Origin of the sequence: Natronomonas gomsonensis (genome assembly GCF_024300825.1) — an archaeon.
Lineage (GTDB): Archaea > Halobacteriota > Halobacteria > Halobacteriales > Haloarculaceae > Natronomonas > Natronomonas gomsonensis.
The window spans coordinates 2,778,826-2,834,469 of record NZ_CP101323.1; the positions used below are offsets into that span (position 1 = coordinate 2,778,826).

Consider the following 55,644-nt stretch of genomic DNA (forward strand, 5'->3'; position numbering starts at 1 on the left):
TACCTCTTGCCGGGGACCGACGTTTCAGTCCGGGAGGCGCTTCCGGGCGCCGTCTTCGCCGCCGTCGGCTGGACGCTCCTCCAGACCGGATTTCGGGTTTACGCCGAATTCGCGGGCAGTTACGAGGCCTACGGCGTGTTGGGCGGCGTTCTGCTGCTCCTCACCTTCCTCTATTTCGGTGGCCTCGTGTTGCTTCTCGGCGTCGTTCTCAACGCCGTGTTGGCCGGCCGCGCCAACGAGGAGACGGGGCTCGCCGAATCCGAGGAACCGACGCCGGAACCGACCGCTGTACTCGAAGGAATCATGACACGGGACCGACTCGACGACGAGGTATCGGACGCTGAACTCCGCGAGGAACTCGAACGGCTGTACGACGAACTCGACCGCTTCGAGGAGCGCGTCGACGACCGGACCGTCCACCGCGAGGAAATCGAGAGCGACCTCAAGCGGTACGTCCGCAAGCAGGTCCGCCGCGGGAAGGCCCGTGGCTGGGGTCCGTACCTCGTGTTGCTGTACGGGACGGCCATGACGCTCGGGGCGTTCGTCGCGCTGTCGGGCGGGTGGGCCATCCTCGCGATGCTCGTCATCTGGCTGTCGACGCTCGGGTTGTACGTCCTAATGTTGCTGGTCGGGACGACGGCGACCGTCGCGGGGCTTCCCGGACGGCTCAAAGACCGCCTCGGCGACCGATGAGTCGCGGTCTCGGCGAACTTGCCGCCGTTGGTGAGTTGCCGTCGTGGCTCGTCGCGCTCGCGGCACTCGTCACCCAACTCGGCGACGTGTGGTTCGTCTTCTGTCTGCTCGGGGCCTTGTATTGGTTTGGCAATGCCCTTCCGGGGCCGCTGTCGCTTTCCCGGCGGCACGCGATGTTCGCCGTCGCGCTCGCACTCGTCGCCCGCGCCGTGACGACGACGTTCAAGGAACTGTTCGCGCTGCCGCGACCACCCGGTGCCGACGAGGCTATCGGGGTCGAACTCGTTCCGGTCGTCGTCGAACCGCTGTACGTCTCGGCGGCGACCGCCGACGGCTTCGGGTTCCCGAGTGGCCACGCCACCGCAGCCATCCTCGTCTACGGGGGGTTGGCGCTGCTCGTCGACTCACGCCGCGGCTACGTCGCCGCCGGCGCGCTCGTCGCCGCGATTCCGGTGTCACGAGTCGTTTTGGGCGTCCACTACCTCGTCGACATCGCGGCGGGGCTCGCCTTCGGCGGAGCGTTCCTCGCGGGCGTCTATCTCCTGTGTGGCCGCGGTGACAACCCCGGGCGGGCGCTGATGGTCGCCGTCGTGCTCTCGCTTCTCGGTGCGGGGGTCGTGTACAACTTCGATACGATGGCGGCGCTCGGTGGTGCCCTCGGAGCGCGAATCGCGTGGGGGAGCCTCGGCGACGCCGTGGTCCACGAGACGACGACCCGGGTGGGTGGTGCGGTCGCCGTCGCGGTTGGATTGCTGTTCGGCGCGATGTTCGGCGGTATTTACGCGCTAGAGCCGGCGCCGGCGGTCGGCTTCCTCGGGATGGCTGTCGTGTTGGCGGGCGTCATCGCCGCGCCGCTGGTCGGCGAAGCGGTCGCTCGGCGGATTTGAGAACCGAGACGGGAGTCGACCTACTCGAAGTCGAGGTCGAACTGCTCGTTTTCGGTGACGGTGTTGAGCACGACCGAGGTGTTGGACTCCTTGATGTCGGGGTCGATGAGGAGCTCCTTGATTTGCTCGTTCATATGGTCGGTGTCGGTGAACTTTCCGATGGCGATGATGTCGTGGTCGCCGGTGACCTCGTACACCGACACCATGTGTTTGTGGTCCGCGAGTCGGTCGGTGATTTCGGGGAGGGCACTCCCCTCGACTTTCATCTGGATGACTGCGGTCACGTCGTACCCCAACTCGCCGTAGTCGACGGTGGGTGCGTACCCCTGGATTATCCCCTCGTCTTCGAGGTCGGAGATGTGGTTGGAAACGGTCGTCACCGACACGTCGAGGTCCTCTCCGAGGGAACGAAGCGAGGCGCGGCCGTCGTCTAAGAGTGCGTTCACCAACTTGCGGTCGAGATTTTCGTACGTCATTACATCCCAGTACCGACTGGAGGCTTTAGAAGTTTACGATTATACAGTTCTATGTGCAATGAGGTGAGGTTTGCGCAGAGCAGCAAGGTTTTAGTATAGGCACTCATCCGCATAGACGACGAGAAATGACGAACGACAACGTAGCAACCGACGGTGGTCTCACCCCGGAAGCACAGAGCGTCCTCGACGAAATCGAAGAGAAGAACGTCGACTTCCTTCGCCTGCAGTTCACCGACATCCTCGGTACGGTGAAGAACGTCTCCGTTCCCGCCGAACAGGCCGAGAAAGCCTTCACCGAGGGTATCTACTTCGACGGCTCCTCTATCGAAGGGTTCGTCCGCATCCAGGAATCGGACATGCGGCTCATTCCCGACGCGAGCACCTTCGCGGTGCTGCCGTGGCGGAACACCGACGAGCACGCTTCGGCCCGGATGATTTGTGACGTGTACAACACCTCGACGGGCGAACCGTTCGAGGGTGACCCGCGGTACATCCTGAAGCAGGCCCTGCAGCGTGCCCACGACATGGGATATAAGGTCAACGCCGCCCCCGAACCGGAGTTCTTCCTGTTCGAGGAGGACGAAGACGGCCGCGCGACGACGAAGACGAACGACGCCGGCGGCTACTTCGACCTCGCGCCGAAGGACCTCGCCTCCGACGTTCGCCGCGACATCATCTACGGGCTGGAGGACATGGGCTTCGATATCGAGGCCTCCCACCACGAGGTCGCACAGGGCCAACACGAGATCAACTTCGAGTACGACGACGCCCTGACGACGGCCGACAACGTCGGCACCTTCCGGACGGTCGTCCGCGCCATCGCGGCCCAACACGACCTCCATGCGACCTTCATGCCGAAACCCATCGCCCGAATCAACGGCTCGGGGATGCACACCCACATCTCGCTGTTCACCGAGGACGGCGAGAACGCCTTCCACGACGGCGACGACGAGTTCGACCTCAGCGAGGAGGCCAAACAGTTCACCGCGGGCATCCTCGAACACGCCCCGGCGATTACGGCCATCACCAACCCGACGGTGAACAGTTACAAGCGTCTCGTCCCCGGCTACGAGGCCCCCGTCTACGTCGCGTGGTCCGACCGCAACCGCTCGGCGCTCATCCGCAAGCCGGCCGCCCGCGTGCCGGCCGCCTCCCGCATCGAGGCTCGCTTCCCCGACCCGTCGTGTAACTCCTATCTCGCTTTCGCCGCGCTCATCCACGCCGGTCTCGACGGCATCGAGCAGGGACTCGACTGCCCCGACCCGGTCCGGGAGAACATCTACGAGTTCGACGAGCAGAAACGCGAGGAGTACGGCATCGAGACACTGCCACAGAACCTCGGCGAGGCCGTCGAGGCGCTCAAGGAAGACGAAGCGATTTACGGCGCGCTCGGCGACCACATCGGTCCGAAGTTCGTCGAGGCCAAAGAGGCCGAGTTCAAGGAGTACCTCGTCGAGGTCTCCGAGTGGGAACTCGACCAGTACCTCGAGACCTTCTGAAACGAACTTTTTCCGCCTCGGGTCGCGCGGAGCGCGACCCCTCGGCGCAAAAACTTCGATGAAAAAGGCGGCGACTCGCTTCGCTCGTCGCCGTGAACCGCGCGCCTGCGGCGCGCGGATGCTCCGCTCTCTGTTCTGTTGAACTCATCTGCGAGAGATATATTTGGACTTCGGCTTCGGTCAGTACAGGTAATCCACATATCGTCACACAGTACGGGTCTACCTACATTGCGTCAGAAACCCCGTGGGAGATACAGAGGGTGTAGTCAGCAAGCCAGTGATTTTGTTTTGTTAAATAAGTTATAAAAAGCCACCAGGGAGTACTGCAAAATTACTGTTCTTCGATTTCGTTATTACCGTTAACTTTGTCCGCAGTCGAATCGGTTGACCTGCCGTGTTTTCGCATTGACCAACGATAGAGATATTGAAGAACCGGTTGAAGTTCGGACGCACCTTCCGTCGCTGTATACTGTACATAGGGTGGTACTGTCTCGCGTACCTCTCGCGTGAGCAACCCGAACTCTTCGAGCTCCTGTAGTCGTCGGGTCAACGTATTCGGTGGGATACTGAGCTGAGTCTCAAGTTCCTTGAATCGCCATGGACCAGCCTCGTCGGCGAACTGGGCAAGGACTTCAAGTCCACGCGACCGGCTGAGTACCTCGAACAACTCCAAAATCGTTGGGCCTTCCGAACGGATTTGTTCGCAACTCACGTCTCCGATCTGCTCTGCGCTGAAATCTGTCTCTGAAAGTGTAGCTCTATCGCTCATAGTTGCAGAGAGGTCCCGAGAGACAAATACATCACGCCACTTCCAGAGGTGGAAGTCACTTCCAGTGATGGGATCTCGCACACCATTATATGGTCACTCTACTGCAATCTGCACGCGGATGAAGTACTTCGAGGATTACGAGGTTGGAGACACGAAGACGGTCGGGTCGTTCTCGCTATCGAAGGCGGAAATTGTTGACTTTGCCGAGCGATTCGACCCGCTCTGGCTGCACACCGACGAAGAACGGGCCGAGCGGGAATCACCCTTTGGCGGAATTATCGCAAGCGGGTGGCACACTATATGTTCGTGCCACGGGATGGTAGTTCAAGACGCCGGAGCGGATTCAGCAGCAATCGGGTCACCTGGGGTAGAGGGAGTTTCGTGGGAAAACCCAGTATTTCCGGAGGACACGATAACAGTCTCCCGAACAGTCACCGGGAAACGACCCTCAGAAAAGTTACCTGATCGTGGGCTTCTTACTGTCGAGATATCCGGGAAAAATCAACGGGGACAGAAGGTTGTCACCTATACACCACAAATGTATTACATGAAAGGTGATCTCTCGGAATCTGGCTGAAGGCGTGGTATGACCGACGCCCGCGCTGTATCTCGCACGGCCATCGGTACATCTCGTTGAGATGATAGAAACCTCAACCCTCAATCTGCAGTCCTACGTACGGCCCTTTGATTGAGAACAGAGTCTAACGAATAGGTTCCAACAACGCCGCTCTTTCCGCCCTTCGGTACTGATGACTCGGCGATATCGTCACCGCTCGATACAGTAGTCGACGAAGTTCCGCAGGATGCGGAGCCCCGTCTCGCCGGATTTCTCGGGGTGGAACTGCGTGCCGAAGACGTTACCCGCTTCGTTTGCGACGATGGCTGGGAAGTCGATATCGTAGTCGGTCGTCGCGACGACGGCCTCGTCATCGTCGGGGGCGGCGTAATACGAGTGGACGAAGTAGGCGTAGTCGCCGTCAACGCCCTCCGCGATGGGGTGCTCACGCTGGACGGACAGTTCGTTCCAGCCCATGTGTGGGACTTTTTGCCCCTCGTCGAAGCGGACGTTGCGGCCCGGAATCAAATCGAGTCCCTCCACGTCGCCCTGTCCGACGTGTTCGGCCTCTTCGCTGGAGGTCAGAAGCATCTGCATCCCGAGACAGATGCCGAACAGCGGTTTGCCCTCGGCGGCGGCCTCGACGAGTGGCTCACGGAACGGGCCGGCGTTGTCCATGCCTTCGCTGAACGCGCCGACGCCCGGCAGGACGATGCCGTCGGCGGCATCGAAGTCGGCTGGGTCGTCGGTCAGCGTCACCTCGGCGCCAGCGCGTTCGAGCCCCCGGGTCGCACTCCGGAGGTTCCCGAGCCCGTAGTCGACGAGGACGACCTCGGCGCTCCGTTGGGTGGTGCTCATACTCGTTCGTGGGCGGGCGGGGGCAAAGTGGGTTTCCATCCCTCAAGAGTCGATGTCCGAGCGCAGGCGCGGGGGTGCGCTGGCTGAAAAACTCGTTTGTGCGTTCGTCGATTTTCCCTCAGTAAACCGTATCTCTAAAACTCTCCGAGCCGGGATTGGCCGTCGCTTCCCTCGTCGTCGACGAGGGCGAGCGCCTCGTCGAGGGCGTCGTCGAAGGTCTCCCGCTGGCTGGGGTCGTACAGCGTTGCCGCGGGGTGGACACAGACGAGAAGCCGTCGCGTCGACCCGGCGATGCGGGCGTCGTGGAGCGTGCCGGCTTCCTTCGTCACCGCGACCGACCGCTCCAGCAGATGTTCGGAGGGAACTTTTCCGAGCGTCACGACGACGGCGGGGTCGACGGCGTCGATTTCTGCTTCGAGGTACTCACGGCAGTTCTCCCGTTCCTCGACGGTCGGGTCGCGGTTCTCCGGCGGCCGACAGCGGACGCAGTTGGTGATGCGAACGTCCCGGCGTGCCAGTCCGCGATCCCGGAGCGCCTCGGTCAGCACGTCACCGGAGCGGCCGACGAACGGTTCGCCCTCGGCGTCCTCCTGTGCCCCCGGTGCCTCGCCGACGAACAGCAACTCGGCATCGGTCGCTCCGACGCCGTTGACGATGCGACTCCGGGAGGCACACAACTCCTCACACCGGGTGCAGTCGTGAACTGCGATGTCGTCCATGGCGGTCGGTCGCTCCCGGGCGAGTTAATCCCGCCGGAACCCGCCGCCGTCGGCCCCACCGCGGACGGCGTCGACGCGTCGTGCGGCCCGCTTCGCCACCCGAAGCGGCTCGGGCCGCCGTTCGTAGGTGTAGTCGGCAACGATGCCATCGGCTTCCGCGGCGTCGATGCCGACGCTCCGAACGAAGAGGTCCCGACCGTCGACGGTGACTCGACGGCGCTCCGGCAGCGCTCGATAGCTGTCGAGGCGGTGTTCGCGCTCGGCGCCCTCGAAGGTGTCTTTGATGGCGTCGGAGAGTCCCTCGCTGTCCTCGAAGGAGACGGCGACGACGGGTCGGTCAGTCGCCTCGTGAATCGTATCGAGATCGAGGATGTTGTACCACGCCAGCGCGACACCGGCGAGGAACACGTACCGTACGTCCGGGCGGTCTAAGCGACGCCAGCAGTCGATAATGGCGTCGGTGGCGTCGCTGCCGCCGACGGTACACGACCCGAAAACGAAGTCGTCGACGACTCGGTTAGCGCGAACCACCGCGCCACCGAGCGTGCTGCTCGCGCCGTCGTCGGTGCCGCGGTAGGACTCCGCGATGCCGAGCGCGCGGCGGCCGGGTTTCACCTCAATGCCCTTTGATTTCCTCGAACGTCTCCAGGAGGTCTTCGCTGGAGGCGTCGTCGTACTCGAATTCGACCTCGCCGTCGTGAGTGGGCAGCGTCGATTGGTCGGGTTCCTCGATGTCGGTGTCGATTTGCTGGGACTCCTGTTCGGATTCGTCGTAACTGCCGAACCCCATAGCCACCCGTGGGTACGTGTTACATGATTGTAAATGATACGCCGACGGGGACGACGCCGCCAGCATCAATACGGCGGCCCTCCACCGGCGTGTATGGACGTAACCAACGTGACAACGGACGCGGAGACGTTCACCTGCAACGCGTATCTCGTCGAGGGCGACCGAACGGTGCTCGTCGACGCGGGTGCGATGGACGGGGTCGTCGACGTCATCCGGGCGCACACCGACGGTCTCGACGCCGTCGTGTTGACCCACCAGCACGGCGACCACGTCGCCCAACTCGATGCGGTGTTGGACGCCTTCGACGCACCGCTGTACGCCTACGCCGACCACCCGCGTCGGGCCAGCAACCTCGACGACGGCGAGCAGGTGTTCATCGGCGACGAGGCTTTCGACGTGGTGTACACGCCGGGACACGCCGACGACCACGTCTCCTTCGTCTCGGAGACGATGCTGTTCAGCGGCGACGTGGTGGTCCACGACGACGGCGCCTTCGACTACGGCAGTTTCGGCCGTACCGACATGGCCGGCCAATCGCGGGAACGACTCATCGAGAGCATCGAGACGTTACTCGACCGAATGGGCGATGGCGTCGAACACATGTACGCCGGCCACGGCGAGGAGTTCCACGGCGACGTTCGCGACGTAGTGGAGACGGCGCTCGGTCGCGCGGAGAAACGCGAACCGAAGTACCCCGAAGAGTAGCGTCTCCAATCACGACGACGACGAACCGGCGGCTATCGGACGCGATTGACGAGAGAAACGGGTGCCGGCTTAGGCCGCGCGGCGTTCCTTCGCCTTCGGACGGAGGTTCTTGTAACCGCACTTGCGGCATCGTTTCGCTCGCTTGGAGTTTCGGGCGTTACAGCGCATGCAAATCATCTTCTCGAGGGTGCGCTTTTCCGCCTCTTCGAAGTTAGCCATACGCGTTCGGAGGCGGTCGCTACCGTTTAACCTTTCCCTTCGTCGGCGCTCGCGGACCGTCCCGTTCGTGTGGATTTAGGTGGCGCCCCGCTGAAGCCGGGGTATGTACGACCGCCTTGCGGACCTACGGCTCGTCGTCGACGGTTACGACCTCGAGGCCGCCCAACGCGACGTATCGAGCGGATTCACGCGTGTTTCCACGACGATTTCGCTGTTCGGCGACGGCGAGACCGGTCGCGGCGAGGACGTGGGGTACGACGCCGACGACCAGCGCCTGTTTCAGAACACCTACGAAGACGGCGGCCTCGACCTCTCGGGAGAGTACACGCTCGATTCCTTTTCGGCCCACCTCGATTCACTCTCGCTGTTCCCCGAACCGCCGACCAACGAGGCGGATGCCCACTACCGGCGGTGGGCCTTCGAGAGCGCGGCGCTGGATTTGGCGTTGCGGCAGGCCGACACCGACCTCGGGAGCGTCTTGGACCGGCGTTACGACCCGGTCCGGTTCGTCGTCAGCACGCGTCTGGAGTCGCCCGAGCGCCTCGATGAGATTCGTGCGGTCGCTCCCGACGCCGAGTTCAAACTCGACCCCACCGAGGAGTGGGACGAGGCGTTCTGTGCCGCGGTCGCCGAACGCGGCGGCGTCCGGACGCTGGATTTGAAGGGTCACTACGAGGGGACCGACGTCGACGGCTCCGTCGACCCCGACCTCTATCGACGGGTCGCAGAGACGTTCCCGGAGGCCGTCATCGAGGACCCCGCGGTGACCGACGAAACCCGATCCATCCTCGAATCGGTTGCCGACCGCCTGTCGTGGGACGCACCGATAACGAGCGTCGAGGACATCGAGGCGCTGCCGTTCGAACCCAACTGGCTCAACATCAAGCCCTCGCGGTTCGGCACAGTCGAGTCGCTTTTGGCCGCCATCGACTACTGCGAGAGAAACGACATCTCGATGTACGGCGGCGGGCAGTTCGAACTCGGCGTCGGTCGCGGACACATCCAACTGCTCGCCTCGCTGTTCTATCCCGAGACGCCGAACGACGTGGCGCCGGGAGCGTACAACGCGACGGACCTCGACGAGGATCTGCCGACGAGCCCGCTCGACGCACCCACTTCCCCCGTCGGGTTCCGGTGGTAATTCACTCCTCGCCGCGGTCGAGGTACTCCGACTGGACGGCGACGACTTCGGCCGAATCCGCACAGTCGGCGTAGCGCCGGAGGGGTTCGTCGTTCAACTCCAAGAAGGTGTGTCCCCACCGGAACTTCCCGAGCAGTTCCTCTGCGTGGTCGCGCTCGCCGAGGATACACAGCGCCGCGGCGAACGCCTCGACTGTGTTCAACTGGAACGGCGTCCCGTAGTTGACCGGGTTGGCGGCGACGAGGAAGGGCAGCGCCCGATGGGGGCCGTCGAGTTTGAACGCCTCGGCCTCGGCGGTTTCCCACGAGCAGTCGAGGACGACGAGGGTATCGCTTTCGTCGGCGTCGGCCGGCGACAGCGCCTGCTCGGCGTGGGGGTCGAGCACGATTCCGGGCGGGGCCGCCCGCGCCGAGCGATGGAGGGAAACGAGGTCGAAGCGCGCGAGCTTTCGAGCCGAGCACTTCTCGGGGTCGTCGTCGCCCTCGTATCTGACGTGGAGGTCCACATCCACTCCAGCGGGTCGGCGAAGAAAAGTCGCTCGGCCCTCAGATGCGCTCGCGGTCCAGCGTCCCGGCGGCCCGAGCGTCGCCGTCGACGGACCGGCGACTCGGTGACCCACCCGACTTCACGATGTCGAGGGCGGTCATCACGTCGGTTCGGGAGAGTAGGCCGACGAGTCGCCCGGTCGCCTCGTCGGTTTCGCCTTCGATGACGAGCAGGCGACCGACGCCGTTCTGTTGCATCGTCTCGAAGGCGTCCATCACCGACACGTCCGGTTCGACGGCGTGGATGTCGTGGCTCATGATGTCCTCGACGCGGTAGGCGTCGCGTTCGACCGAGTCTATTTCGCGGGCGTCGTCGAGGGTGACGACGCCGGCGACGCGGTCGCCCTCCATGACCGGGTAGCCGGTGTGGCGTTCACGGAACATCCGTTCGACCAACTCGGCGACAGTCGTCTTCGGGGAAACCACGTCGAGTCGGTCCCGCGGGGTCATCACGTCGCTGACGGTGACGCCCTCGAAGGCTGCGTTCATCACCGTTCGCGTCGATTCCGAGGCGGCGGCGATGTAGATGAAGAACGCCAGCACGATGAGCAGCGGATTGAAGTTGATGAGCAGGCCGAACAGCCCCAGGAGGATGGCGAACAGTTGGCCGACGCGGGCAGCCTGCTGGGTGGCTTGGGCGTGTGGCCGGTTCCGGGCCAACAGTGCCCGGAGGATGCGGCCGCCGTCCATCGGAAAGCCCGGGAGCATGTTGAACACCGCCAGCACGATGTTCATGATGGCGAGATACGCGAGCGTGAACTGGGCCGCTTCCAGCAGGAAGCCACCGTCGGGAACGATTCGGAAGGCGAAATACGAGCCCATGCCCGCCAACACCGAGACTATCGGTCCGGCGATGGCGATGTTGAACTCCTGTTTCCAGTCTTCGGGAATCTCCTGCATCTGTGCGATGCCGCCGAGCAGCCACAGCGTAATCGAGTCGATGTGGACGCCGTAGCGACGCGCCACCAGCGAGTGGCCGAACTCGTGGAGGACGACACAGAAGAACAGCCCCAACGCCGCGGCCAATCCGATACCGAAGCGGGTCACCGCCGAAGCCGCCAACACCGCGGCGTCGAACTCGACGGTGAACTGCGCGTTGAGGAGGTCGACGAGACTCTCCAACTGGATTCCGATGAGATAGGCGAACACCGGCAGAATCAGCAGGAACGTCAGGTCCAATTTGATTGGTATCCCGAAGGCGCTGCCGACGCGGAAGTTCTTCATGGGTGTTTGTGGGTCCGCGAACCTATTAAAAGACTGACCGACGGGTTCGTACTCCCCCGGTTCGTAGCCGCGGGTATGTCCGAACCGGAATCCGAATCCGACCGACCGCTGGTCCGCCGCGACGACGACATCGAGTACGAAGCCGTCTCGGCCGCCGAGGGCCTTTCGAAGGGCGTCCTCGTCGGCCCCGAACATGGCGCGCCGAACCTCGCGTTGCGGCGCTTCGTCCTCGAAGCCGGCGCCGAGGTGCCGAAACACACCAACGACATCGAACACGAACAGTACGTCCTGAAAGGCGAGTACACCGTCGGACTCGGTGACGAGGAGTACACCGTCTCGGCGGGCGACTCGCTGCACATCCCCGCCGGAACGGTCCACTGGTATCGCAACGAAAGCGACGACCCGGGAGCGTTCATCTGTGCGGTGCCGAACGGCGACGACGCTATCGAACTGCTGGAGTAAGCGCGTCGACGCACCGAGGCGGTGAGGCTCTCCTCACGCCAGTTTCTCGACGACCTCCTCGTCCCACTCGGCTTCGGTGAACGCCGGCAGGGTCTCGACGCTGGTGTTGCCCTCGCCGCGGAACGTGATGGCGGCGCGTGCGGCCGCGCCGTCGTCCGGGTATTCGGCGACGGCGACCACGTCGTACCGGCCGAACGTGTAGTACATCGACAGCAACTCACCGCCGTGGTCGGCGACCATCTCGCGGGCGGCCTGCCGTCTGTCCGGACTCCGCTCCATCGTTTCGAGGCTCTCCTTGCCGAGTTCCATCAGGTGGACGTAGGTTGACATTGGTTTCCCTCCTCGTCCTCCCGACTCCGAGCGGGAGGACAGTGTGTTAGAGTACCACATGCTCGATATTATAGGTTGGTCGCCCATTCGCCGGTTGCCATCCGTTTGCATCCGTCCCGGACGACTGAAATACCCCGATACACTACACTCCCCCGTGTCACAGCAGGTCGCCGAGGTCGACACGCTGTTCCTCCACGAGGCGCGTGACGATTTCACCGTGGTCGCACGCCGCGACGGCGAGCGACTGCTACAGGGTCGCCTCGATTTAAAAGAGACCAGCGCCGGTCCCCGCCCCGGCCGTTTCCGTGTGAAGGACGGCGACGACGAGATACCGCGCCGTCCCGAGCAGTTCGTCGAGATGGCCCGCCGCGCCGGCCGCATACGTATCTCCCAGCAGACCTCTCGGGAGGGTCGCCGGGACCTCGAGGCCATGCTGGAGGGGTATCAACTCGACGCCAAACAGGTCCGGACCTGCCGCATCTGTGCGGGCAAGGGCCGGTACTCGCCGTTGACCTCCGAGACGGCCATCAAATACGACAACGAACACATCTGTCTCGACTGTGCGAAACGGGAACTCGAACGGGAGGCGAACTACCGGGGCCTCCGTTCGGGTGCCCGGGACCGTCTCGAAGACCTCCTGTTGGAGGTCGGCGACCTCGAACGCGTCGCGAACCTGCTTTCGGGACAACTCGACCCCGAACTGACGAAGTTCGACGAAATCTCGGCGACGACCGACGACATCGACCTCGTTCCGACGAGCGACATCGACGTACATCCGGAGTTGAAAACGCGACTCGAGGAGTTCGACACCCTGCTGCCCGTTCAGAGTCTCGCCGTCGACAACGACCTCTTGGAGGGACGCGACCAGCTCGTCGTGAGCGCCACCGCGACCGGCAAGACGCTCGTCGGCGAACTCGCCGGCATCGACCGCGCGCTCAAAGGCGAAGGCAAGATGCTGTTTCTCGTTCCCCTCGTCGCGCTCGCAAACCAGAAACACGAGGACTTCGAAGACGATTACGGCGACTTACTCGACGTGACGATTCGGGTGGGTGCCTCCCGCATCAGGGATTCGGGGAACCGCTTCGACCCCCAATCCGACGTCATCGTCGGTACCTACGAGGGCATCGACCACGCGCTTCGGACCGGCAAGGACCTTGGCGACATCGGCACCGTCGTCATCGACGAGGTCCACACGCTGGGCGAGGAGGAACGCGGCCACCGTCTCGACGGCCTCATCTCCCGACTCAAACACTACTCGGAAACGAACGACTGCGACACCCAGTACGTCTACCTCTCCGCGACGGTCGGCAATCCCGGTGACCTCGCCGGGAAACTCGACGCTCAACTCATCGAGTTCGAGGAACGACCGGTCCCCATCGAGCGCCACGTCACCTTCGCCGACGGCGGCGAGAAGTTGGATATCGAGAACAAACTCGTCCGGCGGGCCTTCGACTCGAAGTCCTCGAAGGGGTATCGCGGCCAGACCATCATCTTCACGAACTCCCGGCGGCGGTGTCACGAGATATCCCGGCAACTCGAGTACGATTCGGCGCCGTACCACGCCGGCCTCGATTACGGTCGCCGCAAGCAGGTCGAACGGCAGTTCGGCGAGCAGGACCTCGCGGCCGTCGTCACCACGGCGGCGCTCGCGGCGGGGGTCGACTTTCCGGCCTCACAGGTCATCTTCGACTCGCTGGCGATGGGCATCGAGTGGCTCTCTGTCCAGGAATTCGAACAGATGCTCGGCCGGGCCGGACGCCCCGACTACCACGACAAGGGGACCGTCTACACGCTCGTCGAACCCGACTGCTCGTATCACAGTTCCATGGAGATGACCGAAGACGAGGTGGCGTTCAAACTGTTGAAGGGGGAGATGGAGCCGGTCGTCACCCGCTACGACGAGGCCGCCGCAATCGAGGAGACGCTCGCCAACATCACCGTCGCGGGCAAGCGGGCGAAGGCGCTCAACGACCGCATGGTCGGGGAGGTGCCGACGAAACACGCCGTCGGCAAACTCATCGAGTACGAGTTCATCGACGGCTTCCAGCCGACGCCGCTCGGGCGAGCGGTCACCGAACACTTCCTTGCGCCCGACGAGGCCTTCGTCATGCTCGATGCGATTCGGAAGGGCGCCGAACCCTACGAACTCGTCGCGGAAATCGAACTCCGCGACGAGCACTGATTACTCGGCGGGTGCGATGCGCCACGTCGTCGCGTTGGTGTAGGACCACTGCTCGATGTCGAGAGTCTCCGCCGAGTCCTGCAGTCGGCCGAGCAGTACGCCGATCTGGGACGCCGAGAGGTCGAGGTCCTCAGCGAGGAACTTGCTCTTGACGTATATTTCGCCGTCGTCCGCACGACGTTCGAGGTATTCGAGGAGATGTCCGGCGGGGTGGGTCTGTTGATTCATCGTCATGACTGTGAGCGGTGTTGATGTCCGACGAGTACCGAGACGGCGTTGAGCGCGACCAACACGACCAGTTCGGTTTCGGAGACGACACCGGCATCGTACAGCAGGATGGCGGCCACGTACACGAGCGGGAAGACGGCGGCGGCCCAGAACGCCACTCCCTCGACAAGGGAGAGGAGGACTCCGGTAGCCGCTCGGAGGGGTTCGAACAGTCGGCGAGGCACCGTCGCGTGTCGCATACGAGAGCGAACGGACGGGGATATCAAAGGGGTACGCTAAGCTCAAACAGCCGTTTGTGCTACTCCATCACGTCCACTGCGAGTCGCCGGCTTACACCACAAGTGGTGCTATCGTCCCGACGAAGGCGATGTCGAGATACGCCAACGCGATGACGAGTATTGCACCGGGGACGCCGCCGACGGCACAGATGAGTACCGCAACCGCCGTGATTTCGATTGGTACGCCGAGGAAACTCGCGATGAAGAGGATGATAACGCCGACGACGGCGTTAACGATGAACGGTTTGACGGCCTTGATGACTCGATAGGCGCCGAACAGCAGCGCCAACACGAGTACGAACAGGCCGATTTCGATTGGTGTAACCATGTCGACGGGATTCACCGTGTGACGACATAGCCCTTGGGGCCCGGAACGAAACGTTTTCACGGGGTGGCGGTTTAGGGGGATATACGGGATCGTGGGTTAGCTTGGCTATACTCGCAGCCTTGGGTGCTGTGGACCCCGGTTCGAATCCGGGCGATCCCACTCTATCTCCTCCTGCAGATTGGGGCGGTTCGGCGCGCTCCCTCTGAAACGGGGGTGACCCTTTCCACCTGCTACACACCGTCCTTCGACTGGACATTTTCACTTTCACTACGGGGGTGGGTTGGTACTATCTATTCGCCGAATCAGCTCCGAAATATGGATTCACACAAGAAAGGTGACCTGACGGAAGCAGCAGTGCTTACCGAACTCAAACGGCGAGACGTGCCGGTCTCGATACCGTTCGGCGACAACGAGCGATACGATTTCGTCGTCGAGACGCCCGACACGCAGTTCTTGCGAGCACAAATAAAAACGGGGTGGTCTCGCGACGGCGTTATCGAATTCCGAGGGTACAGCAAACACACGAACAGTTCGGGAAACATCCAGAAATCCTACGACGGAGATATCGACTGCTTCCTCGTGTTCTCACACGAGCACGAACAGCTCTTCTTCGTGTGGGAAGAGGAGGTCGGTGCCAACATGTCGCTCCGAACCGAAGAGCCGAAACAGAATCAACCCTCGATAAACTGGGCCGCCGACTACGCCTTCGACGAGCGGTGGCCGCCGTAGCCGACCGTTTGATGGAACACCGCCGACGAGAGCACGTGGATCGACTGTCGTTCGACGACGAGGAGGGGGTGAGGAGTGATGCTCGGGGTACAATTCGGGCGGTCCCACTTTCTGTCGAGGGTTTCGGCCCAGTGGCTACTCCGCCGGCGCCGTCGCCGTGAGCAGGAACGTTTCCGGTCGAACGGCCTCGTGCGTGACGGTGAACCCCGCCTCCCGGAGGGCGTCGACCGCTTCCTCGGCGGTGAATCGCTCGTCGACCGGCGGTCCATAGCGTCCGTCGCCCGAGGCGGCCCAGTCGACGATGGCGAGGGTTCCATCGCTTTTCAGCACGCGAGCGATTTCGGCGAGCGCGTCGTCGCTGGCGAACTCGTGGTACGTCATCGTCGAAAACGCACCATCGAGACTGTCCGTGGCGAACGGAAGGTCGCCCACGCCGCTGGTGACGAGTTCGACGTTGTCCGGGACGCCCTTCTCCCGGTAGTAGTCGTGCATCGCCTCCTGAACGTCGACCGCGTGCACCGTGTTCACGTGCGGGGCGACGTCGTCGGTGAAAAACCCCGTGCCGCTCCCGAAGTCGGCGACGTGGTCGTCGTCGCTCGGCGAGAGTGCCCAGAGCAACTCCTCGGCCGAGAGGAACCGATACCGCTTGCCTGCCTCTTCGAGTTTGTCGGCGCGGTCGGCGTCGAAGGTGTGAAACCCCATTAGAGGTTCTCGAAGGCGTCGTCGACGAGTTCGCCGGTCTCGGCCACGATGTCGGCCATCTCCTCGTCGTCGGGCGCCATGCCGATGAGTCGGGCGATGCGCATAATCGAGACGTGATAGACGCGCTGGGTGCCGGGACTCTCCTCCCAGATGACGACGTTGCAGGGCATCAACGCGCCGAGTTGGTTGTCGGTCACGTTGAGTGCCTTCTCGGCAACCGCCGGATTGCAGGCGCCGAGCACGTAGTAGGGGTCGCGACCGGCGTCGACTTTCTCGTTGAGCATCTCCGAGGGCGAAAACTCGACGGGGATGCCGAATCCGGCGTCGGTAAACACCTCGCGGACGTGCTCGATGGCTTCCTCGTGGTCCATCTCCAGGGTCGCTTCGGCTTCACCGAAGTCGTCGGGGCTAATCTGTGACGGGTCGATTGGTAGCGTCATCCCTGAGGAGTATTGGGCTCTCAAAGCAAACCTCTTTCGGGTTCTTCCGATGGATGGAGGCGGGAACGCACTCACTCTTGTGAGTTGCTACCGAATTCGTGTGACCGAAACACCGATACCGCTGGATAGTGGTAATTGCACGTGAATGGATAGCAAGAGCAAGATTACGCGCCGGCGAGCGATTGCCGCCGGTGGTGCGACGGTACTGTTCGGCGGTGGAGTCGCGTACCTCGCATCCGGCTCTGAATCCGACGAACCGGAATACGTCCCAGAGACGTTCCACACCAGCGAGGAGACGACCGGATTCGGTGTCGAACTCGCCGGCCGGCCGCTCGTGGGCGACCGTGAAGCGACGGTCGACGTGTACTACTGGACGGACTACCTGTGTCCGTTCTGTAAGAAGTTCGAAACCGAAACCCTCCCGACGGTCGGTTCGGAGTACATCGACACCGGAGACGTGCGACTCGTCGTCTTGCCGTATCCGAACATCGGCGAGTACTCGATGCCGGCGGCCGTCTGGAGTCGCTGCGTGTGGCGAACGGTCGCAAGCACCGACCCCGAAGCCTTCTGGCGCTGGCACGGGACAGCGTTCGACGCCCAACCCGATTCGGGACACGACTGGGCCGACGAGGCGACGTTCAGGGAAATCACCGAACGGACCGACGGCGTTACCGTCTCGGCCGTCGACAGTTGTCGGGAGTCCCGCGGCGACGCCATCCGTGACGCCATCGAGACGAACCTCGGTGTCGCCAAGTCGGCCGAAATCAGCGGGACGCCCGGGTTCATCCTCTACAACCGCGACGCCGACGCGGCGGGCAAACTCGTCGGTGCCCACCCCTACGACACCTTCTCTGACGCGCTCGACCGGGTGTTGGAAGCGTGAGTACCACACGCGATGCGGCTCCGGGGTGGCTCCGGGGGCTCCCCGACGCACTCGGCTATCCGCTCACCTCCGATGGCCGACTCGTGACTGCCGGCGTCGTGACCGTCCTCGCGTACTCGGTTTTGGTGCTGAGTGCGTTCCCACAGTTCACGATTCAACTCCTGACGAGGAACCCTGCCGACCTCCTCTATGGGATTGCCGCCCTCACGCGGGAAACGTATCTGAGCGTCGGGTGGCTCGGTCTCCTCTTGGTCGTGACCTACGCGCTGTTGACTGGAATCGCAGCGACACACGCGATTGCTCTCTTCCGGCGTGCCCGTCGAACGAGCGCGTCGACGATGCTCGGCGTCGTTCCCGGGTTCCTCGCGGCCGGGTGTGCGAGCTGCGGTGCCGGCGTTCTCGGCGCCCTTGGTTTCGTCGGTGCGATGGCCGCACTGCCCTTCGAGGGGAACCTCCTCCGACTTGGCGGCATCCTTCTGTTGTTGTTTTTCCTCGGCCGAACGGGTGACCCACAGACGTGTTCGATTACGTAACAGTACCACGAGTCGGGGCCGCCACTTCCGAACAGTTCGCACACGACATTCCGGCTTGAGCTCTCGTTTTCCGGGCGAGCCAAACTATTTGTCGTCTGCCGCTTCAACCGTTAATATATGCCTTTTTCACGCCGATGCTATCTGGAACGTTGCGGGCGCGTCGGCGGTGCACTCGGCGTGGGTGTTCTGGGTGGCTGTGCTCGAAACCAGTCGTCCGACGGGAACCAAACGACGGTTCGAATCGGTTCGAAGCCGTTCCCAGAACAGAAGATATTGGGATATCTCGCCTACGAGCGACTGCAGGACGTCGGGGGGCTCACGGTCGTTGACGAAATCGGGTATGGGAACTCTCTCGCCAACTGGAGGGCGACAGCCAGCGGCGAGAAACACCTGTACTGGGAATACACGGGCACGGCGTGGACACAACTTCCACCCCGACACGAAACACGAGTATCAGACCCCGACCGACTTTTCGAGCGCGTGAAATCGGATGCCCGGTCCCAGGGGCTTCGAATGGCCGACCCTGCGTCGTTTTCGAACGAATACGTCATCGTCGTCGACCGTGCGTGGGCCCAACAACTCGGCATCTCGACTATCACGGAACTGTTCGAGTACATCTCGGAGACGTCGTCCGAAATCGGAATCGCGCTCAACGAGGAGTTTTACCACCGGGACGATGGATGGGACGGCCTGCTTGAGTTCTACGGTGTCGACGAGGATGTACGGACCGCACTCGAATCCGGCGAGTTCACTGTCACCTCCGTCGGGTTGACGTACGAACTGCTGAACCGAAACGGTATCCAGGTGGCGAGTGGGTTCGCCACTGACCCGCAACTCGACCGCCCCGAACTGCTGGCAGTGGCCGACGACCGCGAGTACTTCCTCTCCTATCAGCCAACCCCAACGGCTCACGCACCGCTTATCGAATCTCGGCCCGAGGTCTTCGAGGCTTTGACCCCAGTCGTCGACGCACTTGATGAGACGGTGATACGGACGCTCAACCGCCGTGTATTTCTCGAAGACCGGCCCCCAAGCATCATCGCAAAGCGATTCCTCAGCGAATCGGGTGTGGCCGATGTCTGAGCCGAACAGCCCGTCGTCACGTTCATCCTCGGCCTCCATCTGCGGTCCCGAGGTGGTTTATGATGGATAGGTCGGTTCCCGTGTTCGGACGGCTCCGAGATGTGGTCACGGCATCGTTCCGCCGGAAACTCGCGACCGCTCTTCTCATCGTCTTCCTCGTCGTCAGTCTCGTGACGGTCGGTTTGTACGTTCAAATCGGTGCGTTGCTGGACGAGAACGTCGAACAGTCGATGACAGCGGCTGCAAACGCCGAGGCGAACGAATTGAACGAATGGAGTGGTCAGCATCGTCTCTTGGCTCGGGTCCTCTCGGAACACCCAGTCTACGACTCGGGTAACGTCTCTGAGATGCGTACGTTCCTCGAGGCCCAGCATTCTGGTCGACAGGAAACCTCAGTCGTTCGAGCGTACGTCGTCGACCGTCGGAATCAGACTGTCACCGCCAGCTCGGACTCCCGGATTGAAGGTCAGCAAGTTAGCGACCTTCCATGGGAGGAACCGTTCTCGTTCCGGGATTTCGACGACGTTCAGTTGACGCAGCCCTACGAGGTTGAAAACGGAACCACTGTAGTCGGATTTATCGCACCGATACGACGGTTGCCAGGTAGCTTACTCGTCGTGGAAATCAACACCGAAAGCGTCTTCGAGCGGTTCGAACACCCCGTCGATGGTGGCTTCACCAGAGTGGTGAACTCGAACGGTACGGTCGTGTTTGCCGACGACCGCGACGCGGCACTGACACAGTACAGCGAGGGAACACAACGAGCGCCGATAGTTAGCAGAGGTCTCCGGGGTGAATCTGGGTTCACGGACTCACCGACGTACATTGGCGGGGCCTCTGGTTCGGAATACATCGCTGCATACGATTCGGTTTCCGGTACCGACTGGGTCGTCGTCGAACACGCACCTGCCGAAGAAGCGTACGTCATAACTCGGCGCGGGCGAACGTGGATTGGTGGTATCGCCGTTGTCGCGCTGGTCGCACTGTTCGTGGTTGTCGGTGTTCTCGGAGCCGACGTGACGACTGCGCTGTCAGGGCTGACCGACCGTGCCAGACGTATCGAAGCGGGAGAGTACGATGTCCCGTTCGAGACGGACCGCCCCGACGAGTTCGGCGACCTCAACCGGACGCTTGAATCGACCCGCGACACACTGCAGGCCCGCATTGAGGAACTCCGTGAGACGAAAGCCGACCTCGAGACCTCGAATACGGCGCTCGAAGAACGGTCAGCAATGGTGAGCGTCCTGAACCGGATTCTCCGACACAACGTCAGAAACGATGTGAACGTCATCACTGGTCGGACGGAACTGGCCGCCTCCCGTACCGATGACCAGGTCATCCATGAAGACCTCGAAGCCGTCAAGGAGGCCGCTTGGGAACTTGCTGAACTCTCCGACCGCACACAGCGAATCAAGCAGTTGCTTTCCGAAACGGAGTCTGAGACGAGACCGATGCAACTGGGGGAGAGCCTATCGTCAGCTGTGTCGAACCTGGATAAAGCTGGGTCTGACGCGACTATCACGGTCGACGGCGGCGAGGCGACGGTTGTCGAATCCTCACCGATGTTCCCCGTCGCCATTGCTGATGTCGTCGAGCAAATCCTCTCACACAACGACGAGTCAGTACGAGTCGATATCACGGTAGCTGAAGACGAAGCCGATGATAGTGTGGTTGTAGTTCACATTGATGACGACTGTGGCGGGCTACCGGAGTTAGACGTTCACGCCGTTGGCGCTGGCGAGGAAACGCCGCTCAACCATGGCGAAGGACTGGCGCTTTGGTGTCTGGAGTGGACCGTCTCGAAAGCGGGTGGGGAACTCGATGTTGACCCGGTTGATTCGACGCTTGAAATCCGCTTACCACGGAGCGACTCACTCCAAACGGGGGGTCCGAGTAGTCAACGGGGTAATCAAGGCCTTCAATAACCAATGCGCTCTCCGTCATCTGCAGTTGTATAGAATTGCAAATTCTATACACAAGTGTTTTGGTTCCGGGGCACGTATTCGAACGTGATACCAATGGTCGACTCGATGGCTGAACAACTCCAGCAAGACATGGAGTGTGAGGGGCTCTTGGAGTGCTTTCACGGGCTCAAACGGCTCGACAGGGAGGTCTTCCAAACGCTCGTTCACACGGACGAACCGCTAACCGTCGACGCGATTGCGGAGACGGTTGACCGCGAGCGCTCGACGGCGTACCGCGCCGTCCAGCGACTGCTTCAGGCCGGCTTCATCCAGAAAGAGCAGGTCAACTACGACCAGGGCGGCTACTACCACGTGTATAAGCCGGCCTCGAACGTCACCGACGACATGCAGCGGTTCCTCAACGACTGGTACGCGAAGATGGGCCAACTCATCGACGAGTTCGAGAACAAATACGAACGGAACGACGCCCCAAACTCACTCGAAGGCTAAGCCCTCCGGAGTTTCGAACGCCGGCTGTACCGCGTCGAGTCGTGTCTCTCTTCTGCCGTAGGTCACTCTCGACTCGACGGGGCGTTGCCACAGTAGTATTGTAGGAATACCCCATAACTCTTAATTACTGTCGGCCCCTATCGTGAGGTGATGACAGTCGAAACCGCTTCCGACACAGGAACAACCACGCCCGACGAACCACGCCCCATCGCCGGCCAGAGCGAACTGGACGAGTTCGTCGCGGACAACGACGTGGTCCTCGCGGACTTCTACGCCGACTGGTGTGGTCCCTGTCAGATGATTGCGCCCATCGTCGAGCGACTGGCCGCCGAGACCGACGCCGCGGTCGCGAAAGTCGACGTTGACAGAAACCAACAGCTGGCGGCCGCCTACGGCGTCCGTGGGGTGCCCACGCTCGTCCTCTTTGCCGACGGCGAGCAGGTCGAGGAAATCGTCGGCGTCCAGGGCGAAGACCAACTCCGCTCGCTGATTCGGGGGTACACCGAGTAAATGAGCGGGGATATCCACGATGTCGTCGTCGCGGGCTCGGGCATCGCCGGCCTCTCGGCGGCCGTCTACGCGGCGCGTGCCGACCTCGACCCGCTCGTCCTCGAGGGCGACGAGCCCGGCGGCCAGCTGACGCTGACCACCGATGTCGAGAACTTCCTCGGGTTCCCCGAGGGCGTCGGCGGCATGGAACTCGTCCAGCGGGGCAAAGAGCAAGCCGAGCGGTTCGGCGCGACGTTCCAACACGGGAGCGTCGAGTCCGCGACTCTCGACGGGCAGCCGAAAGAACTCACCCTCTCGACGGGTGAGACGATTCGGACGCGTTCGCTCGTCGTCGCCACCGGCGCCAGCGCCCGCTGGGTCGGCGCCGAAAACGGAGCCGACCTGATGGGCTACGGGCTGTCGACGTGTGCGACCTGTGACGGCGCGTTCCACCGCGGGGACGACGTTCTCGTCATCGGCGGCGGCGACAGCGCGATGGAGGAGGCGCTGTTCCTCACGAAGTTCGCCGAGTCGGTCACAATCGTCCACCGGCGCGAAGAGCTTCGCGCCTCCGAAATCATGGCCGAACGCGCCCGCGAGCACGAGGACATCGAGTTCAGGTGGAACACGGAACTGCAGACCCTCCACGGCTCACAGGAAGAGGGAGTCACCGGTGCGACGCTCGTCTCTCACCCCGACGGCTATCCGCGGGAGAAAGCCGAAGCGGGTATCGAGGTCGACACCGAAACGGTCGATGTCGGCGGCGTGTTCTACGGCGTCGGCCACACACCAAACACCGACTTCCTGGAGGGAACGGGTGTCGAGCGCGACGACAGCGGTTACATCGTCCCGCAGACCGACGCGGACGGTCGCCCGACCGCTCGGACGACTGTCGATGGCGTCTTCGCCGCCGGCGACGTTGCGGACCCGAACTACCGGCAGGCGATTACGTCGGCGGGGACCGGGAGCATGGCTGCACTCGACGCCGAGGAGTATCTGGAGACGCTCTCGGAGCGGAAGCGCCAGCGCATCGAAGCGTAAGCAGGATAGAATTACGGGCCCCGACTGTCGTTCGAACCGATTTCACGTCCGTTTGGATGGGTTTGTCAGAACGTTTTGTAAGGCACTCTTCGACCGACCGGTAGAGCGACCAGCATGTCCGACAATCCGTTCACCGATTCATCCATCTCTCGCCGGCAGTTCGTTCGACTCTCCGCCGCGACTGGCGGAGCGCTCGCGCTACCCGGACAGGCCAGCGCCGACGCATCTGCGCCGGCGTTCGACGCCGAATACGAGTACCTCCTGAACCACACGCCAGATGACTACGCGGTGCCGACGCTCGTGACGTTCGATGACGTGGGGGGTCTGCGAGCGATGGAGGCGCTCGTCTCCGAGACGCGAACGACGGCCGAACCGCAACCGGCGGGTTACGCGACGCTGTCGACGACACAGGCCCAGCGAGTCGCCGACCTGCCGACGGCGGAGACGCTTCACTTCTCGCCGGGAGCGAACCCGTTCTGGCGACTCGGCTACTATCCCCTCGGCGTCTTTCCGGAACCCGAACGGAGCGTCGATTTCCTCGATTACGAGGAGGTGGCCGCCGGACTCGACCACCTCGCCGACGTACACGACGACCGGATGCGGGTGCTGTCTGTCGGGGAAAGCGCGGGCAAGTACAACAACATCAGCGACCGCCGGGACCCACGGGACGTACTCGTCGTCGAACTCGCCGAGAACGTCGACGACCGCGAAGCCTTCGCGGCGAAGAAGCAGGTGCTGATTAACTGCACCATCCACGGGAACGAGCGGGCCGGCGGCGAGGCCGCACCGCGGTTCATCGAGGAGGTGCTGACCGGCCGTGAGCGACACATCGAAGCGCTGCTCGAGGAGTACGCCCTCGTGTTCACCTTCACGAACCCCGACGGGTGGGCGGCCCGTCGACCGCAGTACGAAAGCAACGGGGTTCCGGGCGCGCCGCTGCACGAACGCGGCAATCTCGGCGGCGACACCAACCGCCAATTCCCCAATCCGGGATGGGTGTCCGCAGCCCACACCATCGCCGAACCGCTCGGGCGGACGCTGGACGGCGAGACACGGCCGCCGGACTACGTCGCGGAGACGACGCCCGATATGCTCGCGTTCGTCGAGCACTGTCGAACGTACGAGAACCTCGTCTGTGGTATCGACCTCCACGGGATGTTGACCTCGAAGGATTTCGTGCTCGCCCTCGATGGAGCCTCCCAGTCGTCGACGGACCAACTGCAGAACAGTTTCGACCTCATCGAGATTATCGACGACCACGTCACCGAGGCGTTGCCGGAGTGGGAGCAGGCCGGCGAGGCGCTGACTCCGCTCACCGACCAGTTCAACCCCAGCGCGGCGGGACTGTCGGCGATTCCCGAACAGGCGTTCAACTACGGAACGCCCGTCGAGACCATCGGCTACTCGGGGACAGGTTTCGTCGACGAGTGGATGTCGTTCCCCGAGGAGCTAGGCGGACTCGGCATCCCGAGTCTGACCATGGAGATGGCGTACTCGAACACCGTCGGTGGGAACGTCTTCGATCCGGTTCGCGTCGGGATGCAGGCCGACGGCTACCGGGCGTCGATTCGCGGCGCCGTCGAGTTCGCCACCCGCGATGTCGAGGGTCGTTTCGAGGGCGACGGCGACATCGCCTACGTCGAGACGGATTCGCTGACCGCCAGTGCCGAGGACTTGCCGCATCCCGCCGACGCACCGGACGGCGACGACGCGAGCGTCTCGACGACGAGCGAGACGACGGTTCCGGCCGGCGGAACGGGGATAGCGACGACGACCGTTGGCTCCGAGACGACCGCACTCGCGGTCCATCCCCACGTTCCTCAGTCGGTCGCAAGTGCACGCCTCCGAGCACCCGACGGCGATATCGTTCGCGAGTTCGATGCGACTGACGGTCGAGCACTCGGTGGGGCCTGCTGTGGGCTGCCGACGTGGGAGGTGTCGACCCCGGCGGCCGGCGAGTGGACGCTCGAACTGCGCGACGAACTGGGTGAGGGAAGCGACGCGCGGGCGTCGTTCGTTCAGGCCCGCGGCGCCGGTGAGGCGCCTGACCCCCGCGAGCAACTCGGCTACGAACAACGCGACTACGAGGTGACGCCGCTGCGGTACTTCGAGGACTTCGCTGACGACGCCGACGTGGCCGTCGACGGCGTGACCGTCGAGGAGGTCGTCGAAGCACCGGCGCCCGGAAAGAGTGTCGAGAACGGCAACGCATCCTTCACCGACGGTGTCGACCTTTCGCCGTACGACCATCTCGTCGCAATCCACGACGACGGCGAGGCCGACGAGGAGTACGTCGAGTCACTCGAGTCGTTCGTCGAAAGCGGTGGAAACCTCGTCGTCACCGACAGCGGCCTGAACCTGCTTTCGGCCTTCGAGAGCCTCGATATCGTTTCGGCGGATATCTACGAGCAGACCGGCTACGTCGGCCAACTCGATTCGGTGAATGACGGTCACCCACTGGTCACCGACCGCCGTCCGATTCAGGACCACCTGTGGTACATCGCGCCGGTCGGATACTCCGAGGACGAGGCGCCGGTGTGGAGTATCGACAGCAACACCTTCGAGGAGTCGGGTGGCACCGTCGCAGGGACCGCCGGCGGTGATGTCGTCGTCGGAACGCTGGAACTCGGAGCGGGAACGATACAGGTCGTCGGGTCGTTGCTGCCCGAGGCGAACCAATCGAACCTCCACCCGTTTGGCATGTGTGACTACGCGACGACGTACTTCGGCCACCTCGTGATGACGAACGCACTTCGCGGTCAGCAGGTCCGTGCGGTTGACGGCCGCGAGACGGTTCGGGTCGGTCGCGGGAGCGGCGAGTAATCGGACGCCAGCCACCGAGGTGTGGACGGCGACCGGCCGAACTCAACCGAAGATGCCGAAGCCGAGACCGCCGAGGAAGCCGACGATGACCGCGACGGGGTTGTCCTGGGTCTCGATGTCGACGGTGGCGACTTCCTCGCCGTCCTGCATGACCGCGAAGGAGTCACCGAACCCACCGCTGTTGCGGTCTTCGAACTCGTTGTACCCCTCGTAGGTCAGCGAGCCGGGTCCGAGGTACAACTCACCGTCCTTCTCGCAGTAACTGGCCTGTGATTCGCTTTCTACACAGTCGACGCGGGCGTGGCCGCCGGTGACGACGCCGTCGACGACGAGCGTGCTGCCGTCGTCGGTTTCGAAGGTAATCTCACCGGGAACGCCGTCGCCGCCGAGTTCGATGTCGTTTTCGCCGAGGGGGTCTTCGGCGGACTGGGCCGCCGCGGGCATCGTCGCGATTCCAACCCCGACCAACAGCGTCAGGAGGGCCACGATTGCAGTACGGGTGTCCATACCACACCCAAAACAACAAATAAATTTAGAGTTCTGCCGGCAAGTCACTGTCTTTTATAAACTGGCGACGAGCGACAGTCTACTTTCACCCCGGTTGGCAAAGTTCTTATTCGGTGCCGCGCCAAGACGTGATACCCTCATGGCGCGCGCGGAGAACACCGAAGTCATCGACAAGTTCGAGCAGTTCTACCGCGACTACTATCGCAACGAAATCGGTGAACTCGCCCAGAAGTACCCGAACGAACAGCGCTCGCTGTACGTCGACTGGGACGATCTCTATCGTTTCGACCCCGACCTCGCCGACGACTTTATCGCCCAACCCGAACAGATGCGCGACTACGCCGAGGAGGCCCTCCGACTGTACGACCTTCCGGTCGACGTGAAACTGGGACAGGCCCACGTTCGAATCCAGAACCTCCAGAAGACGACGGGCATCCGTGAAATCCGCGCGCGCCATCGCGGACAGTTGGTCGCCGTCTCCGGCATCATCCGGAAGGCGACCGACGTACGCCCGAAAGTGACCGAGGCCGCCTTCGAGTGTCAACGCTGTGGCACGCTTACCCGCATCCCCCAGACCTCCGGGGAGTTCTACGAACCCCACGAGTGTCAGGGCTGTGAGCGGCAGGGTCCCTTCGAAATCAACTTCGATCAATCGGAGTTCGTCGACGCCCAGAAACTCCGCGTTCAGGAGTCCCCCGAGGGATTGCGCGGCGGGGAGACGCCCCAGAGCATCGACGTGAACATCGAAGACGACATCACCGGGAAGGTGACTCCCGGCGACCACGTTCGGGTCATCGGTATCATCCACCTCGACCAACAGGAGCAAAACCAGAGCAAGACGCCCATCTTCGACGTGTACATGAGCGGCATCTCCGTCGAAATCGAGGACGAGGAGTTCGAGGAGATGGACATCACCGACGAGGACAAGAAGGAAATCTACGCGCTCTCCGAACAGCAGGACATCGAACAGCAGTTCATCGATTCGATGGCACCTTCCATCCACGGCTACGAACAGGAGAAACTCGCCATCATCCTGCAGTTGTTCGCCGGCGTCACGAAGAACCTCCCCAACGACTCCCGAGTGCGTGGGGACATCCACATCCTGCTGATGGGCGACCCCGGGACCGGGAAATCCCAACTGATTCAGTACGTCAAGAACATCGCCCCGCGGGCGGTGTCGACTTCCGGGAAGAGCAGCTCTGCGGCCGGGTTGTGTGTCACCGGCGATACGATGATTCACACCGACAGCGGATTCCAACCGATTCGCGACCTCGTTACTGGGGAGCTTCCCGAACCGGTTCGCGATGAGACGGCCGCCCCGAAGGCCGTCGGCGTACAGTCGTTCGACCGGAAAGCTGGCGAGATGACAGAAGCCACCACCTCACACGCGTGGCGAATGCCGGAGAAGCCGTGCCGTCGAATCGAGACGAGCGACGGGAAGGAACTCGAAGCCTCGGTGAACACGCCCGTGTTGACGTGCGGTTCCGACGGCATTGAGTGGCGGGAGATATCGGAAATCGAGGCCGGCGATTACGTCGCCATACCCCGACACGGGGACCTCGACCGTTCGCCGGTGCCCGTTCGGGAGTTCTTGGAACTGTCGACGGAGAAAATCCAGCTATCGGACGAATCGGTTGCGTTCCTCCGTGAGGCGCTTCAGGCGGAGTTCGGGACACTCAGAGACGCGGCGGCGGAACTGGACCTCTCGGAGGATTTCATCTACCTCCACCTCAAGAATCGCCACGTCCCACTGGAGAAACTGGACCGGATGCTTGGGGCTATCGGAGCGACCCGCGACGACGTTCAGTTCGAGCGGTTGATGCTCAGACACGGCGACAGCATCACGCTCCCCGAAACGTTCGACGAGGATCTCATGTACCTATCGGGTCTCGTATTCGGTGACGGCGATATCTCGCTGGACCGACGCGGGGGGAACCGAGGACAGGTTCGCATCTCCAACGGCGACGAGACGGTGCTTGAACGGGCGGCCGACATCTTCGAAGCCAAATTCGACAAGCGACCGGACATAGAGCATCAGGACGACAGAGTTCCGTCCATTCGGTTCAACAGCGCGACCGTCGCGCGGTTGTTCTCGAATGCGGGAATGGAGACGCCGAAAGCGGACCTCGCGTTGGCTCCGGAACTGACTGCCGCAGAGCACGCTGACGCGTTCCTTCGGGGTCTGATGGACGCCGATGGTTCCGTCTCGGCACGCGACAACGGCGGGTCGAGCGTTTTGCTCTCGACGATTAGTGAGGACCTCGCCCGACAGGTCCAGTTGCTGCTCGAAACGTACGGCGTTCGGGCGTCGGTTCGCGAACGGGACCGGCGAGGGACTTACGAACTCGCCGATGGGCGGACCATCGAGTCGAAACACGTCCAGTACTTCGTCGAGATGTACGGGGCCGATATCGACCGGTATGCCGAGGCTATCGGCTTCGAAGTCCCCGAGAAGCAGGAGGCCCTCGAAGGAATAGTCGCCGAGAACCGACAGCAACGCGAGATGCTCCCCGTCGGCTCGGCGCTTGCGACTGTCGATGGGTCGGCCGGCGAATACTACCAGAACGTCAACCGGGGGGACAACCCCGGACGAGCACGAGCACGTACGATGCTCGAAGACATCGACCTCGGGTCGGCGGAACCGAACGTGCGTGAAGCCGTCGAGGCGGACCTCCGCTGGGACGAAGTCGTTGCCGCCGTCGACACCGGCGAAAAAGAAGTGTTCGACCTGACGGTTCCGGAGACGCACAACTTCGTCGGAAACGGCATCGTGACCCACAACACCGCTGCAGCTGTTAGAGACGACTTCGCCGACGGCCAGCAGTGGACACTCGAGGCCGGCGCCCTCGTCTTGGCCGACCGCGGCGTCGCTGCCGTCGACGAACTCGACAAGATGGACTCCTCGGACCGCTCGGCGCTCCACGAGGGCCTCGAACAACAGCAAATCAGCGTCAACAAGGCCGGCATCAACGCGACGCTGAAGAGCCGATGTTCGCTTCTGGCGGCGGCGAACCCGAAGTACGGCCGCTTCGACCAACACGAAAAGTACAGCCAGCAAATCGACCTCGAACCGGCGCTGCTGTCGCGGTTCGACATCATGTTCATCATCACGGACGTGCCGGACCAAGAGAAGGACAAGGAACTGGCCGAACACATTGTCCAGACGAACTACGCCGGCGAGGTGTACACCCACCAACAGCAGAACCCCACTTCGAACTTCTCGGAGGACGAAGTCGAGAAAGCCACCGAGGACGTCCAGTCGGCCATCGACCCCGAGTTGATGCGGAAGTACATCGCCTTCGCCAAGCGGAACGTGTTCCCGACGATGACCGAGGAAGCCAAGACGGTCATCGAGGACTTCTACGTCGACCTCCGCTCGAAGGGGCTCGACGAGGGCTCGGCAGTTCCGGTGACGGCACGGAAACTGGAGGCGCTGGTTCGGCTCTCGGAGGCCAGCGCCCGGATGCGATTGGGCGACCACGTCGAGAAACGCGACGCCGAGAAGGCCGTCGACATCGTCATGTCCTCGCTGAAAGACGTCGGCGTCGACCCCGAGACCGGCGAGTTCGACGCCGACATCGTCGAGACGGGCACCTCCAAGAGCCAACGCGACCGCATCAAGAACATCAAGGCTCTCATCAGCGAAATCCAAGAGGAGTACGAAGAGGGCGCCCCCATTGAGGAGGTACTCGACCGCGCCGAAGAGATGGGCACCGAGCGATCGACGGCCGAACACGAAATCGAGAAACTCCGACAGAAGGGCGAGGTGTACGAACCGCAGGGTGGACACCTGCGGTCGGTGTGAATGGACCGGATCGCACGCTGTTGAATCGATTGTAGCGGTCCATTGAGCGTATTTCGTACAGTGTTACAGATTAGGATTTGTTGGATAGACACGCTGTACAACCGGTGTACGCGGGTGTACACTCATTAAGCAGTCCGCAGTGTGAATGCCGTGAGGAGGTGCGAGGGGTGAATTCCAAACCAAGCAGATACGACAGGGAACTGGGGAGACTGAAGCCAGCGAAATACATCAAAGAGGGCCTAACAAGACAATATACCCCAAAGAGCTGAAACGCGGGCGACTAGAATATCCGTATCTCAGAATTGAAAATCAGCCGATACACCCCCATACTTTCGGGGGTGTACGCGGGTTTCAGCGATACGAGGGGTGGCGCATTCCGAACGTCCACCTGGCGTATCCCTTCGGGTGAGCGATGGCCGTACAGCGTTCGATATCGCCGACTGATATGGGTGTTCAACCTGAAGCAGGGGTTTCTCGGGTACTACGACAGGTCGCCTCTCCTCTACGGGTCCCGACAACCAGTCAACCAACCGGGGCACAGCACCACAAAACAGTCCACACTGCGGGCATTCGAATGAGTGTACACTCTCGATAAGAGTGAGTACACCGGGTGTACAGGCTGATTCACGACTTCTAAGGGTGTACGACACGCGAAGCAGAACGATATCGTCTCGATGTATTATTGAACGGGAAAATGGTGAACCCTCAGTACTCGATGTGAATAGCGTGCTGCATACAGCGGATAAGTTCAGTACGGCGGCTTCGTTTGTTTCAGATTGAAGACGACGAACCAGCCGTTAGGTAGATATGCTTAATGACTGCCCGTTTATCTGTCAGATACTAAGAATGTTGAAAACAATCTACTGTATACAGGGCGCATATCCTTCACTACTTTTTGTGGGAACTTAGTTTGAAACCCGGTGGAGTATCAGTCCACGCTAGCTACTCCCTAATATCTCTCGTCGTATCCTCAGATTTCGCTAAGAGGTAGCCACCAAACGCGAGCAGCCAGAGGATGAGCGGGTAGACGACCCACCGCTCGATTCCGCCGCCCCCGAGGAATTCAAGCGGATGGGGGCCACCGACAACCAATCCGAAGAAGAAAACACTGACGAGAGTAAGAAACGAGACTCCGCCATAGAATCCACAAAGGAAGGAAAACGGTCGAGAAACAACTCGGGTGGAGAGCAGGACCGTGATCCCGCCCGTGAAAAACGTGAGGAGCGCGAATAGTCCATGCCACGGCGTCACGTTCCCCGGAAACACACCGACGCCAAACGCGCCGAATCCAAAGACGGCTAGTGTAATCGGGAACCCGCGACGATCCATTACCCGGTAAAGGAGGTACGCCGAGAGGATTACGATCGCTCCTGTCAGGAGCATCGTAGAATTGAAAATTGTCGCCGAGGGTTCGTGTATCACTGGATTCGGTGGGCGTGTTGACCCCAGGTCGCTGATATCCTGTCGGGTCGAATAGTTCGGATAGAGGACCTCAGCTGTCATGATCCCCATGAAGCCAATGAAGCCCGACATGGTGAGACCGAACCCCGCTATTGACCGTTTTGAGAGCCCGAGTCGGGACTGGAGAGAGTCAGTTTGGGTCATCTCCTGATTGTTCGTGCGAAAAGAAGAAATAACTATCTGCTTGACAGATTGTGTTTCTGCTACATACGCTCCTCTATCCAGCAGCACTCCAAGCGCATCAACGCGATATGGTAATGGCTACAGCGGTAGGTGGCCTGTCTTCGCCGAACAGCAGTGTCGCACGAGAATATGTCCGAAGAATAGGGTCTCGATGGCTCCACACGCATAAAAAGTAATTATCGATTCGCTGGAAAGTGTCATAGATGGCTGACAAAGGACCGATTGCGTCGGCTGAAGCGAAGGCCGAGGGCGTTTCCCCCCCACCGACTCCAGAGGAATACAGCGACCCTTACCAGTTCGAGTACCCCAAACTGCTCCTTGTCGTGGCTGGAATTGCACTGACGGTCGTCTTCACTGTCGTCTATGGGATAATTTTGGTTCAGATACAGGGCCCGAATGTTTACCCGTCGTATTCGAGACCGGCGCAGAGGGCGAAATAACAGTTTTGTTGCAACTCAGTCAGGTAGCGATTCCGATGGTGTTCGCGTTTCTGACCGTCGCTGTCTTCCACGAACTACTCCACGGATTGGTCTTCCAGCGATACGGCTACGACGTGAACTACGGCGTCTACTGGCGGTTTGGGGCGGTATATGCAGCGGTTTTTCACCAGTTTCACTCCCGCGAGCATAACCTTCGGGTCGGCATCGCACCGTTAGCGATTATTACCGTTATTTTTCTACCCTTGCTTGCGGTGCCTCACCCAGTCGTTGCCGCGGTGGCGTTTTTTGTTCTCGTGTTGAATACCGCCGGCTCGGTTGGGGACATTTACGCTCTCTGGCGGTTCTATCGGATGCCGCAGGGCACGGTCTTTTACGATATCAACATGGACAATATGTACGTGTTTGAACCGAAATGAAGACCCAATTCAGCTGATTGTCTCCGATATCTTTGTGTTGACGTTGCTCGCTTTGCCCACTGTATTCAGCAGTCTGTTTCTAATAGTTTCAGAGATATTCTGCTTAACGTGATGCATCTTTGGCCTTCAATGTCCAATCGACTGATCTTGACAGATGACGCTCAGCTCGCGAGTCTCTACCTGTAAAATATTATCCGATTGCTAATATCTGCAATAAACTAAATATCTCAAAACCTGATTGGATGGAAACCGGCGTTCAGTACAGCGATACCTCACCAGTGCGAACCCGGTGATTTTTATCAGCCGCGACGGGTGGCGGCTGCCAGCAGTCGCCGGAAAGTTAATGACGAGAACAAAATCACCGAACCCGAAGCGTCGAATGGGCGTGTACAAGCGATTTGACTCCGTTCCTACAAAGCACCGTCTTGACCGATACGATGTGGAATATGAAGGTCGAGACGTCTGGGCGGAGTTCGAACGAACGCGCAACGATGAATTTGACTCTCAGGCATACCGGAACACGCTGAAAAAGACCGAACGGACGTGGAAGGCACACATGTCAAGTCGTGGCCGGCATCACGCGCTCGCGAGACCGCGAGATGTTGAGACGTGGTGCGCGGATCTCGCTACTGACCGGAAACTGGAGACCGTGTACAAGGAGTACTGGATTCGGCTCGAAGAGTTTTATTCGTGGCTTCAGACCCACATTGACCATCCACATGTGTATCAACCCGTCCTCATGGCTGCCGCGAGTCATGAGATAGCGCGCGCTGTTTGGTGGGCGAAAATGGACCATAACAAAGCAGCTCTAGACGGGGTGAACGATGACTAATCAGGCTGACCGCAGCCGAGAAATACTGGCCGACGCGTTCGACCGAGAGACGGACCCGCTCAAACGATATGAGCCGACATTCTCGCAAATCGATGTTGATCCCTTTGAGATGTTTTACTCCGAGATTTTAGAAGCGAATAACAACGCAGAGGGAACGAAGACTGCCTATCGGCGGCTATTCGAGCAATGGCGAAACCATATGCAAAGCGAAGGGAGACATCCAGCGTGCCCCAACGAACAGCATGTTCGGTTATTCGCAGAACACTGTCTAGAGCATCGAAATAATCAACCGGATACTGTTCGGACGAAGCTCCGTCGACTGTCTGGTGTTTTCGAGTACTGGCAATCCGACACCGTGTTTCCTCACCCACAGGATTTCAACCCATTTGAGCAGGTTACTTCCAAGATGGACCTGCGACGACCAGCACAGAAAGAGCCACCGCGTATTCCAGTCCCCACCCTCCGAGAAATACTCGAAGCAGTTACACACATTCGAGACTGGTTAGTTATCGGCTCACAGTTGAAACTCGGGCTCCGGGCCTCGGAGTTGTGTAATCTCCAACTCCAAGACATCAATCTGGATCATGACGAACTCAACCGATTCTATCCGGACTTGGGGACACATCCCGAAGTCTCGGACCGACCAAACGCAGTTTACGTTGCTACGCGTGAGGAACGGGACAAAAACAAATCGCGAAATCCACGTGTACTCCCTCTTGATGAAGAACTTCAGTCGGCCGTCACACGCTACTTGCTAACTCGACCTGATTCTGGTGCTCCCTGGGTAATCCTTTCACACACGACTCACAGCCAGGTTTCGCAAGAGTATGTAAATTCTACGTGGAGAGACGTATTCCGCCCCGAATACGATGAAACAGCGGAGCATCGAGCTGTGACAAGTCACTTCGGCCGACATCGGTTCACGACGTACTGGCGTGTCGAACAGGATCTGAACAGAGAACTCGTGAAATACATGCGCGGCGATACACCACAAGACGCCTCGAACGGTGGTCGAGACGCTATCGATGAATACCTTCACACGTACTACGAGGATATCGAGTCAATCTATCGGGAGCGGATATTCTCACTCGGTTTGAACGATCCGACTACTCCCGGATATTGAGCGAAGGAACAGCTTATCCGTCCGCCAACGTTCTGGAATCACCGCCGTAGAAAACAGCCGTTCGTTCACCGCCCGCCGACCGGCGGGACGAGCAAGACGTTACAGTTCGCTCGGGCGGTCACGGATTCGGATGTGCTCCCCAACAGCAGCCGTCGGATGCGGCTTCGGCCCCGAGAGCCCATGAGAACGGTCGTTGGCTGGACTTCCGCTTCGGCGGCGAGGATTTCCTCGACGGCTTCGCCTTCGCGAACCATCGTCGTCACCTCGATGCCCTTCTCACGCAGTCGCTCGGCCAGTGCTTCGAGTTTCTCTTCGGCGTCTTCGACGCCCGGAGAGCCGCTTCGGCGCTCTGGTGGGCGGACGTGTAGCAGCGTCGCCTCTTGGGTCGGGGTGTCGAGGTACCGGAACTGCTCGAAGGCGTGTTCGGCGTTCTCCGAGAAGTCCGTCGCATAGAGCACGCGCTGGAAGAGGTGCTCGTTGACGACTTCGTGGTGGTCGTCTTCCTCGGCGATGCGCTGGACCAAAAGCGGCCGGCTTGCCGTCCGGGCGACGTTGCGGGTCGTCCCGCCGATGAAGCGCTCTCGGAGGGGACTCTTTCCGCGAGAGCCGACGATAATCAGGTCGGCCTTGATTTTGTCGGCCAACCCGTTGATGCGTCGGTGTGGCGTCCCGCGGACGACGTTGGTTTCGACGTCGAATCCCTCCTCTTCGAGCAGTCGGCGCTGCCGTTCGAGGGCGGCTTTTGTCTGCTCGCCGATGTCGCTTCCCGGCATGCCCGTCGTCACGTTCGGACTGGTGACGTTGAGGAGGTGGACTTCGGTTATCCCGTAGCGGCCCAAACACTCGAGGCAGATTCGGGAACTCATCGCCGTCTCGATGGAATCGGAGAGGTCGGTTGCGTATACGGCTCGCATAGTAGGTGGTTAGGACGGTAGCGATATAATATTGTCCCATGTTCCCAATATTCTGGACAAGCCGAACACCGACGACTATCAGGGGCGGCCCCCTCTGTTTTGGTCCCCGGCCACGATAGCCGACGTATGTACGACCAAATCCTCTTTCCGACCGACGGAAGCGACGGGGAGAATCGCGCGCTCGACCACGTTCTCGACATCGCGTCGTCACACGGGTCGACGGTACACATCCTCAACGTAGCGGACACGACGCGGGATAGCCTCACGCGAATTCAGGGCGAGGTCGTCGACGTGCTCGAACGAGAAGGGGAGGACCTCCTCGAAGAGGTGGCTGAACGCGCCCAAGAGCGCGGTGTCGAGACAGTGTCGACCGTCGTTCAGGGTGAACCGTATCGCACCATCGTCGAATACGCCGACGAGTACGACATCGACCTCATCGTCATGCCGACGCACGGTCGCAGCGGCCTCCAGCGGTTGCTACTCGGGAGCACAACCGAACGCGTCGTCAGGCGTGCCGAGGTTCCCGTGCTCACGATTCGACCCGATGCCGCGGCCGAACCCCACTACCCGTATCGAGACGTGTTGGTTTCCACCGACGGCAGCGAGGGGGCGACCGAAGCGCTCTCGGTTGCGGCCGACGTGGCGACCGAGGCCGAGGCCGCCCTGTACGTCCTGTCGGCCATCACCTACCAGTCACTCGGTATCGACGTCCGAAGCGACATTCAGACCGCAATGCTGGAGGAAAGCGCCGAGGACATCGTCGAGGAGGCGACGGCACTCGCGGAACGCGCGGGCGTCGAGGAGGTACACGGCGCCGTCGAGTACGGGTCGTCGGTCCACAAGGCCATCCTCTCGTTTCTCGAAGAACGGGAGGTCGACCTCGTCGTTGTCGGCACCCACGGCCGGACCGGTTTCGACCGATATCTCCTCGGAAGCGTCGCCGAGGCGCTGGTCCGAACGTCGCCAGTGCCCGTGTTGACGGTTCGCCCACCAGCGGCCGAAGACGACGAGTGAGCGCCGGCGTCGGCGCCCTCCGGCGAGGCTGACCTTCTTTGTCGTCGGCGACGTTGCCGAAGCATGGAACTGGAGACGGAGCCGTTCGACCTCGATACGTCGACGCCGACGGTCGTCATTCACCGCGAGGACGCCGAGGCGCTGGGCGTCCACGCGATGGAGCGTGTCGAGTTATCCGACGACACGGGAACCACGGTCGGCGTCGTGAAGGTGACCACCGACCTGATAGAACCCGGAACTATCGGCATGACGCGACCGCTGATGCATCTTGAGGGGTCGGTCGACGTTCGCCTGTCGCCCACTCCGCAGTCGACGCGGTACGTCCGGCGAAAACTCGAAGATATCGAACTCGACCACACCGAAATCCGGAGTATCGTTCAGGACATCTACCATGACCGCCTGACCGACATCGAGTTGACGGCCTACGTCTGTGGCCTCCAGGCCAACGGCCTCTCGCTCGAGGAGACGACCTCACTGACCGAGTGCATGGCGGACGTGGGCAGTCGAATCACGTGGGATGACGCGGTCATCGCGGACAAACACTGCATCGGCGGCGTTCCCGGCAACCGGACGACGCCCATCGTCGTTGCCATCGTCGCGGCTGCCGGCGTGAAGATTCCGAAGACCTCCTCGCGGGCGATTACCTCGCCGGCAGGGACGGCCGACACGATGGAGGTGTTCTGTAACGTCGAGTTGGGCCAGTCGGAAATCGAGGCCGTCGTTCGGAAAGTCAACGGCTGTATCGCGTGGGGTGGTGCGGTCGACCTCTCGCCGGTCGACGACCGCATCATCGAAGTCGAGACGCCGCTGTCGCTGGACCCCGAGGGGCAGGTCATCGCATCGGTGCTCTCGAAGAAACGCAGCGCCGGCTCGACCCACGTCGTCGTCGACATCCCCTACGGCGAGAGCGCGAAGGTGGCGAGTCTCGCGGAGGCCCGTCGACTCTCCCGTGGGTTCAAACGGGTCGGCGAACACCTCGACGTTCGCGTCGAGTGTGCCATCACGCGGGGCGACGGTCCCATCGGCCGGGGCATCGGCCCTGCCCTTGAGGCCCGCGACGTGCTCGCGGTTCTCGAAGGCGACGGCCCCTCCGACCTCCGCTCGAAGAGCGTCGAGTTGGCGTCGATACTGCTGGAGCGCTGTGGAGTCGACGCCGACGCCGAGGCGTTGCTCGAATCCGGTCGCGCCCTCGAAACGTTCCGCGACATCATCGAGGCACAGGGAGGCGACCGGGGCGTGACTCGCGAGGACATCGAAATCGGGTCGCTGACCGAGACCATCGTCGCCGAACGGGACGGCGTCGTGACGAACGCCGACAACGGTGTGTTGGCCGAACTCGGCCGCCGGGCCGGGGCGCCGAAGGACAAGGCTGCGGGCGTGGTGTTGCACGTCGCCACCGGCGAGGCGGTCGACCTGGGGGACCCGCTGTTGACGATTCACGCCGAATCGGCGGCGAAACGCGACGATGCGGCGGCGCTGGAGGCTCGCGCTGACGTCTTTCGGATTCGCCGCCCCGAGGAGATGGTCATCGACCGGGTGTGACGTTGGCAACCCGAGCCGTCGAAAGACCGGTCGGTTGTCGGCCTACTCCGCGCTGTCGCCGATGTCGGCGGCGATGGCGTCTAACTCCTCGTCGGAGAGTTCCGGCAGGGTCCGGACGATGGAGTGGACGGCGCCGCCGCCGTCGCCGTCGAAGCGGGGAACGAGGTGGCCGTGGACGTGGGGGACCTCCTGTCCGGCGGCGTCGCCGTCGTTCATTCCCACCGTGACGCCGTCGGCGTCGACGGCCGCCTCGACGGCGGAGGTGAGCCGTCCGAGCGTCTCGAAGACGGCGTCCCTGTCGGCCGCCGGCAAATCGGAGACGCGCTCGTGGTGGTTCTTGGGGATGACGAGCGTGTGGCCGCGAGCGAGCGGGTTGGCGTCGAGAAACGCCAGCACGTCGTCGTCTTCGTAGACGGTTCGCGCCGGGATTTCGCCATCGATGATGCGACAGAACACACAGTCGTCGGTCATATCACCGTTTTCTCCGAGGAGCGCCATCAATCTTGGCTCCAGGAGTTTTAGTACTTTTATACGGGCATATTAGGGTGTTTATAGGGGTAAAGAATAAACCGCATTCCTACGAACGGTTGTTTCGTAGCGCCATGGGACACGATTACAACACGCACAATCGGCGGACGTTCATGAAGGCGACGGCTGGCACGATGGCGGTCGGCGCCTTTGCCGGTTGTCTCGGCGGCAACGGTAACGGCAACGGAAACGGCGGCGGTGAGGACAGCATCACCGTCCCGGGTCTGTACGACGAAAGCGGCGGAACCTCCGACGTAGGACGGCCGACCGCGATCGGGTCGCGGGACGCCATCGCGTACTTCAACGAGAACGACCTCATTCCGCAGGAAATCAACCACCCGAACAACGACTACGCCTACGAGGTGCCGCAGGCCCAGCAGTACTACGACGAGTACACCTCGGGATCGGAACCACCGATGATTATCGGCTGGGGGACTGCCGACACCGAGGCGCTGTCGGGAACGGTTGCCGAAGACGAAATCGTCTACGTCTCGGCGTCGTACTCGGCGAACCTCCTGACCGAGGAAGCCCCCTACAACTTCTTCGGCAACCTCGACTACACGAGTCAAGCACGGGCCCATCTCAAGTGGATTGCCGACAACGACGCGGAGGCGACCGTCGCCTTCATCTTCTCGAACAACCCGTTCGGCAAGGCCCCCGTCGAGGGCGGCAAGCAGTACGCCGAGGAACTCGGATTGAACGTCGCCTCGGACATCAACCTCCCGCTGGACGCCAACTCCGCGACGACGCAACTGCGGCAGGCGCGGGACGCCGACGTGGACTACCTCATCCACCAGAACACGGCCGCGCCGATGCAGGTGTTGCTCTCCGACAGGGAAGACATCTACCCCGACGTGACCGTCTGTGGACTGACCTACACCGTCGACGAACCACGCATCCAGGAGTCCCCGGAGAACTTCGAGGGCGTCCGCTACGTCAGTGCCTTCCGGACCTTCCAGGGGGCACTCGATTCGGGCGGCGACGGCACGTCCATGATCGAGGAGAACTTCGAACGCGAGGGGCGGGACATGGACGACCCGTCGGTCGCGAACCTCAACTACGTCCGCGGCTGCATCCACGGTCTGCTCGTGTTGAAGGGCCTGCAGAACGCCATCGACGCCGACCGCGACCCCACGAGCGGGTCGGACGTCCGCCAGTCGATGTTCGACATCGAGGACGACACCATGTGGGACCTCGCCGAGCCGTTCACCTACGCGGAGGACGACCGTCGGCCGACGATGACCGGCCGTCTGTTCGAGGTTTCCGACGGTTCCTTCGAGTTCGACACGACGGTCGAACTGCCACGGCGTGACGACTGGATTGGACTCTGATGACCGCAAGCGAACGCGAGGCGGTTTCGGCGGACGCCAGCGCCGAGGACGAGGAGACGCCGGTCGTCGAACTCGACAACGTCGAAATCGTCTACGACCGCCACTTCCTGGCGGTACAGGGCGTCTCGATGGCCGCCGAGGAGGGCGACATCGTCGCGCTGTTGGGACCGAACGGCGCCGGGAAGTCGACCATCCTCAAGATGATAAGCGGTATCGGCCGCACCGAGCGTGGCGAAGTCTCACGTGGGCGCGTGTTCTACGACGGCGAGGACGTGACCAACAACGGGGCCAACGAGATGGTCGACCGCGGGGTTACCCACATCCTCGAAGGCCGTCGGGTCTTCGAGGACCTCACCGTCGAGGAGAACCTCCGCTGTGGGTTGTACCGCGGGGGCCGACGCTTCCGGTTCGAGGAGGACGACTACGAAATCGCCTTCGAGTACTTCCCGCAACTGGAGGAAATCCTCGATTTGAAAGCCGGGTACGCCAGCGGCGGCCAACAGCAGATGCTCGTCATCGCGCGGGCGCTCATCCACCGGCCGCGACTGCTGCTGTTGGACGAACCCTCGTTGGGACTGGCGCCGAAACTCGTCGAGGACATCTTCGAGACGCTCGTCGAAATCAACCGACAGGAAGACATCACGATGATTATTGCCGACCAGAACGCCCAGCGAACGCTCGACATCGCCGACTACGGCTACGTGATGGAGAACGGCCAAATCGAGCTGAACGACCCGGCCGACGTGTTGTTGAACCGCGAGGAAATCAAGGAGTTCTACCTCGGCACCTCCGGTGAAGGCTCCCGGTACACCGACATCCGTCACTACAAGATACGCAAGAGGTGGACCTGATGTCTCGGATTTGGAGGTGGACACGGTGAGCGTCGACGACGCTAATGTGGGGTCCGATGCCGATGCCGCCGCGGCGTCGCTCCGAGAGGGCCCGGCGATACCCCCTGAGGAGGCGGTCATCGGCTGTCGGGACGTGACCAAGACGTTCGGCACCGTCACCGCAGTCGACGACGTGAGTATCGGCATCGAACCCGGCGAGTGGGTGTCGATTGTTGGTCCCAACGGGGCCGGCAAGACGACGCTTCTGAACATCCTCAACGGGTTCTACACGCCCGACCCGGGCGGAACGGTGTACCTCTCCGGGGAGGACGTGACCGGCACGCCCGAACACTACCGCGCCCGACACGGATTGGGACGGACCTTCCAGGGACTGGAACTGTTCGAAGACGAGGACGTCATCGAGAACGTGATGACGGTTCGGGCGGTCAAGAACCGACCGAACCTGCTGTCGGCGATGCTGTTCTACGGCGCCGGCCGGAAGTCCGAAGCCGAGAACATGCGCCGTGTCGAGGAGATACTCGACTACCTCGAGTTGTGGGAACACCGCCACTCGAAAATCGCGACGCTGCCGCTCGGCGTCCGCCGTCGCGTCGATTTGGCGCGGTCGCTGGCGCTGGAACCCGATGTCCTCCTGTTGGACGAGGCGATGAGCGGCCTCACCTTCGACGAGAAGTACGACATGATTCGGTTCCTGACCGACCTCCACGAACAGGAGGACCTCGCACTCGTCATGATAGAACACGACCTCGAAGTCGTTACCTCCGTCTCCGACCGGATGATTGTGATGCAGAAAGGGGGCGTCATCGCGCGAGGCCCACCCGAGGTCGTCACCGAGGACCCCGAAGTCGCCCGCGTGTACACGGGGGTGGACTGAGATGGCAACCGAAGACGGAAACGTCTCCGACGTCGGCGACACCCTCGCAGTCGACCAGGTGCTGTCCGCCCCCGAGGGGGAGGACGTGCCCATCGTCTCCGATCAGGCACTGCCGGAAATCCTCTTCGACCACGTCGAGGAACACGGCGACGACATCGCCTTGCGGTGGAAGCGATACGGCATCTGGCAGGAGTTCACCTGGGAGGAGTACTACGAGCGCGTCGAGCACTTCGCGCTCGGCCTCGAAACGTACGGCTTCGAGGCCGGAGACGTCCTCTTCACCATCGGCTACAACCGCCCCCACCAACTGTGGGCGTGGATGGCCGCCCAGTCGCTGGGCGGAATGGCCGCGCCGAACTACGAGGACATGCTCCCCGACGACATCCGCAAACAGCTCCAACTGCTGGAGCCGTCGGTCGTCTACGCCGAAGACCAAGAGATGGTCGACAAACTGCTGTTGGTGGCCGACGACGTGCCGTCGCTGGACACCATCATCTACCGCGACGAGAAGGGGATGTTCCGCTATGACGACCACGAAGACCCCGAAATCGTCTCGTATGAACACGTCGAGGAACTGGGCGCCGAGCGGCTCGAAACCGGTGAGGTGGCCGATGATTACCTCCACGAGCGCGTGAAAGCCATCGACCCCGACACCCCGGCAATGTTGCCGCCGACCTCCGGGACGACCGGGATGCCAAAGCGGGTGAAGTTGAGCCACTTCAACTTCCTGAACCTCGCGAACGCGGCCATCGAAATCGACCCGCTGCCGAAGGAGTCCGATTACTTCTCGTATCTCCCGATGGCGTGGGTCGGCGAGCAGATGATACTCATCGCGGCGGCGTTCGTCGGCGGTTGGACCGCCAACTTCCCCGAACAGCCCGAAACGGAGGCAGAAGACCTCAGGGAAATCGGCCCGGAAATCATCTTCTCGTCGCCGAACCGCTATGAGGCGTGGGTCGCCGACATCAAGGCGAAAATCGAGAACACCACGCGATTGAAGCGGTTCGTCTACGAGAAGGCGATGTCCATCGGCCGGAAGTACGCCGAGTACATCAGCGGCGACAAAAGCGACGAAGAGCCGCCGGCGACCCTTCGGGCCGCCCACTGGCTGTCGTACTGGGTCGCCTACCGGCCCATCCTCGACAAGATTGGGCTGAAGCGCGCGAAGAACGTCTACACGGGCGGTGGCCCCCTCGGAGAGGACCACTTCTCGTACTATCACGCCCTCGGTGTACCCCTGAAGCAGATTTGGGGACAATCCGAGGTGTGTGGGTTCGTGACGATGCACCGCGACGACGACATCCAGGTCGACACCGTCGGCGAGGTGTTCCCCAACGTCGAGGTCGGCATCACTCCCGGCGGGGAGTTGCTCGTCCGCGGTCCGGTCGTCACCTCGGGGTACTACGGCATGCCCGAGAAGACCGAATCCGCGATGGAGGACGGCTGGCTCCACACCGACGACTTCGGGGCGCTCACCGACGACGGTCAGGTCAAAATCTTCGACCGGATGGACGACGTCTTGGAGTTGAACGACGGCACTGCGGTCGCGCCCATCAGCGTCGAGACGAAACTGAAGTTCAACCCCTACGTGAAGGAAGCGCTGGTCGTCGGCGACGGCCGAGACTCGCTCGCTGCGGTGTTGAACCTACGGTTCGACAACGTCGCCGAGTGGGCCGACCAACGCGACATCCAGTACGCCGGCTACAAGGACCTGACCCAGAAGCCGCCGGTGTTGGAGTTGATGCGACAGGTCGTCGCCGAAACCAACGAGGACCTCGAACACCCCATCGAGCGGTTCCTCATCCTGTTCAAGGAGTTCGACGCCGACGACGGCGAACTCACCCGGACGGGGAAGATACGCCGGGAGGTCGTCGTCGACCGCTACGGGAAACTCGTCGACGGACTGTACAGTGACCAAGAGGAAGTCGAGATGGACATAACGATAACGTACCAGGACGGACGCGAATCGCAGGAACACGGCACGATGGCTATCGTCGATGTCGAGGAACCGGTCGAGGCCGACGACGGCGAGGAGGTGATACTCGATGGTTAGCGCCGACGTCGTCAACTTCCTCGACATCACCATCTCGGGGATCGGTCTCGGGGCGCTGTACGCCCTGGTCGCGATGGGCTTTGCGCTCATCTACAAGGTCACGGGCGTGTTGAACTTCGCTCAGGGCGAACTCGCCTTGGTCGGCGCCTACGGCGTCGTCATCCTCGGCACGTCGTCGCTGATTTCGACGCCGTTGCCGGCGGTGGCAGCCGTCGGCGCGACGATTCTGTTCGGCATCATTCTCGGGATTTTGCTCGAACGGGTCATCTTCCGGCAGTTCATCGGCGAACCGGTGCTGTCGGTCATCATCGTCACGCTGGCGCTCGGTGGCATCTTCAGCGGGTTCATCCGATTCCTGCTCGGGCCGAACTACCGGTCGTACCCCGAGGCGCTGACGTTCGGATTCAGCATCGACCTCCCGCTGGGTACGTCCATCTCGGCGGCGTACGCGCTGGCGGTGTCGCTGGCGCTCGTCGTCGTCATCGCGCTGATGTTGTTCTTCCGGTACACCGTCACCGGCAGCATCCTGCGGGCGGCCGCCAGCGACGAACAGGCGGCGATGGTACTCGGCGTGAGCATCGAACGCACCATCGCACTCGCGTGGGCGCTCTCCATCGGCATCACCGCCATCGGTGGGGTGCTGTTGGCGATGTCCTCCGGGGGTGCCGGCTTCTCCATCGTGGCGACCGGCATCATCATCTTCGCCGCCGTCGTCTTCGGCGGCCTCGACTCCATCCCCGGGGCGTTCATCGGGGCCATCATCGTCGGCCTGTTACAGGAACTGGGGTCGTTCTACCTGGAAGGTGGGTCGGCGATTACCGCCCCCATCATCGACGTGAAACTGAACTTCGGCGCCGGCTTCGGCGAGATACTGCCGCTGATATTCCTGCTCGTCGTCATCGTCGTGAAACCGTACGGCCTGTTCGGCACCGAACGCATCGAGAGGCTCTAACATGTTCGAGACACACACCTGCGAGAGACGATTCGACTGTGTGCAGTCGGCCACGGTGGCCGCGAGTGACCGACCGACCGTGGAGGTGCTGTAGCCGTGCCCTGCGGTGAGTACTTCACGAGCTACGAGTCCCGGATGGGGCTGTTCCGCTGGCGCATCCAGCGGGTCGCACTCGTCCTCGCGTTACCGATTCCGTTCATCCTCCCGATGCTGGGGTTGGGCGGCGGGAACATCTCGCTGCTGTCGCAGATGTTCATCTTCGCCATCGCGGTACTCGGATTGAACGTCATCCTGGGGTACGCCGGCGAAATCGTCCTCGCACAGGGGGCGTTCATGGCCATCGGCGCGTACGCGACGAGTCGGATGCTCACGACTGGCGTCGGCCTGCTGCCATCGATGGTCGTCGGCGGCCTGATGGCAGCGCTCGTCGCCGTCGCCTTCGGCCTGCCGTCGTTCCGCGTCAAGGGGTTCTACATCGCAATCTCGACGCTGGCGCTGCAGTTCATCTCCGAGTGGTTCTTCAACAACAGCCGCGCCGAGTGGATTCACGGTGGCTCCCAACAGCAGATATCGTCAGATATCGGCCTCATCGGGCCGCTCGGTGACTTGGGCGGCGACCTGACCATCTACTACCTCGCGCTCGTAGCGATGTTGCTCTTCGCGATGCTATCGCTGAACCTCTCGCGGACCGGCATCGGCCGGACGTTCCGTGCGGTCCACGAGAACGACCTCGCGGCGGCGGTGCTCGGGGTCAACGTCTTCAAGAACAAACTGCTGGCGTTCGCCATCGGTGGGTTCATGATTGGATTCTCGGGTGGACTGTACGCCTTCTACATCGGCTTTATTAGTCCCGATTACTTCACGCTCGCGCTCACCCTCGAACACTACGTGATGTTGCTGTTCGGCGGACTCGGCCGAGTGTGGGGTGCGCTCATCGGCGTCGGCGTCGTCACGATACTGCAGGACATCCTACAGAGCATCCTGCAGTCGGTCTCGGCGGCCACCGGACTGAACGCAACGTCGCTGGTCTCGGTGTTCTTCGGCATGATTATCATCATCGTGCTGGCCGTCGAACCCAAGGGCGTCCTCGCCGCGCTCGGACAACTCAAGGAGTACCTGCGGAAGTGGCCCTACGCCTACTGATGGCCGACGCCACCGAGACCGCACGGGAGTTGCTCGACCTCCCGTTTCACCGCGCCAACGGCATCGAAATCGTCTCGGCATCCGCCGAGGGTGCCCACACGCGGTGGCCCTTCGATGAGTCGCTACTCGGCAACCCCGAGGTACCGGCGATTCACGGCGGCGTCATCTCGGCGCTTGCGGACCTCACCGGCGCCGCGCCGTTCGTCGGCGAGTTGGGCCGGTACACGCCAACCGTCGACCTCCGGGTCGACTACCTGACCCATGCGGGGGAGGCCGACCTCGAAGGCCACGCCGATGTGCGGCGGCACGGTGACACCGTCGGCGTCGCCGACGTGGTCGTCGAGTCGGGCGGGGACCGATGTGCGGAAGCCCGTGGGGTGTACAAGTTGGGACGATGACCGACGAGACGCTTTCAGGCGCGACGGACGTGCACGTCCATCTCATGCCCGACCGACTGATGGCCGCGATACGCGGCGCGCTCAACGAGGACGCCGGCTGGGAGTTTCCCCATCCGACCGACCGCGAGGGTATCGAAGCGGAACTCCGGGCAAACGGCGTCGAACGCTACTGTGCGCTGCCGTACGCCCACAAGCCCGACATCGCCGCCGACCTCAACGAGTGGGTGCTGGAACGCGCCGCCGAATCCGAGATGTGCGTTCCCTTCGCGACGGTCCATGGTGATGACGACGTTCGACCCATCGTCCGGGAAGCGTTCGAGGCGGGCGCACGCGGATTGAAGTTCCAGTGTCCCGTCCAGCGAGTCGGCCCCGACGACCCGCGTCTCGACCCGGCCTTCGAGTTGGCCGCGGAGTACGACCGGCCGATTCTGTTCCACGCCGGCACCGCGCCGATGTTCCGCGATTCGCCGCACGTCGGGGTCGAATCGTTCCGGTCGTTCCTCCAGTCGTATCCGGAGGTCCGGGCCTGTGCGGCCCACATGGGCGCCTTCGAGACGGCGGAGTTCATCGAGACGGCACGAAACCACGACAACGCGTTCCTCGACACCTGTTTCGCGATGTCGACGGCCGTCGGGGAGTACATGGATTTCGACCCCAGCGAAATCGACGATTCGGTGTTCGAGGAACTGTCGGGGCGAGTCATGTACGGCTCGGATTACCCCAACATCCCACACCCGTATCGAGCGGAGTACGAGGGATTGCTACAGCGGGACCTCTCGGATGCGGCCTTCGAGGCGCTGTTTTCTGGGGCGGTGGAGCGATTCCTCGGAGAGCGGTAGTTACTCCACGTCCTCGGGGTCCCGGGGCCGCGTCCCGTGGAACGGCCGGGGCTCCTGTTCTTCACGTGCGAGGAACGCCTCGGCGCGCTCCTGGAACTCCGGGGAGTCCCACACCCGGGCGGTGAGGTCTCGGGCCATCTCTTGACCGGTCAACCCGAGGTTCGTCCACTGCTTCATCACGGCCTTGATGGTGCGGTAGGCCTGTGGGCTCTTCTCGTCGGCGATGGTCGTGAGAATCTCCGCGGCCTTCGCCTCGGCGTCGCCGTCGTCGACGACGCGGTTGATGAGACCGATGGCTTTCGCCTCCTCGGCCTCCAGCAGTCGGCCGGTCAAAAGCAGGTCCCGGGCGCGTTTCTCGCCAATCATCAACGGAAGGAGTTGGACGCCGCCGCCGGCGGCCGTCGAGCCGACGCCGACCTCCGGTTGGCCGAAGCGGGTCGACTCGCCGGCGACGATGAGGTCACACGCCGAGGCGAGTTCGTTGCCGCCTGCGACGCAGGTCCCCTCGGCAGCGGCGACGACCGGCTTGCCGGTATCGCGCAACAAATCCAGCGTCTCGAAGTACGCCGTCATCCAGCGGGCGCCCTCCTCCCACTGTAGTTCGGTCAACTCCGCGAGCGAGGCCCCCGAACAGAAGGGCGGTTCGGTCGACCCGAGGAGGATGCCGCGGACGTCGTCGTCGCGATCGGCGTCGGTAATCGCGACGGTCAACTCGTCGAGGACTCGGGAATCAAGGACGTTGTTGCGGTCGGCTCGGTCGAACCGAATCCGTGCGATACGGTCGTCCTCGGGGTGGCGGTCGACAGCGATGGTTTCGTACGTCATGTGTCGTGTGGTCATCCCACAGGGATATAACACCGGGGGACGACGGGTCGAATATGCGTGGATTGGAAACGAAGACGGCACTGGTGACAGGTGCGGGCGGCGGCATCGGCAGCGCCATCGCGGGGCGGTTGGCCGAGGAAGGTGCGACCGTCGCGGTCAACGACATCGACGAGGAACGGGCCGAAGCGACCGTCGAGGCAATCGAGGAAGCCGGCGGTGAGGCCTTCCCCGTCGTCGCGGACGTGACCGACCTCGGTTCGGTTCGAGAGATGGTCGAAACGGTCGTCGACCGCGCCGGACTCGATGTGCTCGTAAACAACGCCGGCTGGGACCGAATCGAGTGGTTCCTCGAACAGGACCCCGACCGCTGGGACCGCATCATCGACGTGAACCTCCGCGGGCAAATCAACTGTGCGCGGGCGGCCGGCGAGGTCTTCGCCGACCGGGAAAACGGTGGCACCGTCGTTGCCATCGCTTCGGACGCCGGCCGAGTCGGTTCGTCGGGTGAGGCGGTGTACGCCGGCACGAAGGGCGGCGTTATCGCCTTCACGAAGACGCTCGCTCGGGAACTGGCTCGCGACGGCGTCACCTGCAACGTCGTCTGCCCCGGCCCCGCCGACACGCCGCTCACGCAGGCGATACGTGAGGAGTCGGAATTAGCCGAACACATCCTCGGGAGTATCGAATCCCAGACACCGCTCGGTCGGATGACCGAACCCGACGACGTGGCCGGTGCGGTCGCCTACCTCGCCAGCGACGACGCCGCCTTCGTCACGGGCCAAGTGCTCAGCGTCTCCGGCGGCCTGACGATGGTCGGGTGAAAAGCGAGTCGCTCAGTACCGCTCGTCGACGACGCCCGTGTCGTCGATGTCGTCGACCAACTCGACCTCGTTGGGCGCGACGAGCAGGCGGTCTTTGACCGCCGCCGCGAGTTCTTCGATGTCGGCATTGCCCTCGACGACCAGCCGTATCTGGTCGGTCGACTCCGGCCGTGAGACCTCCAGTCGGAACTCGCCGGTCAGTTCCTCGAAGCCGGCCAGTACGGTGCCGAGCGATTCGGGGTACAGTTTGACGCCCTTGACTTTGAGGCGGCCGTCGGTGCGACCGATGACGCCGTCGGGAAGGACCACCTCGCCGTCGCGTTGCTCCCACTCGGCGAGGTCGCCGGTGCGATAGCGGACGAGCGGACAGCCCTCCTTCTTGAGGTGGGTGACGACGAGTTCTCCGCGTTCGCCGAACGGGAGCAACTCGCCGGTGTCGGGGTCGACGACCTCGATGAGGGCGTAGTCGTCGAGGAGGTAGAGGCCGTCCTCGTTTTCGGTCTCGGCGGCGACCGGGAGTATCTGTCTGGTCCCGAAGTAGTCGACGGCGGTGTCGGCGTCGAGGGCGTCTTTGACCTGCTCGCGCATGCCCGGGATTGAGGTGAACGGTTCGCCGGCGCCGACGAAGGTGTCGACGCTGGCGCCTGCCTCACCGACCTTCAGTGCGAAGGAGGGATTGCCAACGAGGGCGTCGACGTCGAATTGTGAGATGGTTCCGGCGGCCTGTTCGGACTCGCCCGGTCCGGCGGGGATGACCTCAGCGCCGAGGGCTTCGAGGCCGCGCTGGACGATGATACCTGTCCCGAAGGTGTGGTATCCGAAGGTGTTGAGCACGCGGTCGCCCGCTTCGATGCCGGCGCGCTCGAAGGCGCGAGCGTTGGCCTCGGCCTGCCATTCGAGGTCCGCCGTCGTGTCGAAGACGGGCGCGAGGTCGTCGCCGAGCGGCGTGAAACACATCATCGCCGCGCCGTCGTACAGCGACCCCTCGGGGGCGTGGTCGTCGTAGTCGGCCTTCAGGTCCTTCCCCGTGAGAAACGGCAACTCGCGGAACGCCTCCCAGTAGTCGACTGGGCCGAGGTCGTCGTACAGTTCGTAGTCACCGACGCGTTCGAGTTGTTCGTTGACCGCAGCGAGGGTCTCCTCGTCGTCCATGCTTCGAGAGTCCGGCGGAAACGACAAAAAACCGTAGGCCGGTTGACCACCGCTCGGTCACCGGGGGCCGGCGCCGACGCGTTCCAGCGCCGTCGAGATGGCCGATTCGTACTCCTCGGGCTCGTAGCCGAGTCGCGGAACCCAGATATTCTCATAGGAGGGGTGTAGTATTGGGACCAACGGCGGGAAGGCGTCGGTTTCGATAGTCGTCAGGACGGTTTCGAGGAAGCCATCGAGGCTCCGGTCGGCGGCGGCCAGCAGCGATTCCGTGGCGTGGCGGCCGGTCGGAACGACACACGCCGGTTCGATGTCGACCAGTTCCGAACGCAGGTACGGTCGGCAGTTGGCACGCTCTTCGGCCGTCGGTTCGCGGTTCGACGAATCGGGGTCCTCGGGTTTTTCGGCGGGAAAACACTTCACGGCGTTCGTAAAGTACAGTTCCTCCTCGTCGTAGCCGAGCGATTCGAAGCGTTCGCGGATGCGGCGGCCGCTGTGGCGTGCCGTGTAGGCCATCCCGGTGTGGTTGCCGCCCCGCCAGCGGTCGGCGTCGGGGTCGCCGGCACCTGGAGCCTCGCCGACGACGACGAGCGTCGCATCACGCGAGCCGACGCCCCAGGAGATGCAGTTCCGGCTCTCGACGAGTCGGGGACAGCGCCGGCAGTCCGCCGAGAGGGAGTTTCGGGTCTCGGGGTCGGGAAACGTCGCCATCAGCCGTCGGTACGTGTGGACGGACGGTCAAGGGTTTCGCCATCCGATATTAAGGACATAATACAGCATATAAGTATGAATTCGATATCGACAGAACGCTTAACACCGTCTACCGCTTCCGCTCGCTTGCGAATGAGTGACACACCCTCCGACTCGGACGAGTTGCCCGAACCGATGACCGAAGCACCGCCACACTCCGCTCGCGACGACGAGCGGTACGCACACCTCTCGCTCGGCGACGGGGAAGTCGTCATCTACGACCGGGAGGACCCCGAAACGTGGCTCCAGTCGGATTTCGCCGTCGAAATCGGCGCGTGACTACTCGATTAGCGGGAGCACTGCGCCGAAGACGATCGGCGTAACGAGGCCGATGACCACGCCGAGTGTTTCCATGCCGAAAAAGACCGTATCCAGCGTCGCCGGTACCGTCGAGAGGACGGCGTGCCCGCCGATTTCACCGACGGCACCGACGGCGAAGAGGCCGACGCCGACCAGAAATCCCAGTTTTGCCAACCGCGCGTGGTCGAGGCTTCGCCCCCCTGTTTGATGGCTCATGGTTGCCGTTTTCGACTCGTCAGCGAAAGCGTTTCGATTCATCCGTTCAGTCGAAAAGCCTATTTTCCGCACTCGCCGAGTAGGGCCAATGCGAGAACTCCTCGTCGCCGGAATCGAGTCCGTCGCCTACCTCATCGGGACCGCCGCCCTCGCTGGGGCCGGCGTCTTCGCCGAACTGACCAGTCTGTCGTATCTCGACGCTGGAAACACCATGTTCGCAGCCTGGCTCGCGGTGATGGGGTTCGTCGCCCTGTACGGTGCGTTCTCGCTCGGTAACGACCACCTTCTGCCGCGACTCCGCGAGCGACGCGCGTAGAGCCCTTCGCACGGTACCGATTCTCCTTTAACAGCGGGGCCGGATTAGGACATATGAGCAGGTTCGCCGAGGTCGACGACCAGTACGACCCCGACGCGGTCGAAGAGCGGGTGTTCGACCACTGGGACGCCGTCGACGCCTACGAGCAGACCAAGGAGCGCTTCGCGGACGAAGAACCGCTGTTCTTCGTCGACGGGCCGCCGTACACCTCCGGGGCCGCCCACATGGGGACGACGTGGAACAAGACGCTGAAGGACGCCTACATCCGCCACCTTCGGATGCGGGGCCACAACGTCACCGACCGCCCCGGCTACGACATGCACGGCCTCCCAATCGAGACGAAAGTCGAGGAGAAACTCGGCTTCGACAACAAGAAGGACATCGAGGAGTTCGGCATGGAGAACTTCATCGAGGAGTGTAAGACCTTCGCCGACTCCCAACTCGAAGGGCTCCAGAACGACTTCAAGTCCTTCGGCGTCTGGATGGACTGGGACAACCCCTACAAAACCGTCTCACCGGAGTACATGGAGGCGGCGTGGTGGGGCTTCGAGCAGGCCCACGAGCGCGGCCTCGTCACGCAGGGGAAACGGTCCATCACGCAGTGTCCTCGCTGTGAAACGGCCATCGCGAAGAACGAAGTCGAGTACCACACCGCCGAGGCGCCCTCCATCTACGTGAAGTTCCCCCTTCGGAATCGTGAGGGTAACCTCGTCATCTGGACGACGACGCCGTGGACCATCCCCGCAAACACCTTCGTCGCCGTCGACGAGGACGTGATCTACGCGGAGGTCGAGTACGACGATGAGATTCTGTATCTTGCCAGCGACGTGGTCGACGACGTGATGGAGCGGGTCGGCGCCGAACCCGAAGACTACACCGTTCTCGAGGAACTCCCCGGTTCGGACCTCATCGGCTGGGAGTACGACCACCCGCTGGCCGAGGAGGTCCCCGACCACGCCCAAGCCGAGGGCTCCCAGCAGGTGTATCACGCTGACTACGTCGAGGTCGACCGCACCGGGATGGTTCACTCCGCCCCCGGCCACGGTGAGGAGGACTTCGAGCGCGGCCAGGAACTGGACCTCGAAATCTTCTGTCCGGTCGCCTCCGACGGCGTCTACACCGCCGAAGCCGGTAACTACGAGGGCGAGTTCGTCCGCGACGCCAACGACGACATCATCGCCGACCTCCGTGCGAACGGCCACCTCATGCTTTCGGAGTCCGGCCACGTCATTGACGAGGGGCAGTGTTGGCGCTGTGATACGGACATCGTCCGCATCGTCACCGACCAGTGGTTCATCACGGTCACCGACATCAAAGACGAACTCCTCTCGAACATCGAGGATTCGGAGTGGCACCCACAGGAGGCCCGTGAGGGCCGCTTCCGGAAGTTCGTCGAGAACTCCCCGGACTGGAACGTCTCCCGACAGCGCTACTGGGGCATCCCCATCCCCATCTGGACGCCACAGGACTGGGACGGCCACATGGGCGACGCCATCGTCGTCGGCACCCGCGAGAAACTCGCCGACCTCGCAGACCAGGACATCGACCCCGAGGAGATAGACCTCCACCGACCGACCGTCGACGACATCACCATCACCGACGGCGACACCACCTACACCCGCGTTCCGGACGTCTTCGACGTGTGGCTGGATTCGTCGGTCGCCTCGTGGGGGACGCTCGATTTCCCGTCGAACGAAGACGACTTCGAGGAGTTGTGGCCCGCCGACCTCATCATGGAGGCTCACGACCAGACCCGCGGGTGGTTCTGGTCGCAACTCGGGATGGGAACCGCCGCCCTCGGTGAAGTGCCGTACAACGACGTACTGATGCACGGATGGGCGCTGGCCGAGGACGGCCGGAAGATGTCGAAATCCATCGGCAACATCGTCGCCCCACAGGAGGCCATCGACCGCCACGGCGCCGACCCGATGCGGCTGTTCCTGCTGAGTCAGAACCCACAGGGCGACGACATGCGCTTCTCGTGGGACGAGATGGGCAACCGCCAGCGGGACCTCAACATCCTCTGGAACGTGTTCCGCTTCCCGCTGCCGTACATGCGGATGGACGACTTCGAACCCGGCTCGGTGTCCCTTGAGGACGCCGCCCTCGAGACGGTTGACGAGTGGGTGCTCTCCCGTCTCCAGTCGGTCACCGCCGAGATGACCGAACAGTGGGACGACTACCGACAGGACAAGGCACTGGACGCGCTGCTGGAGTTCATCGTCGAGGACGTCTCGCGGTTCTACATCCAGGTCGTCCGCGAGCGGATGTGGGAGGAAGAGCAATCGGAAAGCAAGCAGGCCGCCTACGCGACGCTGTATCACGTGCTCGTCGAGACGACGAAACTGCTGGCGCCCTATGCGCCGTTCGTCGCCGACGACATCTACGGAACGCTCACCGACGAGGACGGTTTCGACACCGTCCACATGTGTGAGTGGCCCGAGGTCGAGGAGTTCTTCCACGACACGCAACTGGAATCGGATGTCGAAATCGTCGCAGCCGTCGAGGAGGCGGGGTCGAACGCTCGCCAGCAGGCCGAGCGGAAACTGCGCTGGCCCGTCACGCGTGTGGTCGTTGCCGCCGACGACGCCGAGGCCGCCGAGGCCGTCGACCGGCACCGAGATTTGCTCCGTGACCGACTGAATGCTCGCGAAATCGAACTCGTCGAACCTGGCGCCGACTGGGAGGAACTGCAGTACAGCGCTCGCGCCGACATGTCGGTGCTCGGCCCCGCATTCGGCGACGAGGCCGGCGAGGTGATGAACGCGCTCAACGCCGTCACCGTCACCGAACAGTCCCTCGATGTGCTGTCGAGTGCCGTCGCCGAGGAACTCGGCCGCGAGGTCGAATTGACCGAGGAGATGGTGTCGTTCAACACCGACACGCCCGAGGGCGTCGAGGGAACCGCCTTCGACATCGACGGCGACGACCGGGGCGTCGTCTACGTCGACACGACGCTCACCGAAGACATCGAGTCGGAGGGGTACGCCCGCGAGGTCATCCGCCGGATTCAGGAGATGCGTAAGGACCTCGACCTCGAAATCGACGCCGAGATTCGCGTCGCCCTCGACATCGCCGACGACCGCATCGCGGGACTCGTCCGCGAACACGAGGACCTCATCGCCGGCGAGGTCCGTGCGAGTGGCTTCGGCGGCATCGACGACGGCTACGAGCAGGAGTGGACCGTCGAAGGTACCGACATGCGGATAACTATCGAGGCTGTATAGCGGCGTAGATGTCACGGCCACGGGCGCGGGCGGTTTCGCTTTCGGTGCTGTTGACGTGTTGGCTGCTCGCGGGCAGCGTCGCGTTCGCGATGCCCGCGGCGGCGGCGACCATCGAGGTCGACAACACGCTCGCCCAGACCGACACGAAAGGCGAGGTGGACGTGAAAACGCAGGTGATAATCCCGGACGGAGCGACATCGGTGGAGATAACGATTCCCGAAGACACCGATGTCTACGAGACAGAGGGGTTCAGACAGTCGGGAACCGACGGCCGAACCTACGAGTGGACCGGCGGGACCGACCGACCGTTCGTCCGGTACGATTTGGCCGGCAACCGGACTATCGACCGAGGCAGTGGCGAGCAGTTCCTCTATGCCGTCACCGACGAGTGGGCAGTCGTCCGGTCGCCGAGCATCAGCGTTCGGGCGACGGGCATCGACTTGCGCATCAATCGCTCGAACCACGTCGACGGCGAGGGTGTCGCCGGGCGACACATCACCTACCTCGGCGGCTACGAGGAACACACCCGACAGGCGGCCGGCCAGCGCTTCCGACTCATCGAATCCGAACACGGCGACATGCACGAAAACCCCGAGGACGTACTCGACTCGCTGGCCCACGCCGCAAACCACTTCGAAACGGGCGCCCGCGACGACAGCGTCCTCATCATCGCCGTCCCATCGAACGTCGACTGGGCAGCAACGGGCGTCCAGCGCGGTGACTCCGACATGTGGGTCCGCGACGACGAACGCCTCGACACCGCTCGGAACACGTGGATTCACGAGTACGTCCACACCAGACAGGACTA

The 55,644-nt window shown here is 62.5% G+C and carries 59 protein-coding genes and 1 tRNA gene (2 of these 60 cut by a window edge); 37 read left to right on the forward strand and 23 right to left on the reverse strand.

Features of this window, described 5'->3' with window-relative positions:
• Both NMP98_RS14810 and NMP98_RS14815 read left to right on the forward strand, forming a co-directional pair.
• A protein-coding gene (locus NMP98_RS14810; RefSeq protein ID WP_254858638.1) for a YihY/virulence factor BrkB family protein crosses the window boundary here: on the forward strand, window positions 1-693 show its 3' portion. Its footprint begins 603 nt before the window's first position; only the last 693 of its 1,296 coding nucleotides appear in the window; its start codon lies beyond the left edge, outside the window; its stop codon occupies window positions 691-693.
• A complete protein-coding gene (locus tag NMP98_RS14815; protein WP_254858639.1) occupies window positions 690-1,580 on the forward strand; it encodes a phosphatase PAP2 family protein in 891 nt (296 codons plus the stop codon). Before NMP98_RS14810 ends, NMP98_RS14815 begins: the two co-directional genes overlap by 4 nt.
• A 20-nt stretch (window positions 1,581-1,600) precedes the next feature.
• Here the strand turns inward: NMP98_RS14815 and lrp are convergent, their stop codons facing one another.
• A complete protein-coding gene (lrp, locus tag NMP98_RS14820; RefSeq protein WP_254858640.1) occupies window positions 1,601-2,056 on the reverse strand; it encodes an HTH-type transcriptional regulator Lrp in 456 nt (151 codons plus the stop codon).
• Window positions 2,057-2,181: 125 nt separating this feature from the next.
• Here lrp and glnA point away from each other — a divergent pair, with 125 nt between their 5' ends.
• The gene (glnA, locus tag NMP98_RS14825; protein ID WP_254858641.1) at window positions 2,182-3,555 is read left to right on the forward strand and encodes a type I glutamate--ammonia ligase; all 1,374 of its coding nucleotides are present in this window, start codon (window positions 2,182-2,184) and stop codon (window positions 3,553-3,555) included.
• A 331-nt stretch (window positions 3,556-3,886) separates the two neighbouring features.
• On the opposite strand, the gene NMP98_RS14830 is transcribed toward glnA, so the two are convergent.
• Window positions 3,887-4,324 (reverse strand): winged helix-turn-helix transcriptional regulator, encoded by a 438-nt coding sequence (locus NMP98_RS14830; protein ID WP_254858642.1) that lies wholly within the window; start codon window positions 4,322-4,324, stop codon window positions 3,887-3,889.
• 118 nt (window positions 4,325-4,442) lie between these two features.
• Here NMP98_RS14830 and NMP98_RS14835 point away from each other — a divergent pair, with 118 nt between their 5' ends.
• Complete coding sequence (locus NMP98_RS14835) at window positions 4,443-4,901, forward strand: MaoC family dehydratase (protein WP_254858643.1); 459 nt, start codon at window positions 4,443-4,445, stop codon at window positions 4,899-4,901.
• 189 nt (window positions 4,902-5,090) lie between these two features.
• On the opposite strand, the gene hisH is transcribed toward NMP98_RS14835, so the two are convergent.
• The 4 genes from hisH to NMP98_RS14855 form a co-directional block, all read right to left on the reverse strand.
• Entirely contained in the window at window positions 5,091-5,738 is a 648-nt protein-coding gene (hisH, locus tag NMP98_RS14840) for an imidazole glycerol phosphate synthase subunit HisH (RefSeq protein WP_254858644.1), read from the reverse strand.
• Between the two features lie 134 nt (window positions 5,739-5,872).
• Window positions 5,873-6,457, reverse strand: a complete 585-nt coding sequence (locus NMP98_RS14845) for a uracil-DNA glycosylase (RefSeq protein WP_254858645.1) — start codon at window positions 6,455-6,457, stop codon at window positions 5,873-5,875.
• A 24-nt stretch (window positions 6,458-6,481) separates the two neighbouring features.
• On the reverse strand, window positions 6,482-7,072 hold the full coding sequence (locus NMP98_RS14850; protein WP_254858646.1) for an endonuclease dU: 591 nt from the start codon (window positions 7,070-7,072) through the stop codon (window positions 6,482-6,484).
• Window position 7,073: 1 nt separating this feature from the next.
• On the reverse strand, window positions 7,074-7,247 hold the full coding sequence (locus NMP98_RS14855; RefSeq protein WP_254858647.1) for a DUF5786 family protein: 174 nt from the start codon (window positions 7,245-7,247) through the stop codon (window positions 7,074-7,076).
• A gap of 93 nt (window positions 7,248-7,340) precedes the next feature.
• On the opposite strand from NMP98_RS14855, the gene NMP98_RS14860 reads away from it, so the two are divergent.
• Window positions 7,341-7,952 (forward strand): MBL fold metallo-hydrolase, encoded by a 612-nt coding sequence (locus NMP98_RS14860; protein ID WP_254858648.1) that lies wholly within the window; start codon window positions 7,341-7,343, stop codon window positions 7,950-7,952.
• Window positions 7,953-8,021: 69 nt separating this feature from the next.
• Here NMP98_RS14860 and NMP98_RS14865 read toward each other — a convergent pair whose 3' ends face one another.
• Window positions 8,022-8,171, reverse strand: a complete 150-nt coding sequence (locus NMP98_RS14865; protein WP_156707758.1) for a 50S ribosomal protein L40e — start codon at window positions 8,169-8,171, stop codon at window positions 8,022-8,024.
• Window positions 8,172-8,274: 103 nt separating this feature from the next.
• Between NMP98_RS14865 and NMP98_RS14870 the strand changes: the two genes are divergently transcribed.
• Window positions 8,275-9,312 (forward strand): enolase-like domain-containing protein, encoded by a 1,038-nt coding sequence (locus tag NMP98_RS14870; RefSeq protein ID WP_254858649.1) that lies wholly within the window; start codon window positions 8,275-8,277, stop codon window positions 9,310-9,312.
• Window position 9,313: 1 nt separating this feature from the next.
• Here NMP98_RS14870 and NMP98_RS14875 read toward each other — a convergent pair whose 3' ends face one another.
• Window positions 9,314-9,817, reverse strand: a complete 504-nt coding sequence (locus NMP98_RS14875; protein ID WP_254858650.1) for a DUF367 family protein — start codon at window positions 9,815-9,817, stop codon at window positions 9,314-9,316.
• Window positions 9,818-9,857: 40 nt separating this feature from the next.
• On the reverse strand, window positions 9,858-11,081 hold the full coding sequence (locus NMP98_RS14880; RefSeq protein WP_254858651.1) for a site-2 protease family protein: 1,224 nt from the start codon (window positions 11,079-11,081) through the stop codon (window positions 9,858-9,860).
• A gap of 75 nt (window positions 11,082-11,156) precedes the next feature.
• On the opposite strand from NMP98_RS14880, the gene NMP98_RS14885 reads away from it, so the two are divergent.
• On the forward strand, window positions 11,157-11,543 hold the full coding sequence (locus NMP98_RS14885) for a cupin domain-containing protein (RefSeq protein ID WP_254858652.1): 387 nt from the start codon (window positions 11,157-11,159) through the stop codon (window positions 11,541-11,543).
• Between the two features lie 33 nt (window positions 11,544-11,576).
• Here the strand turns inward: NMP98_RS14885 and NMP98_RS14890 are convergent, their stop codons facing one another.
• Window positions 11,577-11,873, reverse strand: a complete 297-nt coding sequence (locus NMP98_RS14890; protein WP_254858653.1) for a GYD domain-containing protein — start codon at window positions 11,871-11,873, stop codon at window positions 11,577-11,579.
• A gap of 154 nt (window positions 11,874-12,027) precedes the next feature.
• Between NMP98_RS14890 and NMP98_RS14895 the strand changes: the two genes are divergently transcribed.
• Window positions 12,028-14,055, forward strand: coding sequence for a DEAD/DEAH box helicase (locus NMP98_RS14895; RefSeq protein ID WP_254858654.1), 2,028 nt, complete (start codon window positions 12,028-12,030; stop codon window positions 14,053-14,055).
• Here NMP98_RS14895 and NMP98_RS14900 read toward each other — a convergent pair whose 3' ends face one another.
• The 3 genes from NMP98_RS14900 to NMP98_RS14910 form a co-directional block, all read right to left on the reverse strand.
• Window positions 14,056-14,283 (reverse strand): DUF7123 family protein, encoded by a 228-nt coding sequence (locus NMP98_RS14900; protein WP_254858655.1) that lies wholly within the window; start codon window positions 14,281-14,283, stop codon window positions 14,056-14,058.
• A 2-nt stretch (window positions 14,284-14,285) separates the two neighbouring features.
• The gene (locus NMP98_RS14905; RefSeq protein WP_254858656.1) at window positions 14,286-14,522 is read right to left on the reverse strand and encodes a DUF8028 family protein; all 237 of its coding nucleotides are present in this window, start codon (window positions 14,520-14,522) and stop codon (window positions 14,286-14,288) included.
• A 91-nt stretch (window positions 14,523-14,613) separates the two neighbouring features.
• Entirely contained in the window at window positions 14,614-14,889 is a 276-nt protein-coding gene (locus NMP98_RS14910) for a pro-sigmaK processing inhibitor BofA family protein (protein ID WP_254858657.1), read from the reverse strand.
• Between the two features lie 85 nt (window positions 14,890-14,974).
• Here NMP98_RS14910 and NMP98_RS14915 point away from each other — a divergent pair.
• Window positions 14,975-15,048 (forward strand) — tRNA-Pro (locus tag NMP98_RS14915).
• A 156-nt stretch (window positions 15,049-15,204) separates the two neighbouring features.
• The gene (locus tag NMP98_RS14920; protein WP_254858658.1) at window positions 15,205-15,618 is read left to right on the forward strand and encodes a group I intron-associated PD-(D/E)XK endonuclease; all 414 of its coding nucleotides are present in this window, start codon (window positions 15,205-15,207) and stop codon (window positions 15,616-15,618) included.
• 135 nt (window positions 15,619-15,753) lie between these two features.
• On the opposite strand, the gene NMP98_RS14925 is transcribed toward NMP98_RS14920, so the two are convergent.
• Together NMP98_RS14925 and NMP98_RS14930 are read right to left on the reverse strand one after the other, a co-directional pair.
• On the reverse strand, window positions 15,754-16,320 hold the full coding sequence (locus tag NMP98_RS14925; RefSeq protein ID WP_254858659.1) for a class I SAM-dependent methyltransferase: 567 nt from the start codon (window positions 16,318-16,320) through the stop codon (window positions 15,754-15,756).
• Window positions 16,320-16,760, reverse strand: a complete 441-nt coding sequence (locus NMP98_RS14930; RefSeq protein WP_254858660.1) for a DUF302 domain-containing protein — start codon at window positions 16,758-16,760, stop codon at window positions 16,320-16,322. Before NMP98_RS14930 ends, NMP98_RS14925 begins: the two co-directional genes overlap by 1 nt.
• Before the next feature lie 145 nt (window positions 16,761-16,905).
• Here NMP98_RS14930 and NMP98_RS14935 point away from each other — a divergent pair, with 145 nt between their 5' ends.
• From NMP98_RS14935 to NMP98_RS14970, 8 genes are all read left to right on the forward strand, one after another.
• On the forward strand, window positions 16,906-17,643 hold the full coding sequence (locus NMP98_RS14935) for a DsbA family protein (RefSeq protein ID WP_254858661.1): 738 nt from the start codon (window positions 16,906-16,908) through the stop codon (window positions 17,641-17,643).
• Window positions 17,640-18,176: a hypothetical protein gene (locus NMP98_RS14940; RefSeq protein WP_254858662.1), complete on the forward strand. Its 537-nt coding sequence runs from the start codon at window positions 17,640-17,642 to the stop codon at window positions 18,174-18,176. The genes NMP98_RS14935 and NMP98_RS14940 overlap by 4 nt, the downstream gene beginning before the upstream one ends.
• A 117-nt stretch (window positions 18,177-18,293) precedes the next feature.
• Entirely contained in the window at window positions 18,294-19,259 is a 966-nt protein-coding gene (locus tag NMP98_RS14945) for an ABC transporter substrate-binding protein (protein WP_254858663.1), read from the forward strand.
• Between the two features lie 62 nt (window positions 19,260-19,321).
• Window positions 19,322-21,184, forward strand: coding sequence for a sensor histidine kinase (locus tag NMP98_RS14950; protein WP_254858664.1), 1,863 nt, complete (start codon window positions 19,322-19,324; stop codon window positions 21,182-21,184).
• Between the two features lie 93 nt (window positions 21,185-21,277).
• A complete protein-coding gene (locus NMP98_RS14955) occupies window positions 21,278-21,673 on the forward strand; it encodes a helix-turn-helix domain-containing protein (protein ID WP_254858665.1) in 396 nt (131 codons plus the stop codon).
• A gap of 150 nt (window positions 21,674-21,823) precedes the next feature.
• Window positions 21,824-22,183, forward strand: coding sequence for a thioredoxin (gene trxA / locus NMP98_RS14960; RefSeq protein WP_254858666.1), 360 nt, complete (start codon window positions 21,824-21,826; stop codon window positions 22,181-22,183).
• Window positions 22,184-23,203 (forward strand): NAD(P)/FAD-dependent oxidoreductase, encoded by a 1,020-nt coding sequence (locus NMP98_RS14965; RefSeq protein WP_254858667.1) that lies wholly within the window; start codon window positions 22,184-22,186, stop codon window positions 23,201-23,203.
• A gap of 114 nt (window positions 23,204-23,317) precedes the next feature.
• Window positions 23,318-26,026, forward strand: a complete 2,709-nt coding sequence (locus NMP98_RS14970) for a M14 family metallopeptidase (protein ID WP_254858668.1) — start codon at window positions 23,318-23,320, stop codon at window positions 26,024-26,026.
• 42 nt (window positions 26,027-26,068) lie between these two features.
• Here NMP98_RS14970 and NMP98_RS14975 read toward each other — a convergent pair whose 3' ends face one another.
• Window positions 26,069-26,533: a hypothetical protein gene (locus tag NMP98_RS14975; RefSeq protein WP_254858669.1), complete on the reverse strand. Its 465-nt coding sequence runs from the start codon at window positions 26,531-26,533 to the stop codon at window positions 26,069-26,071.
• A gap of 139 nt (window positions 26,534-26,672) precedes the next feature.
• Here NMP98_RS14975 and NMP98_RS14980 point away from each other — a divergent pair, with 139 nt between their 5' ends.
• The gene (locus NMP98_RS14980) at window positions 26,673-30,338 is read left to right on the forward strand and encodes an LAGLIDADG family homing endonuclease (RefSeq protein WP_254858670.1); all 3,666 of its coding nucleotides are present in this window, start codon (window positions 26,673-26,675) and stop codon (window positions 30,336-30,338) included.
• A 942-nt stretch (window positions 30,339-31,280) separates the two neighbouring features.
• On the opposite strand, the gene NMP98_RS14985 is transcribed toward NMP98_RS14980, so the two are convergent.
• Window positions 31,281-31,943, reverse strand: a complete 663-nt coding sequence (locus NMP98_RS14985) for a DUF998 domain-containing protein (RefSeq protein WP_254858671.1) — start codon at window positions 31,941-31,943, stop codon at window positions 31,281-31,283.
• 242 nt (window positions 31,944-32,185) lie between these two features.
• On the opposite strand from NMP98_RS14985, the gene NMP98_RS14990 reads away from it, so the two are divergent.
• From NMP98_RS14990 to NMP98_RS15000, 3 genes are all read left to right on the forward strand, one after another.
• A complete protein-coding gene (locus NMP98_RS14990) occupies window positions 32,186-32,422 on the forward strand; it encodes a hypothetical protein (RefSeq protein ID WP_254858672.1) in 237 nt (78 codons plus the stop codon).
• Between the two features lie 35 nt (window positions 32,423-32,457).
• On the forward strand, window positions 32,458-32,838 hold the full coding sequence (locus NMP98_RS14995) for a DUF3267 domain-containing protein (RefSeq protein WP_254858673.1): 381 nt from the start codon (window positions 32,458-32,460) through the stop codon (window positions 32,836-32,838).
• 1,238 nt (window positions 32,839-34,076) lie between these two features.
• Window positions 34,077-34,793, forward strand: coding sequence for a site-specific integrase (locus tag NMP98_RS15000; protein WP_254858674.1), 717 nt, complete (start codon window positions 34,077-34,079; stop codon window positions 34,791-34,793).
• A gap of 65 nt (window positions 34,794-34,858) precedes the next feature.
• On the opposite strand, the gene NMP98_RS15005 is transcribed toward NMP98_RS15000, so the two are convergent.
• The gene (locus tag NMP98_RS15005; protein WP_254858675.1) at window positions 34,859-35,707 is read right to left on the reverse strand and encodes a universal stress protein; all 849 of its coding nucleotides are present in this window, start codon (window positions 35,705-35,707) and stop codon (window positions 34,859-34,861) included.
• A gap of 126 nt (window positions 35,708-35,833) precedes the next feature.
• Here NMP98_RS15005 and NMP98_RS15010 point away from each other — a divergent pair, with 126 nt between their 5' ends.
• Window positions 35,834-36,721, forward strand: coding sequence for a universal stress protein (locus NMP98_RS15010; protein WP_254858676.1), 888 nt, complete (start codon window positions 35,834-35,836; stop codon window positions 36,719-36,721).
• Window positions 36,722-36,784: 63 nt separating this feature from the next.
• Window positions 36,785-38,263 carry an AMP phosphorylase gene (locus NMP98_RS15015; protein WP_254858677.1) on the forward strand — a complete coding sequence of 493 codons (1,479 nt, stop codon included), beginning with the start codon at window positions 36,785-36,787 and terminating at the stop codon, window positions 38,261-38,263.
• A 42-nt stretch (window positions 38,264-38,305) separates the two neighbouring features.
• Here NMP98_RS15015 and NMP98_RS15020 read toward each other — a convergent pair whose 3' ends face one another.
• Entirely contained in the window at window positions 38,306-38,734 is a 429-nt protein-coding gene (locus tag NMP98_RS15020) for an HIT family protein (RefSeq protein WP_254858678.1), read from the reverse strand.
• A 131-nt stretch (window positions 38,735-38,865) separates the two neighbouring features.
• Between NMP98_RS15020 and NMP98_RS15025 the strand changes: the two genes are divergently transcribed.
• The 8 genes from NMP98_RS15025 to NMP98_RS15060 all read left to right on the forward strand — a co-directional run bounded on the left by NMP98_RS15025 (window position 38,866) and on the right by NMP98_RS15060 (window position 47,232).
• Window positions 38,866-40,122 (forward strand): substrate-binding domain-containing protein, encoded by a 1,257-nt coding sequence (locus NMP98_RS15025; RefSeq protein WP_254858679.1) that lies wholly within the window; start codon window positions 38,866-38,868, stop codon window positions 40,120-40,122.
• Window positions 40,122-40,973: an ABC transporter ATP-binding protein gene (locus tag NMP98_RS15030; protein WP_254858680.1), complete on the forward strand. Its 852-nt coding sequence runs from the start codon at window positions 40,122-40,124 to the stop codon at window positions 40,971-40,973. Before NMP98_RS15025 ends, NMP98_RS15030 begins: the two co-directional genes overlap by 1 nt.
• Before the next feature lie 25 nt (window positions 40,974-40,998).
• Window positions 40,999-41,847, forward strand: a complete 849-nt coding sequence (locus tag NMP98_RS15035) for an ABC transporter ATP-binding protein (RefSeq protein ID WP_254858681.1) — start codon at window positions 40,999-41,001, stop codon at window positions 41,845-41,847.
• 1 nt (window position 41,848) lies between these two features.
• Window positions 41,849-43,900, forward strand: coding sequence for an AMP-binding protein (locus NMP98_RS15040; protein WP_254858682.1), 2,052 nt, complete (start codon window positions 41,849-41,851; stop codon window positions 43,898-43,900).
• A complete protein-coding gene (locus tag NMP98_RS15045) occupies window positions 43,893-44,852 on the forward strand; it encodes a branched-chain amino acid ABC transporter permease (RefSeq protein ID WP_254858683.1) in 960 nt (319 codons plus the stop codon). Before NMP98_RS15040 ends, NMP98_RS15045 begins: the two co-directional genes overlap by 8 nt.
• A gap of 96 nt (window positions 44,853-44,948) precedes the next feature.
• Entirely contained in the window at window positions 44,949-45,995 is a 1,047-nt protein-coding gene (locus NMP98_RS15050) for a branched-chain amino acid ABC transporter permease (RefSeq protein WP_254858684.1), read from the forward strand.
• Window positions 45,995-46,393, forward strand: a complete 399-nt coding sequence (locus NMP98_RS15055; RefSeq protein WP_254858685.1) for a PaaI family thioesterase — start codon at window positions 45,995-45,997, stop codon at window positions 46,391-46,393. The genes NMP98_RS15050 and NMP98_RS15055 overlap by 1 nt, the downstream gene beginning before the upstream one ends.
• A complete protein-coding gene (locus tag NMP98_RS15060) occupies window positions 46,390-47,232 on the forward strand; it encodes an amidohydrolase family protein (protein WP_254858686.1) in 843 nt (280 codons plus the stop codon). The genes NMP98_RS15055 and NMP98_RS15060 overlap by 4 nt, the downstream gene beginning before the upstream one ends.
• Here NMP98_RS15060 and NMP98_RS15065 read toward each other — a convergent pair whose 3' ends face one another.
• Window positions 47,233-48,057: an enoyl-CoA hydratase/isomerase family protein gene (locus tag NMP98_RS15065; protein WP_254858687.1), complete on the reverse strand. Its 825-nt coding sequence runs from the start codon at window positions 48,055-48,057 to the stop codon at window positions 47,233-47,235. It abuts the gene before it with no gap.
• Between the two features lie 53 nt (window positions 48,058-48,110).
• Between NMP98_RS15065 and NMP98_RS15070 the strand changes: the two genes are divergently transcribed.
• Window positions 48,111-48,878, forward strand: coding sequence for an SDR family NAD(P)-dependent oxidoreductase (locus tag NMP98_RS15070; RefSeq protein ID WP_254858688.1), 768 nt, complete (start codon window positions 48,111-48,113; stop codon window positions 48,876-48,878).
• Window positions 48,879-48,890: 12 nt separating this feature from the next.
• Here NMP98_RS15070 and NMP98_RS15075 read toward each other — a convergent pair whose 3' ends face one another.
• Together NMP98_RS15075 and NMP98_RS15080 are read right to left on the reverse strand one after the other, a co-directional pair.
• Complete coding sequence (locus tag NMP98_RS15075; protein WP_254858689.1) at window positions 48,891-50,030, reverse strand: phenylacetate--CoA ligase family protein; 1,140 nt, start codon at window positions 50,028-50,030, stop codon at window positions 48,891-48,893.
• Between the two features lie 57 nt (window positions 50,031-50,087).
• Window positions 50,088-50,738 (reverse strand): uracil-DNA glycosylase, encoded by a 651-nt coding sequence (locus NMP98_RS15080; RefSeq protein WP_254858690.1) that lies wholly within the window; start codon window positions 50,736-50,738, stop codon window positions 50,088-50,090.
• Window positions 50,739-50,870: 132 nt separating this feature from the next.
• Between NMP98_RS15080 and NMP98_RS15085 the strand changes: the two genes are divergently transcribed.
• The gene (locus NMP98_RS15085) at window positions 50,871-51,056 is read left to right on the forward strand and encodes a DUF7331 family protein (RefSeq protein ID WP_156707795.1); all 186 of its coding nucleotides are present in this window, start codon (window positions 50,871-50,873) and stop codon (window positions 51,054-51,056) included.
• On the opposite strand, the gene NMP98_RS15090 is transcribed toward NMP98_RS15085, so the two are convergent.
• A complete protein-coding gene (locus NMP98_RS15090) occupies window positions 51,057-51,293 on the reverse strand; it encodes a DUF7860 family protein (RefSeq protein ID WP_254858691.1) in 237 nt (78 codons plus the stop codon). It lies immediately after the preceding gene.
• An 88-nt stretch (window positions 51,294-51,381) separates the two neighbouring features.
• Between NMP98_RS15090 and NMP98_RS15095 the strand changes: the two genes are divergently transcribed.
• The 3 genes in view from NMP98_RS15095 to NMP98_RS15105 are tightly spaced (at most 53 nt apart) and all read left to right on the forward strand, a layout consistent with a single transcriptional unit that may run on beyond the window.
• On the forward strand, window positions 51,382-51,609 hold the full coding sequence (locus tag NMP98_RS15095) for a DUF8151 family protein (protein WP_254858692.1): 228 nt from the start codon (window positions 51,382-51,384) through the stop codon (window positions 51,607-51,609).
• Window positions 51,610-51,662: 53 nt separating this feature from the next.
• Entirely contained in the window at window positions 51,663-54,836 is a 3,174-nt protein-coding gene (ileS, locus tag NMP98_RS15100; RefSeq protein WP_254858693.1) for an isoleucine--tRNA ligase, read from the forward strand.
• A gap of 8 nt (window positions 54,837-54,844) precedes the next feature.
• On the forward strand, window positions 54,845-55,644 hold the beginning of the coding sequence (locus NMP98_RS15105; protein WP_254858694.1) for a CARDB domain-containing protein. It continues 1,177 nt past the right edge of the window; only the first 800 of its 1,977 coding nucleotides appear in the window; it begins with the start codon at window positions 54,845-54,847; its stop codon lies off the right edge, out of view.

Excerpts from the sequence above, each read along its gene's own strand:
- ileS (WP_254858693.1), top strand. The coding sequence starts at position 51,663 with ATGAGCAGGTTCGCCGAGGTCGACGACCAGTACGACCCCGACGCGGTC.
- NMP98_RS15070 (WP_254858688.1), top strand. The coding sequence starts at position 48,111 with ATGCGTGGATTGGAAACGAAGACGGCACTGGTGACAGGTGCGGGCGGC.
- NMP98_RS14830 (WP_254858642.1), bottom strand. The coding sequence starts at position 4,324 with ATGAGCGATAGAGCTACACTTTCAGAGACAGATTTCAGCGCAGAGCAG.
- NMP98_RS14920 (WP_254858658.1), top strand. The coding sequence starts at position 15,205 with ATGGATTCACACAAGAAAGGTGACCTGACGGAAGCAGCAGTGCTTACC.
- hisH (WP_254858644.1), bottom strand. The coding sequence starts at position 5,738 with ATGAGCACCACCCAACGGAGCGCCGAGGTCGTCCTCGTCGACTACGGG.
- NMP98_RS14865 (WP_156707758.1), bottom strand. The coding sequence starts at position 8,171 with ATGGCTAACTTCGAAGAGGCGGAAAAGCGCACCCTCGAGAAGATGATT.
- NMP98_RS14930 (WP_254858660.1), bottom strand. The coding sequence starts at position 16,760 with ATGACGCTACCAATCGACCCGTCACAGATTAGCCCCGACGACTTCGGT.
- NMP98_RS14995 (WP_254858673.1), top strand. The coding sequence starts at position 32,458 with ATGGTGTTCGCGTTTCTGACCGTCGCTGTCTTCCACGAACTACTCCAC.
- NMP98_RS14815 (WP_254858639.1), top strand. The coding sequence starts at position 690 with ATGAGTCGCGGTCTCGGCGAACTTGCCGCCGTTGGTGAGTTGCCGTCG.
- NMP98_RS14880 (WP_254858651.1), bottom strand. The coding sequence starts at position 11,081 with ATGAAGAACTTCCGCGTCGGCAGCGCCTTCGGGATACCAATCAAATTG.
- NMP98_RS14970 (WP_254858668.1), top strand. The coding sequence starts at position 23,318 with ATGTCCGACAATCCGTTCACCGATTCATCCATCTCTCGCCGGCAGTTC.
- NMP98_RS15025 (WP_254858679.1), top strand. The coding sequence starts at position 38,866 with ATGGGACACGATTACAACACGCACAATCGGCGGACGTTCATGAAGGCG.
- NMP98_RS15030 (WP_254858680.1), top strand. The coding sequence starts at position 40,122 with ATGACCGCAAGCGAACGCGAGGCGGTTTCGGCGGACGCCAGCGCCGAG.
- trxA (WP_254858666.1), top strand. The coding sequence starts at position 21,824 with ATGACAGTCGAAACCGCTTCCGACACAGGAACAACCACGCCCGACGAA.
- glnA (WP_254858641.1), top strand. The coding sequence starts at position 2,182 with ATGACGAACGACAACGTAGCAACCGACGGTGGTCTCACCCCGGAAGCA.
- NMP98_RS14905 (WP_254858656.1), bottom strand. The coding sequence starts at position 14,522 with ATGCGACACGCGACGGTGCCTCGCCGACTGTTCGAACCCCTCCGAGCG.
- NMP98_RS15075 (WP_254858689.1), bottom strand. The coding sequence starts at position 50,030 with ATGGACGACGAGGAGACCCTCGCTGCGGTCAACGAACAACTCGAACGC.
- NMP98_RS14980 (WP_254858670.1), top strand. The coding sequence starts at position 26,673 with ATGGCGCGCGCGGAGAACACCGAAGTCATCGACAAGTTCGAGCAGTTC.
- NMP98_RS14990 (WP_254858672.1), top strand. The coding sequence starts at position 32,186 with ATGGCTGACAAAGGACCGATTGCGTCGGCTGAAGCGAAGGCCGAGGGC.
- NMP98_RS15020 (WP_254858678.1), bottom strand. The coding sequence starts at position 38,734 with ATGACCGACGACTGTGTGTTCTGTCGCATCATCGATGGCGAAATCCCG.
- NMP98_RS15065 (WP_254858687.1), bottom strand. The coding sequence starts at position 48,057 with ATGACGTACGAAACCATCGCTGTCGACCGCCACCCCGAGGACGACCGT.
- NMP98_RS14985 (WP_254858671.1), bottom strand. The coding sequence starts at position 31,943 with ATGACCCAAACTGACTCTCTCCAGTCCCGACTCGGGCTCTCAAAACGG.
- NMP98_RS15060 (WP_254858686.1), top strand. The coding sequence starts at position 46,390 with ATGACCGACGAGACGCTTTCAGGCGCGACGGACGTGCACGTCCATCTC.
- NMP98_RS14835 (WP_254858643.1), top strand. The coding sequence starts at position 4,443 with ATGAAGTACTTCGAGGATTACGAGGTTGGAGACACGAAGACGGTCGGG.
- NMP98_RS14955 (WP_254858665.1), top strand. The coding sequence starts at position 21,278 with ATGGTCGACTCGATGGCTGAACAACTCCAGCAAGACATGGAGTGTGAG.
- NMP98_RS15090 (WP_254858691.1), bottom strand. The coding sequence starts at position 51,293 with ATGAGCCATCAAACAGGGGGGCGAAGCCTCGACCACGCGCGGTTGGCA.
- NMP98_RS14855 (WP_254858647.1), bottom strand. The coding sequence starts at position 7,247 with ATGGGGTTCGGCAGTTACGACGAATCCGAACAGGAGTCCCAGCAAATC.
- NMP98_RS14900 (WP_254858655.1), bottom strand. The coding sequence starts at position 14,283 with ATGAATCAACAGACCCACCCCGCCGGACATCTCCTCGAATACCTCGAA.
- NMP98_RS15085 (WP_156707795.1), top strand. The coding sequence starts at position 50,871 with ATGAGTGACACACCCTCCGACTCGGACGAGTTGCCCGAACCGATGACC.
- NMP98_RS14890 (WP_254858653.1), bottom strand. The coding sequence starts at position 11,873 with ATGTCAACCTACGTCCACCTGATGGAACTCGGCAAGGAGAGCCTCGAA.
- NMP98_RS14885 (WP_254858652.1), top strand. The coding sequence starts at position 11,157 with ATGTCCGAACCGGAATCCGAATCCGACCGACCGCTGGTCCGCCGCGAC.
- lrp (WP_254858640.1), bottom strand. The coding sequence starts at position 2,056 with ATGACGTACGAAAATCTCGACCGCAAGTTGGTGAACGCACTCTTAGAC.
- NMP98_RS14975 (WP_254858669.1), bottom strand. The coding sequence starts at position 26,533 with ATGGACACCCGTACTGCAATCGTGGCCCTCCTGACGCTGTTGGTCGGG.
- NMP98_RS15005 (WP_254858675.1), bottom strand. The coding sequence starts at position 35,707 with ATGCGAGCCGTATACGCAACCGACCTCTCCGATTCCATCGAGACGGCG.
- NMP98_RS14860 (WP_254858648.1), top strand. The coding sequence starts at position 7,341 with ATGGACGTAACCAACGTGACAACGGACGCGGAGACGTTCACCTGCAAC.
- NMP98_RS14910 (WP_254858657.1), bottom strand. The coding sequence starts at position 14,889 with ATGGTTACACCAATCGAAATCGGCCTGTTCGTACTCGTGTTGGCGCTG.
- NMP98_RS15010 (WP_254858676.1), top strand. The coding sequence starts at position 35,834 with ATGTACGACCAAATCCTCTTTCCGACCGACGGAAGCGACGGGGAGAAT.
- NMP98_RS14950 (WP_254858664.1), top strand. The coding sequence starts at position 19,322 with ATGGATAGGTCGGTTCCCGTGTTCGGACGGCTCCGAGATGTGGTCACG.
- NMP98_RS14870 (WP_254858649.1), top strand. The coding sequence starts at position 8,275 with ATGTACGACCGCCTTGCGGACCTACGGCTCGTCGTCGACGGTTACGAC.
- NMP98_RS15015 (WP_254858677.1), top strand. The coding sequence starts at position 36,785 with ATGGAACTGGAGACGGAGCCGTTCGACCTCGATACGTCGACGCCGACG.
- NMP98_RS15095 (WP_254858692.1), top strand. The coding sequence starts at position 51,382 with ATGCGAGAACTCCTCGTCGCCGGAATCGAGTCCGTCGCCTACCTCATC.
- NMP98_RS15055 (WP_254858685.1), top strand. The coding sequence starts at position 45,995 with ATGGCCGACGCCACCGAGACCGCACGGGAGTTGCTCGACCTCCCGTTT.
- NMP98_RS15040 (WP_254858682.1), top strand. The coding sequence starts at position 41,849 with ATGGCAACCGAAGACGGAAACGTCTCCGACGTCGGCGACACCCTCGCA.
- NMP98_RS15080 (WP_254858690.1), bottom strand. The coding sequence starts at position 50,738 with ATGGCGACGTTTCCCGACCCCGAGACCCGAAACTCCCTCTCGGCGGAC.
- NMP98_RS15000 (WP_254858674.1), top strand. The coding sequence starts at position 34,077 with ATGGACCTGCGACGACCAGCACAGAAAGAGCCACCGCGTATTCCAGTC.
- NMP98_RS15045 (WP_254858683.1), top strand. The coding sequence starts at position 43,893 with ATGGTTAGCGCCGACGTCGTCAACTTCCTCGACATCACCATCTCGGGG.
- NMP98_RS14965 (WP_254858667.1), top strand. The coding sequence starts at position 22,184 with ATGAGCGGGGATATCCACGATGTCGTCGTCGCGGGCTCGGGCATCGCC.
- NMP98_RS14935 (WP_254858661.1), top strand. The coding sequence starts at position 16,906 with ATGGATAGCAAGAGCAAGATTACGCGCCGGCGAGCGATTGCCGCCGGT.
- NMP98_RS14845 (WP_254858645.1), bottom strand. The coding sequence starts at position 6,457 with ATGGACGACATCGCAGTTCACGACTGCACCCGGTGTGAGGAGTTGTGT.
- NMP98_RS14925 (WP_254858659.1), bottom strand. The coding sequence starts at position 16,320 with ATGGGGTTTCACACCTTCGACGCCGACCGCGCCGACAAACTCGAAGAG.
- NMP98_RS14945 (WP_254858663.1), top strand. The coding sequence starts at position 18,294 with ATGCCTTTTTCACGCCGATGCTATCTGGAACGTTGCGGGCGCGTCGGC.